Genomic DNA, 57,281 nt, shown 5'->3' with positions numbered 1-57,281 from the left:
GTTGAGATAGGGGCCATTCCAGCCCTTGGCTCCGGCAGGCGCACTGATCAGTGCCTCAAGGCCTTCCCCCGTACTGGGATGGCGGCCTACTTCCAGCCGGTATAAGTCCAGCGCAGTGCTCAGTTCCTTGATTTGCAGCGAAGCCGTTTTGGTCTTGGATCCGCCCAGCTGGCGTAATACCTGAGGGCCGGCCAGGCTTGCCAGCAAGCCAAGTATGACCAGCACGACCAACAACTCAAGCAGAGTAAAACCAGATTTGTAAGGTTGATGTAAGTAACGCACGTCTGCCTCCCTATACAGGCAATTCGTTAATGCTGAGAATGGCGACCAGCATGGAAATAATAATGCCGGCAATCAGTACCCCCAGCCCCAGAATCAGCACCGGCTCGAGTATGGTCAGTAAGCGCTGAATTGTGTTTTCTACTTCCCGGTCATAGGTGTCGGCTACCTTGAGCAACATGTCTTCAAGCTGGCCGGTTTCTTCGCCAACCCGAATCATCTGTATTGCCAGTGGTGGAAACTGGCCTGAAGCCTGCAGCGGCTCTGCCAGACGCTTGCCTTCTTTCAGCTCGCTGGCAGCTTTCGCCAGCACTTCCATCAGCAGCTGGTTGCTCAGGGTCTGACGGGCAATATCGAGCGCTCCAAGCAGAGGCACGCCGCCTTTCATCAGCGTACCCAGGCTGCGGGTAAAGCGTGCTACCTCCAGTCGTTGGATCAGCGGTCCGGCCAGCGGCAGCCGCAACAGCAGCCGGTGCCAGGCCAGACGCACACCCGGCTCGTGCAGCCGGCGGCGGGCGTAAAGCAGCACCAGCAGCAGACCCAGCAGCAGCCAGAGGCCAAAGCGTTTAATAAAGTCGGCACTGCTGATGACGATGCGGGTAGGCAGAGGCATGGCCTGGCCCATGTCGGCGAAAAGCTGCTGAAACTGAGGAATCACATAAGTCAGAATGATCAGCAGCGAGGCACCGGAGACCAGCAGCAGGATCAGCGGATAAATCAGTGCTGAAAGCGCCTTTTCCCTGAGCAGCCGGCTGCGTTCAAGGTATTGCGCAAGATCGGCCAGTCCCTGATCCAGATTGCCCGAAATTTCGGCAGCCCGGATCATGTTGAGATAAAACGGCGAGAAGCCGGCGTTCTGCTCTGCCAGCACCACCGACAGTGCCTGGCCTCGCTGTATGCCTTCACGAATCCGGCTGAGCAGGCGGGTATCATCATGGTGGCTGCGCACCTGGATCATGATAGCGAGAGCCCGCTCCAGCGGAACCCCGGCCTTCAGCAGGGCAGCCAGATCTTGCGTCAGAGCCTGTATATGGCGTTCACCGATGTGGCTGCGCCCCAGGCTTATTTTTTTGCCCAGCAGCCCGGTGCTGTGCTCACCGGCGGGCTCTACCCTGATGGGGATCAACCCCCGTTGCTGCAGTTGCAACACAATCGCCTGCTGATCGGCCCCTTCCAGCCGGCCTTCCTGCTCTTCACCGCTCTGGCTGACGGCCTTAAAGTGAAACAGCGCCATTTCAGGCCTCCTGGGTGACCCGAATCACCTCTTCCACATTGGTGATCCCTTGCCGGACTTTGAGCAGGCCATCGCCATACATGGTACGCATGCCCGCCGCTACCGCAGCCCGCTGGATCTGACCGGCATCGGCATGACTGAGCACCAGCTTGCGAATATCGTCGTTCATCACCAGCAGTTCCTGAATGGCCAGCCTGCCGTGGTAACCGGTCCGCGCGCAGTGCTCGCAGCCCACAGGCTGATACAGCCATACCGGCTCGCCGGGATTCAGCGGCTCCAGTTTCAGCTCGCGAACAAGTTCCGGCAGTGGCTCATAGCGCTCTTTGCAGTGAGGACACAGCACCCGGATCAGACGTTGTCCTACTACCCCGTTGAGGGTCGAGGTAAGCAGGTAGTCTTCTACTCCCATTTCCAGTAAGCGGGTGACGCTGCTGGCTGCATCGTTGGTGTGCAGTGTCGACAGCACCAGGTGGCCGGTAAGGGCCGACTGCACACAGATGCGGGCAGTTTCCAGATCCCGCATTTCCCCCACCATAATGACATCCGGATCCTGCCGCACAATGGCACGCAGGGCGCTGGCAAAGGTCAGACCAATAGCCGGTTTAACATGGATCTGGTTGATTCCTTCCATCTGATATTCGACCGGGTCTTCTACCGTGATCAGCTTGCGTTCGGTGGTGTTAAGCCGGTTCAGAGCCGTGTACAGGGTGGTGGTTTTACCGCTGCCGGTGGGGCCGGTTACCAGCAAGACACCGTGAGGAATGGCCAGCACCTGCTGCAGCCTGGAGCGGGTATCACCGGCAAAACCCAAAGCGTCGAAGTCGAGCACTACGCTTTCCCGGTTAAGCAGACGCATGACCAGGCTTTCACCATGCATGGTAGGCACGGTGGAGACACGAATATCGAGATCCTGGCCCTGCACCCGCAGCTCAATGCGGCCGTCCTGAGGCAGACGGCGCTCGGCAATATTGAGCCGGGCAAGTATCTTGATGCGGGAGATGATGGCGGGAGTCATGGTTACCGGCGGTGCCTCGCCTTGTTGCAGCACACCGTCGATGCGGTAACGAATGTTGAGCCGGTGTTCAAACGGCTCAACGTGAATATCCGATGCTCTCAGCTCAACGGCTTTTTGAACCAGCTGGTTAACCAGCCGGATCACCGGGGCCTCGCTGGCCATGTCTTTCAGCTGGGCGATGTGTTCTTCGGTTTCTTCCTCTTCCTGTACTGCCGACAGAATATCTCCTATTTTGCTCTGGCCTTCGCCATAAAGCCGCTCAATGGCCGCATCAATTTCCGAATTGATACCCACCTGAGCTCGCACTGCCTGACCGCAGAGCATGGTCATGGCCTGCAGAGAAAAATGGTCTCCCGGATCAACCATGGCCAGCACCAGGGTATTGTCGTGCTGATGCAAGGGCACCAGATGGTGTTCTTTAAGAAAGCGGTAGGGCAGGGGCTTGTCGAGAGGAGGAGAAAGAGGGTATTGGCTGTTATCGGTAAGGGGTAAGTCGTGCTGTTCAGCCAGTGTCCGCGCCAGCTCCCGTTCCGATATCATGCCCAGGTTAAGCAATAAACGAATAAGAGAAACCGCATCAGCTTGTCCTTCCTGCATGCGTGCCAGCCGGCTCAGTTCTTTGTCGGTTATCAGCCCCTGTTCCACGAGTTTAACGCCAAGAGCCTGATCCCGCTCCGGCAGCGATTCACAGACATCCATATCGTTTGCCTCTTGGTATGCTTGTACAAGCATAGACCGCTTGTCAGAGCGGTGTCAGCAGGGTGTGATCTGCCTCAAAGTTCTAAGAGAGCATAAATATTCTTCTTTTTAGTATATGTATTTGAAAATTAGTCATTGACCCGAGAGCGGAGCCATATTTCAATAGTACGGGGTCTCGTAAAGATGCAACCCCGATAGAGGTTTAGAAACAATAACAAGGAAGACATCGTGACGTATATTCATGACACCATTGTCAGACTGCAGAAGACCAGCCCGGCACAAGCAGAGTTTTATCAAGCCGTAGAGGAAGTGCTCGACTCCCTGCAGCCCATTCTCGAAACCAACGAGAAGTACCAGAAACACGCCATCATTGAGCGCATGGTTGAGCCTGAGCGCCAGATCATGTTCCGGGTTCCCTGGGTTGACGATCAGGGCAACGTGCAGGTTAACAAAGGTTACCGCATCGAGTTCAACTCGGCGCTTGGCCCGTACAAGGGCGGTCTGCGTTTCCACCCCAGCGTAAACGCCGGCATTATCAAGTTCCTGGGCTTTGAACAGATTTTCAAAAATGCCCTTACCGGTCTGCCCATCGGTGGTGGTAAAGGTGGTGCCAACTTTGATCCCAAGGGCAAATCCGACGGCGAAATCATGCGCTTCTGCCAGTCCTTCATCAATGAACTGTACCGCCACATCGGCCCGACCACTGACGTGCCCGCCGGCGATATCGGCGTGGGTGCCCGTGAAATTGGCTATATGTTCGGCCAGTACAAGCGCCTGACCGGCAACTACGACGGCGTGTTCACCGGCAAGAGCCTGCTGTGGGGCGGTTCTCTGGTGCGTAAGGAAGCCACCGGTTACGGTTGTGTGTACTTCGCTCAGTATATGCTCGAAGCCAAAGGCGACACTCTGGCCGGCAAGCGCTGTCTGGTGTCCGGTGCCGGTAACGTAGCCATTTACACCATTGAGAAGCTGTATCAGCTGGGTGCTGTTCCGGTGACCTGTTCAGACTCCAGTGGTACCGTATATCACGAAACCGGTATCAACCTGGATACGCTGAAAGAACTGAAGGAAGTACGCAAGGTTCGTCTGAACGAATACGTTGCTGCTCACCCGGAAGCCAAGTTCATTCCTGCCGCCGACTATCCGGCCGATGGTAATGCAGTATGGCGTATACCGGCTCAGCTGGCCTTCCCCTGTGCCACCCAGAATGAGCTGTCTGAAGCCGACGCCAAGGCACTGGTTGCCAACGGTGTGATTGGAGTATCTGAAGGCGCCAATATGCCATCCACTCAGGATGCGGTAGAAGTGTTCCTGGATGCCAAAATCAGCTACGGCCCGGGCAAAGCTGCCAACGCCGGTGGTGTGGCCACCAGTCAGCTGGAAATGGCGCAGAACGCCAGCATGCAGCGCTGGAGCTTTGAAGAAGTGGACGAGAAGCTGAAAGTGATCATGAAGAACATCTTCCTGAACGCCAGCGAAACGGCTGCTGAATTCGGTGAGCCCCACAACCTGGTGCTGGGTGCCAACATTGCCGGTTTCCGCAAGGTAGCCGATGCCATGATTGAGCAGGGCGTGGTGTAACACGACCCCCCCTCACCAGCGTAACGTCTAAAGGCCCGGCAGACCGGGCTTTTATTTTTTCTCTGTTTTTTGCACGCTGCCTTGTGCGGCGACTATGCTTTTTAATCGAGCTCTGTAGTTCGGTATGCCCGCTTTCGGCCTGCCGGTTTTGCTTCGAGAATCAGAAAGGCCGGGCCTTTTTGATGTTGCGATATTACTTATCTTATTAGTGCGATGCGCCGCACTCGCCTTTGAAGCAATGTTTCTTTGTTTGTCTGGACAGGGAATGGTCCGCATATGTCCCAAGTGGTAGATGGGAGACATGACCATGATTGTTTCTTCACATTATTGTGGCGACACCAGAATCAGATTATCTGTGCTGGCCGCCATCCTGCTTTCCTGCGGCGTTGCAGCCGAACCCAACCCTCACGAAGTTTTTGCGGATGCCTTGCTCGCAGATATGACGCTCGAGCAGAAAATTCAGCAGATATCCAATAAGCCAGATGAAAACGCTCTGCCGTCAGGTATCTATCAGGGCCAGGGCAATAGCGCTGCCACCTGTGGTTTTACTTCCCTGGGCCGGCATATCACCGGTATTCCGGAGCTGGGTATTCCCAATTTTCGGGAAATCAACGGTGGTAACGGTATTCGTGGCGGTTCCTGTGTGCCTGAGCCGGTCAGAACAGCGGGCCCGTCCATGACCCTGGCGGCCGCCAGCTTTGATCCAGAGCTGGTGTATGGCTGGGGCGAAGTGGTGGGCGATGAAGCTTACACTTTTGCCAGTCAGGTACTGCTGGGACCCGGCCTGAACCTTATTCGTTCTCCTTATGCAGGCCGTGGGCAAGAGTATCCCGGAGAGGATCCCTTTCTGGCAGGAGTGATTGGCTCTGCCCAGATTCGAGGCATTCAGGATCAGGGGGTGCAGGCCCAGCCCAAGCATTTTATGGGTAATGAGCATGAATACGACTTTGAGCGCTGGACCGCAGGGGTACGAATTCCCAGCCGGGCCATGCACGAGCTGTACTTTCTGCCTTTTGAAATGGCTGTGCGCGATGCCAGGCCGGCATCCATCATGTGCGCCTTTCCCTACCTGAATGATTCCGACTATATCTGCGACAGCCACGATGTGCTGGTCAAGACCCTGCGCCAGCGCTGGGGTTTTGACGGCTGGGTAGAAAGTGATCGTCGTGCCATGCACAGTACGGTCAAGGCGCTGAAGGCCGGGGTGGGCTATGAGCTGGATTCAGAACCGCTGTTTTATTCCGAGGCCAGTATCAAGGCTGCCATTGAAAAAGGCGAGATCACTGAGGCGGACATCGACGCGGCCCTGCGGCCCCGTTATGTAAAAATGTCTGAGTTTGGCCAGTTTGATAACCCTTTTGATGTGTTTCTGGAACCAGATTTAAGCGTTAATGCTGCCAAAGCCAGGGCGCTGGCAGAAGGGGGGATTACTCTGTTGAAAAACGAGGGAAACTTTCTGCCGCTAAATGCTGCCAGTGATCCTGCCATCGCCCTTATCGGCCATCCCTGGTTTGCCGGCCGGGCCACCATGCCGCCGCGCAACCTGAGCCGGCAGGGGCTGACGACAGTAGTGCCGTTCTTTACAATCTCTCCCCAAACCGGGCTGGAAAAATACGTTTCCAGTGTGAGCTACCACAATGGGGTCGATATTGATGCAGCGGTGGCGCTGGCCCAGGAGTCAGACATAGTCGTGTTGATGGTGGGTACCAACCCACGGGAAACCCGTGATCTGCAAAGCCTGATACTGCCCACTCTGTGTGTAAGTGGTGACGATGGCAATGGCGGCGGCGATCCGGAAGAGCCGTCCGATTCGGGTCTGAGGCTGCTGGCGGTTGTGCCGCCTCCGCCGGTGGAAGAGCCCGAATGCAACGGCGACCAGGTACGGCAGGATGAACTGGTACGCCGTGTATCAGCCGTTAATCCCAATAATGTGGTGGTGCTGTATAGCGCTTCCGGCATTCTGATGGACTGGCTGGATAATGTACCTGCCCTGTTTGCTGCCTGGTTTCCCGGTCAGGAAGACGGTGACATTATGGCCGACATGCTGTTTGGCGCACTCAATCCGTCAGGCAAGCTGCCGGTAACCTTTCCTAACAGTGCGCGTGAAGCCGCCTTTGCCACTGAGGCACAGTATCCCGGTTTGCGGGAAGAAAACGGTTTGCCCGGCGGCAAGGGCTTTCCGCAAAATGGCGTCTTTGGTGATGGCAGTGACCAGTTGGTGAGTCATTACACCGAGGGGCTGGAAATGGGCTACCGCTGGTATGAGGCTAATGGTGTGACCCCGGTATTTCCTTTTGGACATGGCCTATCCTATACCCGGTTTGAATACAGTGATCTGACTTTGAGCAAGGCATTCCGGCGTGAGTACGGTCCTTTGATGCCTCAGGGCCAGGGCAAACCAGCCTCTGCCATGCAAAAGCTCTCCGGGCTGATACCGGTACTGACGGTGGAATATACCGTGACCAACACAGGAAGCCGGTTTGGTGGTGAGGCATCCCAGGTATATCTCAAGTTGCCCAAACAGGCTCAGCAGCCGTCCAAGCGGTTGGTAGGCTTCAAAAAAGTATTTCTGGAACCGGGTGAAAGTGAGCGTGTCAGTATCATGGTGGACGCTGGTGCCTCCAACCACCCCTTTTCCTACTTTGAGCCGGACTATCCCGCAGAGTTGACTAAATGGGCTTATGGTAACTGGAGGGAGGTTAATGGTCCCTATCAGGTATTTGTAGGCGGGTCATCAGCCGACACTCCGCTGACAAGACGTATCGGCATCTCATTTCCGCAGGTAGGAAAATCAGCCTCCAGTCCAGGCAAGGACAGGGAGTAAGTACCAAGGAGATGTACAGTAATCAGGCAAAATAGCTGCATGGATTTAAGGCCTGCCGGTTAATGGCAGGCCTTTGAGTATATGCTATTCAGTCTGTCTCAGATTTCGGTAGCCACTACCGATATTTCCACCAGCAGCTCGGGGCGGGCCATGGCGGCTTCCACGCAGGCCCGGGCAGGTGCATGACCTTCCGGCACCCAGGCATCCCACACTGCGTTCATGCCGGCAAAGTCGGCCATGGTTTTTACATAAATAGTGGCAGAGAGCATATGTTCGCGGTCGGATCCGGCTTCTTTCAGCAGCTCGTCCACTTTTTCCAGCATGGTGGTTGTCTGGCCGGTAATATCCTGAGTGGCATCCTTGCATACCTGGCCGCACAGATAGATGATGCCGTTATGCTTGACGATGCGGCTCATGCGCTGGCCAACCTGCTGACGTTCAATAGTCATTTATACTTCCTTTCCAGTTCAGCTGAGTGTTAAAAACCAGACATTACCGTCTGTCTTGATTTTGTAAACCGCTTATTTTTGTTATTCCGAAATAATCCGGGCCGGATCACTCAGGTTTTTGCTACAACTGGCTTCGTCCACCAGATAGAGAATGGACTCGTAGTGAATGCCACTGTGATGGCTGAGGCCCAGCTCGCAGGTGCGGCTGTTGCTCACGCCCCGGGTGCAGCCGGCAGGCACCTGTTGCCGCAGCGGCCTGAGGGCGGCGGCGTTCAGCTCCGGCGTGGTAAAGCCCTTGTCGCCGGCAAAGCCGCAGCATTCGATGTGCTCCGGCACCACCACCTCCCTGGCGCAGCGCCGGACCAGCGCCAGCATGGCATCGGCCAGCCCCATGCGCCGGCTGCTGCAGGTAATGTGCAGCATCACGGTTTCCTCCACCGGCTTGATCGCCATCCGCTCCAGGGCGTGCTCCAGCACAAACTGCACCGGCTCAAACACCTGCAGCGGCAGGCGGCCGGTTTCCTGGCTGCGTTTGGCGCAGGGGCTGGTGTCCATCAGCACCGGCCAGCGGCCCTGTTCGCTGGCCTGCCACAAGCGGGCCTCCAGCTCGGCGGCCTTGTTGTCGGCCAGTGCCGCCATGCCCTTGCTTTGATAAGGCATGCCGCAGCACAGGTTGTTCAGCGAGTCGGGCAGGATCACTTCAAAACCTGCCTTCTCCAGCACCGCTAGGGTGACTTCGGTAAGGGAGCGGGTGTCTTTCGCGCCCGGTGACTGCCCCAGCGTGCGGCTGGCGCAGGACGGAAAATACACCACCTTGTCCGGACCTGTGCCGCCTGCCCTGGGCCGGTGCGGATTGGCGGCCGGGGTTTCCGGCAGCCACAGCGGTACCCGGTTTTTGCTCGCCTTGCGTAATCCGGCATTCAGCCGGGTCAGGGTGTTTGCACCCAGCAGTTTGCGGCTCAGGCTGGCGGCGTTCAGCCCCAGCGTCACGGCTTTGGTGGTGGCGGTGAAGTGGCCGGCGGTCCAGCGGGCGATGGGCTCGAATTTCTGGTAACGGGCGGTGCGCAGCTGGCGCACCAGATCGCCGGTATTGATGCCCACCGGGCAGCGCTGGGCGCACAGACCGGTGGCGGCGCAGGTGTCCACCCCCTGTTTATCGAACACGGTTTGCAGTGAGTCGGTGAGTTGCTCACCGGTGGCGGCCCGGCGGCTCAGCTCGCGAAACAGCACGATGCGCTGGCGCGGAGTCAGGCTGAGATCCCGGGACGGACACACCGCCTCGCAAAAGCCGCATTCAATGCATTTGTCGACCAGCTCGTCGGCGGCGGGCAGGGGTTTGAGATCCTTCAGGTGGGCCTGGTGGTCGTCGTTGAGGATAACGCCGGGGTTGAGCAGGCCCTCCGGGTCGAACAACGCCTTGATGCGCTGCATCAGGGCGTAGCCGTCCTTGCCCCATTCCAGCTCCACATAGGGAGCCATGTTGCGGCCGGTGCCGTGCTCGGCCTTGAGCGAGCCGCCGTAGTCCACCGCCACCAGCTGGGCCACGGCGTCCATAAAGCCGCCGTAACGGTCCAGCTCGGCCTGGGAATCAAACCCCTGGGTGAACACAAAGTGCAGGTTGCCGGCCAGGGCATGGCCGAAGATGATGGCCTCATGGTAGCCAAAGCGCTCAAACAGGGCGGTGAGCTTGCGCACCGCCGGGGCCAGCTCTTCCACCGGAAAGGCCACGTCCTCGATGATGACGGTGGTGCCGGTTTCCCGCACCGCGCCCACCGCCGGAAACATGCCCTTGCGCATGCCCCAGAGGGTGGCGCAGGTGGCCTTATCCTGGGTGAAGGCGACTTCGTTGCAGCGTGCAAAGGGGGTGACCGCGGCCATGGCCTGCACGCATTTGTCCAGCAGCTCCGCCTCGCTGGTGCCGTGCACCTCCACCAGCAGGGCGGCGGCTTCCCCATCCAGCTCGGCCACAAACCCGGGCATGCCCGGCTTGTCGGCGATGGAGGCCAGGGCCCGGCCGTCCATCAGCTCCACCGCCGCCACCTGGGTCTCGGCCAGGGCGGTCACCGCCCGGCAGGTGGTTTCGATGTCCGCATACACCAGCAGGCAGGACGCCTTGAAGGGATGATCCGGCACTGTGTGATAGCTGACCTCGGCCATAAAGCCGAGGGTGCCTTCCGAGCCAATCATCAGGTGGGCCAGCATGTCGAACGGGTCGTCAAAGTCGACCAGGGCGTTCAGGCTGTAGCCGGTGGTGTTTTTCAGCCGGTACTTGTGGCGAATGCGCTCGCTCAGCTCAGGATTGGCCTTCACCTCCTCGCTCAGCTGCTTGAGGCCGGCCAGCAGCTCGGGTTTCTGCTCGGCAAAGCGGGCCCGGCTGTCGGCATTCACGGTGTCCAGTTGCGTGCCGTCGGCCAGTATCAGCTTAAGGCCGTGCAGGGTGCGGTAGGAGTTCTGGGCCGTACCGCAGCACATGCCGGAGGCATTGTTGGCGGCGATGCCGCCGATCTTGCAGCTGTTGATGGAGGCCGGATCCGGGCCGATTTTACGGCCGTAGGGCGTCAGGTAGCGGTTGGCGTCGGCACCGATCACCCCGGGCTGCAGGGCAATGCGCCCGCCCTCGTCCTCGATGCGGTGGCCGCGCCAGTCGTCGGTGAGGGTGATCAGCACCGAATCGGACACCGCCTGGCCCGACAGACTGGTGCCGGCGGCGCGAAAGGTGCAGTGAAGGCGGTGTTGCCGGCAGGCCGCCAGCACGCGCACCACTTCGTCTTGGCTTGCCAGCCGCAGCACCAGTTTGGGCAGCAGCCGGTAAAAGCTGGCGTCGGTGCCATAGGCCAGGCACAGGGACGGATCGCTGATGATGCGCTCACTGGGCAGAAAGGTGGCCAGCTCGTCGGCCAGCCGCTGGTAGCGGGCCTCCATCAGGCATCCTCCAGGATCAGTACCGTCAGGGCGCTGGGGCCGTGGGCACCGTAGGCCAGGGTTTGCTGGATGTCGGCGGTCTTGGACGGGCCCGATACCAGCAGCAGGTTGGTGGGCATGCCCCGGCTCCAGCCCTCATCCGTCATCATGGCCGGCAGGTTGGGGTGCAGGGTGGACGCCTTCAGAATGGCAATGTGATGGGGCGGTACCAGCGACAGGGTGCGCGGCTCCTCCGGCCCCGGCCACAGCACCAGGCTGCCGCTGGCGGCAATGGCGCCGTGGCAGCCGGTGATGCCGGCATCAATGGTATTGAACAGCTCGTCCTTCCACTCTTCCAGCGGGCGATCAAAGCACACCCGCTCGGCGGTGCCGTTCAATGCTAGCGTGATCTCGTCAAAAAATTCGCCGCCGGTGCCGGTGGCCACCCGTTTGATGCCGGCCTGCGCCAGCCGCTCCCGCAGTGTGGTCACCAGGGCGGTGCGGGGCAGGCGCAGCACCTCGGCATGGTTTTGTTCCAGCAGGCCGGTGAGCCGGGCCAGCATGGTGTCGGCGTCGGTGTCGTTCCAGATGGGGTAGTCCGGCTCCGGGGCGTTGAGTGGCAGCGCATTGACCCGGCGCAGCCGGTCGAGAATGGCGGTTCGGGCGGTTGACATTATTTGTTCCTCTCGGCCATAAGTTCACGCAGGGTGCGGGCGGCGGGTCTGGGGGCGGTGCGGCAACGGGTCCAGGGGCCAAGTTTGCGCGGGATCAGCCGCCGCAGCCGGGTCGCGCACCAGGTTATCATACGGTACAGCGCCGGCTGGCGGGTGGCCAGGGCAAAGCTGCGCCAGATAAAGGCCTCGGTGTTGCTGGCCGCCGCCTGCTGGCCGCGCAGGGGCAGGGCACCGGGGCGCGGATCCTGCTTGGCTTCGTGGCGCAGCCGCTGCAGCAGCTCGGGAATGGGAATGCGCACCGGGCACACCTCGCCGCAGGCGCCGCACAGGCTGGAGGCTGTGGGCAAGTCCTGCGTGGCGTCCAGGCCCATCAGATGGGGCGAGATGATCTTGCCGATGGGGCCCGGGTAGACGGTGCCGTAGGCGTGGCCGCCGATGCGGGTGTAGACCGGGCAGTGGTTCATGCAGGCGCCGCAGCGAATGCACTGCAGGGTCTTGCGCAGCTCCTCGTCGGCAAAGGCCTGGCTGCGGCCGTTGTCGAGCAGCACCAGGTGCACTTCCTTGGGGCCGTCCAGCTCGTCGTCCTTGCGCGGGCCGCTAATCATGTTGAAGTAGGTGGTGATCAGCTGTCCGGTGGCGGAGCGGGTGAGGGCGCTGAACAGTGGCGGCACATCGGCCAGATATTCCACCACCTTTTCAATGCCGGTAATGGCGATATGCACCTCGGGCACGGTAGTGCACATGCGGCCGTTGCCTTCGTTTTCCACCAGGCAGAGGGTGCCGGTTTCCGCCACCGCGAAGTTGACCCCGGACACGCCCACGTCGGCGGTGCGGTATTTTTCCCGCAACACCCGGCGGCCGGTCTGGATCAGGGTGTCCACGTCCAGGGTGTGTTCAAAGCCGGGTACATGCTCGGCGAACAGATCGGCCACCTGCTGTTTGTTCTTGTGAATGGCGGGCATGATGATGTGGGACGGTGTTTCCCGGCCAAGCTGGACGATATATTCGCCCATGTCGCTTTCCAGGCAGGTGATGCCTTCTTTCGCCATAGCGTCGTTGAGCTCGATTTCCTCACTCACCATTGACTTGCCCTTCACCGCCAGGGTGCCGCCATGAGACTGAATGATGTCGGTGAAAATGGCGTTGGCCTGCTCGGCGTTCTCTGCCCAGTGCACGCGAATGCCGTTGGCGATGCAGTTGCTTTTCAGCCGTTCCAGCAGCTCGGGCAGCTTGCTCAGGCAGCGCTGGCGAATGGCTTCGGCCCTGTCGCGAATGGCGCTTTCTTCAGCGGCGTCGGCAAAGGCGGTTTTGCGCTTGTCGCGCAGGTAATCCATGGCGCCGCGAAAGTTGGCGCGCAGCTCGGGGTCGGCCAGGGCCGCTTCGGCCTGGGCGTGAAAGTGTTGGGGCTGATTATGCATGACGTCCCTCCAGCCGGCTCAGCAGAAAGCTGGCCAGGTGCATGCCCTTGAGGGTGCGGCCCTGGTATTCCAGGGCGCCGTTGATATTGAGCAGGCAGCCCCAGTCGGCGCTGATCAGCTGGTCGGCCCGGGTGTCGCTCAGGTGCTGAGTCTTGTCCTGCACCATGGCCTCGCTGATGGCCGGGTGGCGCACCGCAAAGGTGCCGCCAAAGCCACAGCATTCGCTTTCGTAGGCCTGCTCGCGCAGCTCCACCTGGTCCAGCTGGCCCAGCAGCTGGCGGGCGGTGACGTGTACCTTCATTTCCCGGCGGGCGGCGCAGGAGGTGTGCAGCACCACCGACGTGCCGCGGCCCTTGTCTTCCAGCCGAATGCGGCAGACGTGCACCAGAAACTCGGTGAGTTCAAAGACCCGATCACAGAATTCATTGACGCGGGATTCGTGCTCGCTGCCGGCGAACAGCCGGCGATAGTGATGGTGCATCATGCCGCCGCAGGAGCCGGACAGCACGATCACCGGCCAGGGCTCGGGAAACAGGGCCATCTGGCTGAGTGCCGTGGTGCGGGCATCGTCATCGTAACCGGAGGAATAGGCGGGCTGGCCGCAGCAGCTTTGCTTGGGCACGTAGATCACCTCGACCCCGGCCAGCTCCAGCAGACGAATGGCATCCAGCCCGCTTTGGGGCGAAAACAAATCCACCAGGCAGGTGGCGTAGACATAGACCTTGTCGGGCCTGGACGGATAGAGACGAATAGCGGATGACATAGGCAATTCCTGTCAGGGTTACAACAACGCCGCCGGCGGGCACCGGCGGCGGCAGGGCATCAGGACAGCTGTAACAGCGGATCCGAGATGCCCATTCCGTAGATGGCGATCATGCCAATCACGCCGATGGCCACCAGATAGTAAAGGGTGGGCAGGGCGGTCTTGCGCAGCGTGGTGCCTTCCCGGCCCATCAGGCCGACGGTGGCCGAGGCCGCCACCACGTTGTGAATGGCGATCATGTTGCCGGCGGCAGCCCCCACTGCCTGCAGCGCCACCACCATGGCGGTGGACACCCCAAGAGTCTGGGCCACCTCGAACTGGAACTGGGAAAACATCATGTTGGACACGGTGTTGGAGCCGGCAATAAAGGCGCCCAGGGCACCGATCACGCCGCTGATGGCCGGGAAAAAGTCACCCACCTGATCTGCGGCCACCCGGGCCGCCATGACCGGCATGCTGGCCAGATCCGCTTCGTTGACGCCGGAGTTGATGAAGATCCGTACCATGGGCACGGTGAACATCAACACAAAACCGGCGCCGATCAGGGTCTTGCTCGACTCGTGAATGGCCGGGCCCAGATCCTTGAGCGAACGGGTCTGGCTCAGTACTGCCACCAGCGACACGAACACCAGAATGCCGCCGGGCAGGTACAGGGGCTGAATGCCGGCGCTGATCCCTGCCTCGCCCAGCAGGTTGTTGAAGGCAATGTTCCAGCCGGTGAGCAGGCCCTTGAAGCTGTCACTGGTGCGGCTCAGCACCAGCAGTACCGGCAGCAGCAGGTAGGGGAACCAGGCCAGGGCCAGGCCGATGGGCTTTTTCTGCAGGTCTTCCTTGTGAATGGCCAGTGACCCCAGCCACTCCGCCGGCCAGTCTTTTTCCTCGGGGAAGTCAAAGGTGTGTTTGGGCACCAGGAACCCCTTGCGGACGGCGGTAACAACAATGGCCAGCCCTACCAGGCCGCCGATCAGGGACGGAAATTCGGGGCCGAGCAACACACCGGTGAAGGCATAGGGAATGGTAAAGGCGAGACCCGCGAAAATGGCAAAGGGCAGAATTTCCATACCCTGCTTCCAGCTTTTTTCCTTGCCGAAAAAGCGGGTCAGCATCATGCACATAAACAGCGGCATCAGAATGCCGACAATGGCGTGGGTAATGGCCACGTTGCTGGTGACCGTTTGCAGGTAAGCCGGCCAGCCGGAGCCGGCGGCGGTCAGGGTGGTGTTGATGGCGGCATTGTCGAGGCCGGTGGTCACGCCCACAATAATGGGGGTGCCCACGGCGCCGAAGGACACCGGGGTGCTCTGGATCATCATGCCCATCAGCACAGCGCCCAGGGCCGGAAAGCCCAGCGCCACCATCAGGGGTGCCGCCACGGCGGCGGGGGTGCCGAAGCCGGAGGCGCCTTCAATAAAGCAGCCAAAGCACCAGGCCACAATAATAGCCTGAATGCGCCGATCCGGGCTGATGGCGGTAAAGCCGTTGCGAATGGTGGTAATGGCGCCGGTGTGCTTGAGGGTGTTGAGCAACAAAATGGCGCCAAAGATAATCCACAGCAGCGAGACGGAAATCACCAGCCCCTGCAGGGTGGAGGCCAGCACACGGGTGCCGGTCATGTCCCAGATCCACAGCGCCACCACCACGGTCAGAATAAAGGCCAGCGGCATAGCGCGCTTGGCGGGCCACTGCAGGCCCACCAGCAGCACGGCGGCGAGCAGTATGGGCGAAAAGGCCAGCAATGCCAGCAGAGTATCATTCATCATGAGTGTTTATCCTTGTCACCTTGTCTTGGGCGGCAGCCTCTCCACCCGTATCCTTAATAATGTAGAGTACGATGGCACCAGGGGTGTTAAACGAATGTAAACTTTAATCCCTTGTTTTTTGTGGATATATAGACTTAATGAAATCCATTGTTTCCAAAACTGGTTAAATGATGCCGAGAACCGACGATCTCATTCTGTTTGCCCAGGTCATTGAGCTGGGCTCCTTCAGCAAGGCCGCCGACGCCCATGGTCTGACCAATTCGGTGGTGAGCAAGCGCATTGCCCGGCTGGAAGCCGAGCTGGGCAGCACCCTGATTCACCGCACCACGCGGCGTCTGACCCTGACCGAAGCGGGCCGGGTATTGTTTGAGCATGCGCAGGCGGTAGCACAAACGGCTCAGGAGGCCTTTGATGCGGTGACCGGCTACAGCGACACCCTTCAGGGGCACATTCGCATGTCGGTACCTACCATTTCCGGGGAGTTGCTGCTGGCGGAGGCGGTGGCGCAATTTTGTGAACTGCATCCGGCTATCAGCGTCGACATGTCCCTGGACAACCGCTTTGTGGATCTGGTGGGTGAGGGTTATGACCTGGTGATCCGCACCGGTCATCTGGAAGACTCCAGCCTGATCGCCCGCCATATTCTGGACTCGCGCTGGACCATCTGTGCCGCCCCTGCCTACCTCAGCCGCCACGGCAAGCCTCAGGTGCCGGAAGATCTGCTGCAACATAACTGCCTGATTTACAGCTATCAGGAAAGCGGCGCCCGGGACTGGCTGTTCAGTCGCCATGGTGAGACCTATTCGCTGCGGGTGAGCGGCAACTTTTCCACCAACAACGCCGCCGCCCTGCGCAAGGCGGCCCTGGCCGGCCATGGCCTGGCCTATGTGCCCCGTTGCCTGGTCTATCCGGATCTGCAGGCGGGGCGGCTGGTGGAGCTGCTGCCCAGCCGGGTGGGCAAGGTATTGGGCATTTATGCTGTATATCCCTACAACCGCCAGCCGCCCCGCAAGATAAAACTGCTGATTGAACATATTCGCGCCCGCTATATGGAGATCAGGCATTATTTCTGAGTATGTCTTCAGTCAGCCGGAAGTGAATGTTCCCGTGACATAGCCTTGACCCACCAACATAAGCTGTGGTTTGTTGTATGGCTAAATGTTTGATTATCTGGCCGGTGTGCAATGTGTTCATTGGTTCGGGATGAGGTTTATCATGATCAAAACCGCCGTAATCGGCTATGGCCCAACGGCCAGTATTTATCATCTGCCCTTTATCGACAGCCTGCCGGAGTTCGAGCTGGTGGCTATCAGTACCTCGCGGCCGGAGCGGGTGGAGCGGGACTGGCCTGAGGTGAAGGTGTATACCGATGTGGATGAAATGCTCAAGGAGTCCGGTGCCCGGCTGGTAGTGATCACGGCACCGAACGAGGTGCATTATGAGCTGGGCCGTAAGGCACTGAGTATGGGACTGCATGTAGTGATGGAAAATCCGGCGGTCACTCAGCTGCACCAGGGCAGTGAGCTGATGCGCCTGGCGGAAGCCAGCCGGCTGTGTCTGATACCTTTTCACAATCGCCGTTGGGACAGTGATTTTCTTACCATCAAGCGCTTGCTGGCCGATGGCAAGGTGGGCCCGGTGCATGCTTTTGAATCGCACTTCGATCGCTTTCGGCCCACTCCCAAAGGGCAGCAAGACAAACCCGGTGTAGCCGCAGGATCCTGGTTTGATCTGGGCGGCCATCTGGTAGACCAGGCGCTGGAGCTGTTTGGCAAGCCTCTGGCGGTGACCGGTCGCTGTTTGTCTCAGCGCCCGGGCTCTGATGTAACCGATTACTTTCATGTTCAGCTGCATTACGCCAGCAAGGAAGTGGTGCTGCATTCCAGCTCTTATCATCCCGGACCCACCTTGCGCTTCAAGTTGCAGGGCGAGCGGGGCTGCTATATCAAGCTGGGTTTTGATCCACAGGAAGAGCGCCTGCGGGACGGTATAGTGCCCGACTCGCCTTACCTGGCCAAGGAAGCAGAAAGTGATTATGGCATTTTCTATTCCGAGGACGATCCGGAAGTGATCGTGTCAGAGGTGGGAGGCTACCGGCATTTTTATGAAGAAACCGCCAGAGCCATTCGCGGTGAAGGCCCGTTGCCGGTCACCATTCGTGATGCGCTCAACGGGCTGAATATTATCATGCTGGCGGAAAAGAGCAGCCGGGAGGGAAAAACCCTGCCGGTGCCCGATGTGAATTACTGAGCCGGCTGCCGTGTTGGTGTGAGCAAACGGCTCAGCAGGGTGAGGTGCATAACATAGCGCAGGGCTACATAGGCCACCACCAGGGTGGCCACTACCAGCTCGAACTGAGCCAGATGGCGCAGGCTGTTAAGGTCCGCCCCCTGCAGATCCAGTGTACCCAGCAGGTCAGACACCTTGAACAGGGCGGTAGCACCTATTACCAGCGGAAAGGTAAAGGCGGCATAGCCCGGGCTGAACGGCAGCCGGAGCAGATGAAAAAAAGCCACGTAAATTAATGCGGTCATCAGCACTGCTATGCCCAGCAGAATGGCCACAAGCAGCAAATCAGGCTGTGGCATCACTGTCAGGTAACCGGCCAGGCTCAGGCTGGCCGGGGCCGCCATAATGGCAATGGTCGGCTTGGCAGCATCGGGCACTACAGGGCAAAAAATCAACCGGTACAGCATCAGCGGCAGCAGCAGACCATAGCAGCTCAGACCAAACCACATCAGACCCTGCGCCAGCGGATCAAACACACCACCCGGGCTGGCGACGGCAGCCACAATAATACCTACCGGCGGCACAAACCAGCTGGGCACCATATGGTGCAGGCGAAATTCCTTTACCCGGTGGCAAATAAACACCAGTAAGAACGCCAGATGCAAACCGGTGGCCAGCAGCCACAACAGGTGGCGGGCCGGCTCAGGCAGCGCAGCAGATACCACCATGGTAGCCATGGCATAGGTAGGTAACACACTGCCCACCACAGGGTGAGCCAGATCTTGCGCCAGCAGGCGTGGGTGCAGCAAAAACTTGGCGGTCAGAATAATCAGCAGCAGGGCAGCGATGGCGGCTCCCAGGTTCTGAGCCTGTCCGTTGAACAGGCCGGTGTTTTCCCAGCTCCAGCCCAGACTGGCAACGCCCAGGGCCAGTCCGGCCATGGGCGTGGGGGCGGCAGCCAGACGATGACGGGTGTTGTGCAGCATAACGGCTCTCCTCAGTGACTGCCGTCATGATAAAAACAACTTTTCATTTATAATATCCAAATGATTTAAAGCTATTGTTTGGAAAAACTAAATGATAACCCTGAAGCAACTACGAGTGTTCACCAGCATTGCCCGCCATGGCAATCTGGGCGGAGCCGCCGATGAAGTCTGCCTGAGCCGGGGGGCTGTGTCGCAGTCGTTAAGCCAGCTGGAGCAGCAGCTGGGCAGCCCGCTGTTTGACCGGGTTCATCCCAGGCTGCAGCTGAACGATCAGGGCCGGCGGCTGCAGCCTGTGGCGGAAGACATTCTTGGCCGGGTGGCAGACATAGAACAGCAGTTTGAACAAGGCTCTCAAGGTGAGATGCTGGCAGGCAGCCTGCATATTGGAGCCAGTCAGACCATTGGCAACTATCTTTTACCCGCCTTGCTGGCACGTCAGCCCTGGCTGCAGGCGGCAGTGACCATCACCAATACCCGCAATCTGTGCGATATGGTGGCTCGTTTTGAGCTGGATATGGCACTGATAGAAGGAGAGAACCGTCACGCTGATCTTGAAGCTCAGGCCTGGCTGACCGATGAAATGTGCATTGTGGCAGCCAGAGATCATCCTCTGGCGGGGCAGGGCCGGTTAACTCCAGCCAGCCTTGCCGGTTGTAACTGGGTGTTACGTGAGCCTCGCTCCGGCAGCCGTGAGCAGTTTGATCACCAGCTGGCCCCTTATCTTAATGGCATGGGACGCACACTGGAGCTGAGCACACCCGAAGCCGTGATGCAGGCGGTGGAGCAGGGCCTGGGGCTGGCGCTGATTTCCCGGCTGGCGGTGGCTGACCGGCTGGAATTAAGGCGGCTGGCGGTACTGGATGTGGGGTTAACGCTGTCTCGTACCCTGCAGTTGGTATGGCATCGCAAAAAATATCACTCTGCGCTGTTGCGCCGGTTTGTGGATGTGTGTCGGGAAGCAGCACCAGGCTAGATTTTTATTGAAAATAGTTATCATTTATTTATTGTGTGAAATGAATCATACAGAGGGTCCTATCATAATAAAAAAGGAGGTGGCGATGATGTATGCAGGCAGGAGAAGACACGGTACAAATGGTGTTGTGCTGGCGGCATTACTGGTACTGACAGCGCTTCCGGCAAGTGCCGGGAACAAATTCAAGGCGATCACCACCTTTACTATCATTGCTGATATGGCCCGCAATGTGGCGGGTGAGGCTGCTGTGGTGGAGTCCATTACCAGACCCGGTGCCGAGATCCATGAATATCAGCCTACACCCGGTGATATTATTCGCGCTCATGATGCTCAGCTGATCCTTGCCAATGGCCTTAATCTGGAACTCTGGTTTGAAAAGTTCTATCAGAATCTGAAAGGCGTACCCGAAGTAGTGGTGAGCGATGGCATAGAGCCCATGGGTATCAATGATGGCCCCTATAAAGGCAAACCCAACCCCCATGCCTGGATGTCGCCGGAAAATGCTTATATTTACGTCGATAATATTGTGGCCGCTTTTGAAAAGTACGATCCGGACAATGCCGAGGTGTACCGGGTCAACGCTGCTGCCTACAAGCAGCAAATTGCCGAAGCAACCACGCCTGTTCGCAAAGCATTTGAGCAAATTCCCGAACAGCAGCGCTGGCTGGTGACCAGTGAAGGTGCTTTTTCTTACCTTGCCCGGGATTATGGCCTGAACGAGTTGTACTTATGGCCGATCAACGCCGATCAGCAGGGTACTCCCCAGCAGGTGCGTCATGTGATCGATACGGTGCGCCGGCATGATATTCCGGTGGTATTCAGTGAAAGCACCGTCTCCGACAAGCCGGCCCGGCAGGTGGCCCGTGAAACCGGAGCTGATTATGGCGGTGTGCTGTATGTAGATTCACTGAGCGAGGCCGGCGGCCCGGTACCCACTTACCTGGAATTGCTTAAGGTCACGTCCAGCACCATTGTTAATGGCCTGACAAACGCTGCCAGCAAGGACGCTGACAAATGATTGCCTGCAGAGATATCAACACACTGGCGGCTTCCCCGGAAGGAGCTGGCATGGCAGTTGCTGGCGTAACCGTTACCTATCGTAATGGCCACACTGCATTGCGCGATGCCAGCTTTCATCTGCCGGTGGGAACCATAGCTGCGCTGGTAGGCGTGAACGGCTCCGGCAAGTCTACGTTGTTCAAGGCCATTATGGGCTTTTTACAGCCCGATGCCGGCAATATCCGGTTACTGGGCATGCCGGTAAGCCGGGCGCTGAAGCAAAACCTGGTGGCTTATGTACCTCAGGCTGAAGAAGTGGACTGGAATTTTCCGGTACTGGTAGAAGATGTGGTCATGATGGGCCGCTATGGCCATATGGGATGGCTGCGCCGTCCCGAGGCTGCCGATCATGAAGCGGTGGAGCAAGCCCTGGTGCGGGTCAATATGACCGAGTTTCGCCGTCGTCAGATTGGCGAGCTCTCCGGCGGCCAGAAAAAACGGGTGTTTCTGGCCCGGGCGCTGGCCCAGAACTGCCGGGTTATTCTGCTCGACGAGCCTTTTACCGGTGTGGATGTGAATACCGAAGAGCAGATAATTGCCTTGCTGCAGGAGCTGCGAAACGAAGGCCGGGTCATGCTGGTGTCCACTCACAACCTGGGGTCTGTGCCCGAGTTCTGCGACCGTACCATTATGATCAAAGGCACGGTTCTGGCTCACGGCACAACAGAAGAGACCTTTAATCAGGCCAATCTGGAGCTGGCCTTCGGTGGTGTGCTGCGTCACTTTATGCTGAACGGCGGCGTACTACCGATTGGGGTGATCAGTGATGATGAACGACCGCTGATCATCGAAGGCGGCCGGATACAAAGCCGTGACAGTCATGCCAGAGGTAAAGACGAGGGGAACGATGACACTTCTCCTTGAGCCCTTTACCTATGGCTATATGGTGAATGCCATCTGGGTATCTGCGCTGGTGGGCAGCGTGTGTGCGTTTTTATCCTGTTATCTGATGCTCAAAGGCTGGTCGCTGATTGGCGATGCCCTTTCTCATTCCATTGTGCCCGGCGTAGCCGGTGCCTATATGCTGGGGCTGCCGTTTTCTCTCGGTGCCTTTCTGGCCGGTGGCCTGGCCGCCGGTGCCATGATGCTGCTGAACCAGCGTAGCAAGCTGAAAGAAGACGTGATTATCGGCCTGATTTTCTCGGCTTTTTTTGCTCTGGGGCTGTTTATGGTGTCATTGCAGCCCATGGCAGTGAATATTCGCACCATAGTGCTGGGCAATATTCTGGCCATCGATCCTGCCGACATCCTGCAGCTGGTTATTATCAGCCTGGTGTCGCTGGCGGTGCTGCTGTGCAAATGGAAAGATCTGCTGGTGGTATTTTTTGATGAAAACCATGCTCATACCCTGGGGCTGAGTCCTGGTCTGCTGAAGCTGGTTTTTTTTACTTTGCTGGCGGCCTGCACAGTGGCCGCCATGCAAACAGTGGGTGCCTTTCTGGTGATCTGCATGGTGGTCACGCCCGGAGCCACTGCTTATCTGCTCAGTGATCGCTTTCCGGTACTGCTGGTGATTGCCGTTGCGCTGGGGGCCGTTACCAGCGCCCTGGGAGCTTATATCAGCTATTTTCTCAACGGGGCCACCGGAGCCCTGATAGTGGTGATGCAGACCCTGGTATTTTTGCTGGCCTTTGTATTTGCGCCCAAGCATGGCTATCTGGCCGCCCGCCGGCGCGCAGCCGAAGCCCGGGAGGCGCAGCCATGACAGATGCCTTGCTGTTGCCTTTTCAGTTCGACTTTATGGTGCGCGCCCTGATCATGGCCGTGGTGATTTCGGTGCCGGCGGCGCTGCTGTCCTGTTTTTTGGTGCTTAAAGGCTGGGCGCTGATGGGGGATGCCATGAGTCATGCGGTGTTTCCCGGTGTGGTGCTGGCTTATATGGCAGGCATACCGCTGGCGCTGGGAGCCTTTGGTACCGGCATGGCCTGTGCGCTCAGCATTGGCTTTCTCGCCACCAACAGCCGTATCAAGCAGGACACCGTGATGGGCATAGTGTTTTCCGGCATGTTTGGCTTTGGTTTGCTGATTTATGTGCAGATTAGCGCTGAGGTGCACCTGGATCATATTCTGTTTGGCGATTTGCTGGGGGTAAGCCCAAGAGATATTCTGGAAACCGCTGCCGTGGCCCTGCTGACGGTGCTGGTGCTGGGCACCAAGTGGAAAGACTTTTTGCTGCACGCCTTTGATCCGGTACAGGCCCGGGCGGTAGGGCTCAAGGTGGGCTGGCTGCACTATGGCCTGCTGTGTTTGATCACCCTCAGCATAGTGGCGGCGCTCACTTCTGTGGGCCTGCTGCTGGCCATTGCCCTGCTGATTGCCCCCGGGGCCACCGCCTTTCTGCTGACCCGGCGCTTTATTCATATGCTGCTGCTGTCGGTGGCCATTGGCATTACCGGCGGCTTTTTTGGGGTGTATATCGCTTTTTACCTCGACAGCGCTCCGGCACCTACCATAGTGCTGCTGATGACGGTGTTTTTTGTCATCGCCTTTGTGCTGGCGCACCGTAAAAAAAACATACTCACTGAGTAACTCAGGCCTTGGGGCAGCCAAGGCTGCCCCAAGGCATGTCAGTTCAGCTCGTCATTTCCAACGCGCACCACCAGTTTGCCGAAGTTTTGGCCCTGCAGCAGGCCGATAAAGGCCTCTGGTGCGTGTTCCAGCTCTTCCACTATCTGCTCGCGATAGTGAATTTTGCCTTCCCTCAGCCACTGGCTCATGTCTTGTACAAATTCATCATAACGGTGAGCATAGTCATCAAAGATGATAAAGCCCTTTACCGTCATGCGTTTGATCAAAATGGTAGCCATCAGCTGACCCAGGCGATCCGGCCCGTCCGGCAGCGTGGTGGCGTTATATTGCGAGATAAGGCCGCACACCGGAATGCGGGCACCGGTGTTGAGCAAGGGCAGCACAGCGTCCAGCACTTTGCCGCCCACATTCTCGTAGTAGATATCGATGCCATCGGGGCAGGCACCGGCCAGTTGTTCGGCAAAGTCACCGGCCTTGTGATCAAGGCAGACGTCCACGCCCAGGGTTTCCAGCGCATAGCGGCATTTCTCTTCACCACCGGCCACGGCCACCACCCGGCAGCCTTTGAGCTTGCCGATTTGCGCCACCATGGAGCCAACGGCACCGGTGGCGGCGGCGACGACTAGGGTTTCTCCGGCTTGCGGCCTGCCGATATCCAGCAGGCCCATATAGGCGGTGAAGCCGGGCATGCCGAGCACACCCAGTGCCCAGGAAGGAGACATGTGGGCAGGATCCAGTTTTATCAGTCCTTCACCGTCAGACAGCGCATAGTCCTGCCAGCCGCTGTAGCTCAGCACCCAGTCACCGGGCTGATAACCTGAGTGCCGGCTGGCATGCACCCGGCAGACGGTGCCTCCGACCATGGGATCCCCCACCGCCACCGGCTCGGCGTAGGATTTGGCGTCGCTCATGCGGCCCCGCATATAAGGGTCCAGGCTCAGGTAAAGGGTGCGCAGCAGCAGCTGGCCTTCGGCGGGCTCGGGAATGGCGGTTTCTTTCAGGGCGAAGTTGCCGGCGGTGGGCAGGCCCACCGGGCGTGAAGCCAGAGTGATCTGGCGGTTGCGGTTGGCTGTTTGCTTCATGGTGTGCTCCTTAAACTGTGAGTTAACGCTTACAGACTGGCCAGCAGTATTTGGCGGCAGTGCGCGGGAGTGACATCGCCGTGTTCGCCCAGGGCCACCATGCCGTGCTGTTCCAGGCTGCTGATGATGCCATCGATGTGTTCAGCACCCAGACCATAGTCGCCAAGACGGGTTTTAACGCCCACCGCTTCAAAGAAATCACGAGTATGCTCGATGGCGGCCTCGGCCTTGTCGTCGTCGCTGCCTTCATGAATATTCCAGACCCGCTCGGCATACTGCACCAGCTTGCCGAGTTTGCTGGCCTTGCGCTGACGCAGCATTTCCGGCAACACCACCGCCAGGGTCTGGGCATGATCCAGGTTGTGCAGGGCGGTCAGCTCATGACCCAGCATATGGGAAGCCCAGTCCTGAGGTACGCCGGCACCAATCAGGCCGTTCAGCGCCAGGGTGGCGGTCCACATCAGGCTGGCGCGGGTCGGGTAATCTTGCGGCTCGGCCAGAGCGTTGGGGCCAATTTCAATCAGGGTTTGCAGCAGACCTTCGGCAAAGCGGTCCTGCACCGGGGCCTGAGCGGGGTAGGTGAGGTATTGCTCCATTACGTGCACAAAGGCGTCAACCACGCCATTGGCCACCTGGCGGGTGGGCAGAGTATAGGTTTTGACCGGATCCAGTACCGAAAAGCGCGGATACACCAGCTCGTTTTTGAAGGGCAGCTTGGCCTGCAGTGCCTTGCGGGTGATCACCGAGCCCTGGTTCATCTCGGATCCGGTAGCCGGCAGGGTCAGTACGGTGCCAAAGGGCAGGGCCCGTTCGATGCTCTGGCCCATGCTGGTCAGGATTTCCCAGGCATCACCTTCAAACAGGGCGGCAGCGGCCACGAATTTGGTACCGTCGATCACGGATCCGCCGCCAACGGCCAGCAGAAAGTCGATATTATGACGGCGTACCAGTGCCACTGCTTCCATCAGGGTTTCAAAGCTGGGATTGGGCTCAATGCCGCCGAACAGCTGTACTTCACGCTTGCCCAGGGCGGCGGTTACTTCATCCAGGGTGCCGGTGCGGCGGGCACTTTCGCCACCAAACAGCACCAGAACGTGCGCATTCGCCGGCACCAACTGATCAAGGCTGGCAATTTTGCCGGCACCAAATTCGATACGGGTCGGATTGTAAAAGCTGAAATCCTGCATGGTTTTTCCTCGTTTACTTGCAATAAAAAACATCTGAGTAGACCAGTCGTCTAGTTGATTGGTCTGAAAAAGCCCGCTGTTATGGCGGGCTGAATGAGCCAGTATCAGTGATGCATCAGCAGCTGCCGGGTCATGGCCATGGCCTGGTTCATGTGCTGTTCGTCTCTGTGCAGCTTGGTCAGCAGGCTGGCACCCAACCACAGCTGATACAGGCTGGTGGCCAGCAGGGCCGGCTTGCTCTCTGCCGGCAGCGAGCCATCGGTAACACCGGCGGCAATGCAGCCCTGAATACGGCCTATAACCTTGTCGGTGCCGGCTTTCAGGGTCAGACGCATGGCTTCGGACAGGTCGGCCACTTCGGCACTCAACTTGACCACCAGGCAGTCGCTGCGGCCCTGCGGGCTGCAATAGCGATGCTGCCACTCATTCCAGTAGCTTATCAGCCGTTCGCGACCATTCAGCTTCGGCTGGCTGAACAGTGCTTCCAGCTCGATCAGGTACTGGCTGAAATAGTCCTCCAGCAAGGCCTGGCCAAACTGCTCCTTGGATTTGAAATAGTGGTAGAAGGATCCCTTTGGCACGCCGGCCTGTTGCAGCAGGGTACTGAGCCCCACCGAGCTGAAGCCCCGGGCGGCGAGGATCTCGCGGCCGGTATTCAGCAGATGCTGGCGAGTATCTTGATGTTTAGTGTTCATGGAGTGAATACTACTCCATGACTAGACCGATCGTCTAGTCATGGTTTGGGGCTGATACTACGCTTGGCCCAGACTGAACTTTCGCACCAGTTGATGCAGGCTGTCTGCCAGACGCTCCAGATCCTGCGAAGCTGATGAGGTATGACGGGCACTGCCGGCCACTTCATCCGACATACGGTCAATGCCGGCCAGGCTGCCGTTAAGCTCCGCCGCCACCGCACTTTGCTGCTCGGTGGCGGTGGCGATCTGCAGGTTCATTTCCGTCATGCTGGCTACCGCCGTGCTGATATGTTGCAGGGAGTCGGCCGCGTGGCGGGCTTCTTTAGCACCCCCCTCGATGATCTGCTGGCTGTTGTCCATGGCCTGGGTCACCGCTTCTGCCTGTTGTTGTAGACTGGCGATGGTCTGGTTGATTTCTTCAATGGACTGCTGGGTCCGTTGCGCCAGGTTGCGTACTTCCTCGGCCACCACCGCAAAGCCCCGCCCCGAATCACCGGCCCGCGCCGCTTCAATGGCGGCATTGAGTGCCAGCAGGTTAGTCTGCTCGGCAATGTCGCTGATGACCCGGGACACCACGCCGATGCGGGCGCTGTCTTCCTTAAGAGCCAGAGCCAGTGCGCCGGCCTGCCCAATTTCTCTGGCTGCCATTTCCACCTGGCGGCTGGAGTTTATTACTACCCGGTTGCTTTGTTCGGTTTGCTCTGCCGCCTCACGGGCGGCACCGGCAGCGTTTTGGGTATTAAGTGCCACATCGCGGAAGGTGGCTTCGAGCTGATGCATGGCACTGGCAATACGGGCGATTTCCTGCTGTTGGCTATCCAGCGCCGTGGATGACTGTGCCGACATTTGCCGTAGTTTTATGGTGGCTCCTCCCACTCCGTCCAGGCTGGCGGAGATCTCCTGCACCAGATTGCGAATGCCGGCCTGCATGGAAATAAAGCTATCGGCCGCCTTTCCCAGTTCATCCTGAGAGAAATAACGACGATCGAGATCCTGGTCGAGCATGCCGTTCCTCACTCTGTCCATCTGAGCGTTGAGCCGGGCAAGAGGCAGACGTATACGGCGGTTGATAATGATGCCCATGATCAGCATAAAGCCAGCCAGCAGCAGGCACAGAATAATGACCAGTGTGCTGATGTTATCGATCACCGCTGATTCCTGATCCTTGATGGCTTTTGCTTCTGCGGCGATCTGCTGCTGAGTTTCGCCCAGCAGGGCAACGATGGCATCAAAGGGGGCCAGCATATCGGTGAGCATTTTTACCCGGGCCGCGTCTATGTTGCCCGCGTCGATCAGCCGCAGGTAATCGCCCTGCATGCCCTTGTAGGCGGTGATGCGGCGGCGGAAGTCGTTGATAAAGGCACGCACCTCGGGGCTGTTGGCCTGGCGCTGCATGGCCTCCAGGTAACGTTCCACCTGCTGGTCGTTGTGGTTGATCTTGGCCAGGATGTCGGCGTGCTCGCGCCGGTCGGTGGTGAGACCGTAGTCAAGGGCGAAACGGCGGTAGGTGACGGTGCTGTAACGCAGGTTGGAAATAGTCTGCAGCAGGCTGATATTGCGTTCCACTATGCTTTCCATTTGCCGCTGTATGCCCTGCATGGACAGGTAGATATACAGGCTGAAGGCCAATACCGCCAGCAGCATGGCACCAAACGAGGCGGTAAGCAGTGTCTTGATGGATAAACGAGCGAGCATGTCCTTGACTCCCGAAGTGGTGGTTTCGGGAGTATAAGTAAAGGTTATTTAAAGCTTAAACTCATATAACCTTTGGAATTGATTGCTTATAACGATGAGTCCCGCCGATGCTTTCTGCAGGCTTATTTCCCGATACAAAACGAAGAGAAAATCCTGCCTAACAAATCATCAGAGGTGAATTCGCCGGTGATCTGGCTGAGCTGCTCCTGGGCCAGGCGCAGTTCTTCCGCCACCAGTTCGCCGGCCATGTACACCTCCAGCTGTTCCCTGGCCATGATCAGATGCTGGTTGGCGTGGTGCAGAGCGTCCAGGTGGCGCTGGCGGGCGCTGAAGCCGCCTTCGCCGCCGCCCTGAAAGCCCATGCAGGCCTTGAGGTGCTCTTTGAGCGCTTCTACTCCTTCGCCGGTGCGGGCGGAGATGGGATACACAGGGTGTTCGCCGTCGCTGCTCACGGTGAGCGGCTCACCGGTTAAATCCGCCTTGTTACGCACCACAGTGAGGCCAATATGGGCCGGCAGCCGGTCGACAAAGTCGGGCCAGATGTCTTTTGGGTGCTGGGCCGAGGTGGTGGTGCCGTCCACCATAAACAGAATGCGATCGGCCTGTTCAATTTCGGCCCAGGCCCGCTCAATGCCAATGCGTTCCACCGCATCGCTGGCCTCGCGCAGGCCGGCGGTGTCGATGATGTGCAGCGGCATGCCGTCCAGATGAATGTATTCCCGCAGCACGTCCCGGGTGGTGCCGGCAATGTCGGTGACAATGGCGGATTCCTTGCCGGCCAGGGCGTTAAGCAGGCTGGACTTGCCGGCGTTGGGGCGGCCGGCGATCACCACCTTCATGCCCTCGCGCATAATGGCACCCTGGCGGGCTTCGCGCTGCACCTCGGTGAGCCGGTCCATAATGCCGTAGAGCTCGCCGGCGATTTTGCCGTCGGAGAGAAAGTCCACTTCCTCGTCGGGAAAATCGATGGCTGCTTCCACATAAATCCGCAGGTGAGTGAGTGCTTCCACCAGACCGTGTACACGGGTAGAAAACTCTCCCTGCAGCGACTGCAGCGCCGAGCGGGCGGCCTGCTCGCTGGACGCTTCAATCAGGTCAGCAATGGCCTCGGCCTGGGCCAGATCCAGCTTGTCGTTGAGAAAGGCGCGTTCGCTGAATTCGCCGGCCCGCGCCGGACGCAGGCCGGGCAGAGCCAGTATGCGGCGTACCAGCATGTCCAGCACCACGGGGCCGCCGTGGCCCTGCAGCTCGAGCACGTCTTCGCCGGTAAAGCTGTTGGGGCCCTTGAACAGCAGGGCAATGCCCTGATCCAGAATCATGCCCTGTTCGTCTTTAAACGGCAGATAGTCGGCATAGCGCACTCTGGGCACTTTGCCCAGCACGGCCTGAGCCACGGCCTCGGCCCGGGGGCCTGAGACGCGAATAATGCCGACGCCGCCGCGTCCGGGGGCGGTGGCCTGAGCGACGATGGTGTCGTTGGACATGGGTTCTGTTACTCCGGAGTTAGCGGTTCAGTATGACGGAGATATCCGCCAATAAAAAAGGCGGCCCTCAGGCCGCCCAGTGTATTGCGTTATTGCTGCTCAGGCCAGAGGCCTTATGAGGCAGCCTTGCCGTGCAGGCCTTTCTTCTCCAGCTGGCGGAAAATGTACCACTGCTGGGAGATGGTGACCACGTTGCTCACCAGCCAGTACAGGGTCAGACCGGCAGGGAACCACAGGAAGAAGAAGGTAAAAATGATGGGCATAAACTGCATTACCTTCTGCTGCATCGGATCGGTGACCGTGGTCGGACTCATTTTCTGAATCACATACATGCTGGCACCCATCAGAATGGGCAGCACAAAGTAAGGATCCCGCACCGACAGATCGTCAATCCACAGCATAAAGGGCGCATGACGCAGCTCTACCGACTCCATCAGTACCCAATACAGGGAGATAAAAATAGGCATCTGGATCAGGATGGGCAGGCAGCCGCCGAGCGGGTTGACCTTCTCTTTCTTGTACAGCTCCATCATGCCCTGAGACATCTTCTGGCGATCGTCGCCATAGCGCTCACGCAGTGCCATCAGCTTGGGCTGCAGCATGCGCATCTTGGCCATGGAGGTGTATTGAGCCTTGGTCAGCGGATACATGATGCCGCGTACCACAAAGGTGGTCAGAATAATGGCCATACCCCAGTTAACCGCAAAGCTTTGCAGGAATTGCAGCAGCTTGAACAGCGGCTGGGCAATAAACCACAGCCAGCCGTAATCCACAGTCAGATCCAGGTTAGGAGCCACTTCGGCCATTTCATCCTGCAGCTTGGGACCCAGCCACAGCTTGGCGGAGATGCTTTGCTCTGAGCCTGCAGGCACTGTGGTAACCGGCGCTTTAAAGCCAATAATGCCCTGCCCCTGATTGTTCAGGAAGCGGGTATAAAGCTGATTCTCACCATTTTCCGGTGCGACCCAGGCAGACACAAAGTAGTGCTGCAGCATACCAACCCAGCCGCCTTCGGTAGTACGGTTAAGGTTGGCTTCACGCACATCCTTGAAATCGTACTTGCTGTAGCGGGTTTCGCTGGTGGAATAGGCCGGACCGCGATAGGCAGAAGCCATCAGCATGCTGCCGCCGTCGTCACCGGGCTTGCTTTCGCTTTGCTTGAGCTGGGCGTAGAGCTGGGCCTGTACCGGCTGGCTGCTTGGGTTGTTGATGTCGTAGTTAACACCCACTACGTAGCGGCCACGCTCCAGGGTAAAGGTTTTGGTAAAGGTGACACCGGCTTCGTTGGTAAACGTCAGCGGCACGCTCAGGCTGCTTTCGCCTTCGGCCAGCTGATAGCGCTTTTGTTCAGCCTGATACAGAGGCCGGCCATTGGCGCTGGCGTCCGGACCGTCACGGCCAATCAGACCGCTCTGAGCCACGTTGACGAAGTTGGCACCCTGGCTCAGCAGCACGAACTTGTCGTCGGAATTGAGCTCGTCGTTGTGCTCCAGCAGCTCGGCGCGCACTATGTCGCCACCCTGGGTGTCGATAGTCAGCTCAAGGGTGTCGGAAGTAATGGTGACCAGCTGACGGCTGGCGGTAGTGGGAGCATCGGCAGGCACTTCGCCACCGGCCTGGTCCGACTCGGGAACAAAACTGTCGTCGCCTGTGCTGGTTTGAGTGCTCTGTTGCGCCGTTTCTGGCTGTGGCGCTTTATCCGTTTGCCACTGTTGCCAGATGAGAAAACTCACCAGCAGCAGCGCAATAACAAGTATGTTGCGTTGGGATTCCATAGTGTCAGTTTCTTCGCTTTGTCGGGACCGGATCGTGGCCGCTTGGACCTAAAGGATGGCATTTTAATAGACGTTTGATAGTTAACCAACCGCCTTTTACAAAACCGTGGAGTCGAATGGCTTCAATCGCGTATTGGGAGCAGGTGGGAGTGAAGCGGCACCTGGGGCCGAGCAGAGGGCTGATAACCAGCTGATAAAGCCGGATCAGGCCTATGCCGAGCTTTTGCAGCGGCGAGAGAGAGTGCGCCATAGCTTTTCCATCAGCTCGAACAGTTCGTCGTTGGGCACGTCTCCGATGCCTTTTTTGGCGATGACCACAATATCGACCGCAGGCAGTTTGTGCTGTTTAAGCCGGAATGACTCCCGCGCTACTCGCTTGACTCTGTTACGCCACACAGCGCGCTTGAGTGCTTTTTTGGGCACGGCAAGGCCAAGTCTCGGTTGTTCCAGACCATTGGGTTTGGCAAGCAAAGTGATATGAGGGGAGGCGGCTCTGACGGGGTTGTCGAAGACGTTTTTGAATTGAGCGGGAGTTAACAGACGTAACTCCCGTGAAAAGGCATGCCTGGCCATTAGGCGCTCAGACGGGCACGACCTTTGGCGCGACGAGCACGCAGTACCTTGCGACCACCAACAGTGGCCTTGCGAGCACGGAAACCGTGGCTGCGCTTGCGCTTCAGATTTGAAGGTTGAAAAGTGCGTTTCATTGTTATTACCGCTTCAGTTAACTGTACAGTTTGACCGCCATGGCATAAATGCCGTGCATCTGCCGAGACGACCCATAAAAGAGGGCGAATTCTAAACAGTTACGCGCACGGCGTCAATCACATGGCATTGAATACCGACCCGGTGCCGTTGCATGCATGGCAGACCGGATCGATTCCGGATCCTAAAGGATCGCGGGGCTGGCATTATACGCACACCACTGTACTTGGCAACTATATCGAGAGCTGTAAATCAGCCGGCAGGCAACACCTTGCGCAAAAAGGTGCGGGTGCGCGGATCCTGTGGTCTGGTGAGCAGCTCGCCGGGCGGCCCCTGTTCCACAATGCGGCCGCCATCCATAAAGATAACGCGGTCGGCCACGTCCCGGGCAAAGCCGATTTCGTGGGTCACCACCACCATGGTCTGGTGCGCCAGCGCCAGTTTTTTCATCAGCCCCAGCACTTCGTCTACCCATTCCGGATCCAGTGCCGAGGTGGGCTCGTCAAACAGCATGACGTTGGCGTGGCTGGCCATGGCCCGACCAATGCCTACCCGCTGCTGCTGACCGCCGGACAGTGACGAGGGATAGGCGTTGGCTTTATCTTCCAGACCAATGTCGCCAAGAATACGCAGAGCTTCGGCCTGAGCCTCGGCCTTCGGCTTTTTCCAGACGGTGATCAGGCCTTCGGCGATGTTGTCCCGGGCGGTCTTGTTGGCGAACAGGGCATAGTTCTGAAACACAAAGGAGGTGCGCTTGCGCAGCGCTATGGCCTGTTTGCCATTGTGTTTAGCCAGATCAATGGTAAAGCCGTCAATCTCCAGACTGCCCGCTTCCGGCGTTTCCAGCAGGTTGAGGCAGCGCAGCAGGGTGGATTTTCCGGTGCCCGACGGCCCCAGAATCACCACAATTTCACCTTTGCCAATATCCAGGCTGATGTCGTTCAGTACTGTCTGGCCGTCATAGACCTTGGTCAGATTGCGTAACTTGATCATGCTGCCTCTGGTTAATAAGCCGCGTTCAGGCGGCGTTCCAGCCGGCCCTGCAGATAAGTAAAGAACACCACCACTGCCCAGTAGATCAGCGCCACGGCAATAAAGGACTCAAAAAACTTGAAGCTGCTTGAGGCTTCTTTCTGGGCCGTGGCCATGATCTCCGCCACCCCCAGGGTAAAGGCCAGTGAGGTGCTTTTGATCATGTCGATAAAGTAGTTCATCAGCGAGGGTGTAGCGATACGCGCCGCCTGAGGCAGAATAATGCGCTTCATCGCCTGACCCCGGGTCATGCCGATGCTCATGGCCGCTTCCATCTGGCTTTTGTGAATACCCAGAATGGCGGCGCGAATCGACTCGGCCATATAGGCAGAAAAGTGCAGGGTCAGGCCAATGACCGCAGCGGTAAAGGCATTCATGCCAATAAAAACAGGAAAAATCTGGGGCAGGCCGTAATACAGCAAAAACAGCTGGACCAGCAGCGGCGTGCCGCGGAAAAACGAAATAAACAGCCGGGCCAGGGCGTTCAGCCCCGGCAGCGCAAAGGTTCTGATCACCGCCAGGGTGCCGGCGATGATCAGCGCGAGAACAAAGCCCAGCAGCGCCATTTCCATGGTGGTTCCCAGATATTTAAACAGGATAGGAAACAGCGCCAGGGTGTAGTCGAGATCGAACTGCATGCTTAATTACTGGTAATGTCGGCGTTCAGCCATTTCTCGGAAATCGCTTTCAGGGTACCGTCGGCACGCATGTCGGCCAGCGCCTGGTTCACCTCGGCCAGCAGCGCCTGCTGCTCGGGGCTTTTCACAAAGGGAAAGGCGTTTTCCATGGTTTCAAAGGGCTTGCCCGCCAGCTGCAGTGGCAGGCCGGCTTCGTTGATCAGCTGCACCGAACCCACTCTGTCCATTACAAAGGCGTCAATCCGGCCCAGGGCCACGTCCTGCTCCAGATTGGTCTCGTAGGTGATGATATTGATCTCGTTGTTGGTGTCGTGCTTGCGCATCAGCTGCTCAAAGTTGGAGCCCAGGTTGACCGCCACCTTCTTGCCCTTGAGATCGTCCAGGCCCTGAATGCTGTCATTACCTTTACGCACCACTATCTGCACGCCGTCATAGACATAGGGATCGGCAAAATCGTATTTTTCCAGTCGTTCGGGGGTTACCGTGATCTGGTTGGAAATGGTGTCGATGCGGCCGGTATCGAGCATGCCGAACAGACCGGAGAAGTTGGTGGTAACAAACTCCACATCCCGGCCGATGCGCTTGCCAATTTCATTCCATACGTCTACTTCAAAACCCTGCAGCTCATCCTGTTTGACGAAGGTAAAGGGGAAGTAGCGGCCGGACATACCCACCTTGACCGGATCGGCCGCCATGGCCGGGGTAATGAGGGCTGCTGACAGGGCCAGAGCAGCACCTGCACGGCGAAGGGATGCAAACATATAACTCTCCTTATTATGAACCCGGGCGGAAATCATTGTACCCGGCATCATTACAGCATAAATGACGGAGACCTTTTTATACCAGCCGGGCCATGAAGCCAAACAGATCCGCCGGCCAGACGGCAATAAAAATGCCGGCAACAGCCGGCATTGATCACACAGCATGCAGTGCTGAGCTTACTCGGTAATAACGAACTTGCCTTTCATCATGCCGATGTGGCCGGGGAAGGAGCAGAAGTAGCTGTAGTCACCACCGGCAGTCATGCCTTCGGTGCTGAAGGTCACGGAGCTGCTTTCGCCACCGCCGATCAGATCGGTGTGAGCAATAATACGTTCGTCGCTGGTGTCGAGATAGTCGTTATCGGCGCCGGCACTGATAGCGCCGTTGGCGATTTCCTGCATATCGGCGGTTTCACTCAGTACCCAGTTATGGCCCATGACGTTTTTAGCCAGGCTACCGGTGTGATTCAGTGTCAGCGTTACTTCCTTGCAGCTGGCAGGTACGCTCAGCTCCTGCTGATTAAATTGCATGGCATCGTTGCCTTCAATGGTCAGGGAGCAATCGTCTGCCATGGCGGGCAGGGCCGCAGACAGCAGTACCAGGCCGGCCAGAGACTTTACTACTTTCATATCAAGAACTCCTCGGTTTGGGGAAGTACCAGTAGTGCCCACAAAGGGTGCACAAGATATAACCATGACACAAGACAGTCATTATCATCAATACATTACATCAAGGATCCAGACACAAGTCCGGATCATTGGTATCGGTGAGTGAACACAATATGTGTGTAGCTTGTTCATAAAGTTGAAGATCCTGTGATTAAGGTGTGGTTTATTCACAGATGTCAAGGATCATATTTTTCAGGATCGGCCTGATCCGGCTAGAGATCCTGAAGGCGCACAAGTAGAATGACTGCCCCCTTGATTGATCCCTTACTTCAGGAGTTCCAATGAGCGCTATGCTTTGGCAGCAGTGTCTTGCCCGGCTACAGGACGAATTGCCTTCCGCGGAATTCAGCATGTGGATCCGGCCGCTGCAGGCAGAGCAGGGCGATGAGACCCTGACCCTGTTTGCGCCCAACCGCTTTGTGCTGGACTGGGTGCGTGACAAATATCTGATCCGTATTAATGGTTTGCTGGGTGAGTTCTGCGGCAACCAGTGCCCGCAGCTCAAGTTTGAGGTGGGTAACAAGCGCGCTCAGGTGAATCTGATGGCCGGCAGCAGCAGCCAGGCGCAACGCAACAGCAAGCCTCAGCCCCAGCCTCAGGTATTGCCCTCCTGGAGCGAGCAGGAAGCACAGCAGCCGCGGATCAATCACAAGAGCAACATGAATACCAACTATACCTTTGACAACTTTGTTGAAGGTAAGTCGAACCAGCTGGCCCGGGCTGCCGCCCGCCAGGTGGCCGACAATCCGGGCGGTGCCTATAATCCGTTGTTTCTCTATGGCGGCACCGGTCTCGGCAAAACCCACCTGCTGCATGCGGTGGGCAACGGCATTCGTGAGCGCAAGGCCGACGCCCGGGTCATTTACATGCACTCCGAGCGCTTTGTGCAGGACATGGTAAAGGCGCTGCAGAACAATGCCATTGAAGAGTTCAAGCGCTACTACCGCAGTGTGGACGCTTTGCTGATCGACGATATTCAGTTCTTCGCCAACAAAGAGCGTTCTCAGGAAGAATTTTTCCATACCTTTAATGCGCTGCTGGAAGGTAACCAGCAGATCATTCTGACCTCGGATCGTTATCCGAAAGAAATAGACGGCGTGGAAGACAGGCTCAAATCCCGATTTGGCTGGGGTCTGACGGTGGCGATCGAACCACCCGAGCTGGAAACCCGGGTGGCCATTCTGATGCGCAAAGCGGCTGAAAACAAAATTCATCTGCCTGATGAAGTCGCTTTCTTTATTGCCAAGCGGCTGCGCTCGAATGTGCGTGAACTGGAAGGTGCGCTGAACCGGGTGATTGCCAACGCCAACTTTACCGGCCGCTCCATCAATATTGACTTTGTGCGCGAAGCGTTGCGGGATTTGCTGGCACTGCAGGAAAAGCTGGTGACCATCGACAACATTCAGAAGACGGTGGCCGAGTACTACAAGATCAAGGTGGCAGATCTCTTGTCCAAGCGGCGCTCCCGTTCTGTAGCCCGGCCCCGCCAGCTGGCCATGGCGCTGGCCAAGGAGCTGACCAACCATTCGCTGCCGGAAATCGGAGACGCCTTTGGTGGCCGGGATCACACTACCGTGCTGCATGCCTGCCGTAAAATTGGCCAGCTGCGGGAAGAGAGTCATGATATAAAGGAAGATTATTCCAACCTGATTCGAACCCTGTCTTCCTGATCGGAGAGTCCCATGCAGTTTACCATCAGCCGCGAAGCCCTGTTGCGCCCCCTGCAACTGGTATCCAGTGCCCTGGGAGGCCGGCCCAACCTGCCCATTCTCAACAATATTCTGCTGAGTGTGGATAACGATGCCCTGTCGATGACCGGCACCGATACCGAAGTGGAAATGGTAGCCCGGGTGCCCCTGGAAGGCAGCGTCACCGCTGGTCGCACGACTGTTCCGGCACGCAAAATGCTCGATATTTGCCGGGGCCTGCCCGACGGTGCCGAGCTGAGCTTCAGTCAGCAGGACGACCGTCTGCTGCTGCGCTCCGGTCGCAGCCGTTTTAACCTGTCTACCCTGCCGGCGGAAGACTTTCCCAATATTGAGGAATGGTCTTCCGAGCTGGAGTTCGACATCAATCAGCTGGCACTGAAAAAGCTGATAGAAGCCACCCAGTTTTCCATGGCCATTCAGGATGTTCGTTATTACCTGAACGGCATGCTGTTTGAAACCGACGGTAACAGCCTGCGTACCGTGGCCACCGATGGTCACCGTCTGGCCACCTGTCAGCGTGAGCTGGAGCAGGCGCTGCCGGCTCAGCAGGTGATAGTGCCGCGCAAAGGGGTGCTGGAGCTTGCCAAGCTGCTGGAACACGAGGATCAGGATGTGCGGCTGCAGGTGGGCAAAAACAACCTGCGCGCCGTGACACAAGGGTTTACCTTTACTTCCAAGCTGGTAGACGGGCGCTTTCCTGATTACCGCCGGGTACTGCCCCGGGAAAGCGACAAAACCCTGATCTGCGATCGGGAAGGGCTCAAGCAGGCCTTTACCCGGGCGGCCATTCTGTCTAACGAAAAATTCCGCGGTGTGCGCCTGAATGTGCAGGGGCAGACGCTGAAGATCACTGCCAATAATCCGGAGCAGGAAGAGGCCGAGGAAGTGCTGGATGTTCATTTTGAAGGTAGTGATCTGGAAATTGGCTTTAATGTTTCCTATGTCCTGGATGTGCTGGGTACCCTTAAGTCGGAACAGGTGAAAATCAGCCTGAAAGACGCCAGCAGCAGCGGCCTGATTGAAGCCGAAGATAATGGCGACGCCCTCTACGTGGTGATGCCCATGCGGCTGTAATATGGCCCTGCTTAACCTTCAGTTAAAAGACTTTCGCAATATTCCTCATGCCCGGCTGGTGCCGGCATCGGGTATCAATGTGCTGGTTGGGCCCAATGGCAGTGGCAAAACCAGCATTCTGGAAGCCATTCATTATCTTGGCGTGGGCCGCTCCTTTCGTACTCACCTTACCGGCAGAGTAATACAGCAGGGGGAGCAGGCTTTTACTTTGTTTGCCCGGGTGCAGCAAAGCGAAGGCGAAGGACTGCCGGTAGGTCTGTCCAAAACCCGTAGTGGTGACACCCGGCTCAAGGTGGCAGGTCGGGCTGCAGAGCGGCTGGCTGATCTCGCTCACATTCTGCCCATTCAGTTGATCCACCCGGAAGGGTATAATCTGCTGACTGGCGGCCCTAAGTTGCGGCGGGCTTATCTGGACTGGGGGTTGTTTTATTCCCGGCCTGAGTTTTTTTCCGCCTGGGGTCGCTACCGGCGTTTGCTCAAACAGCGTAATGCGTTGCTTCGGCAACAGCGGCCCTGGCGTGAGCTGAGCTATTGGGATCCGCAACTGGTGGCGGCAGGTGAGGCGTTAAGTGCCTACCGGCAGGATTATGCCGATGCCATCGCCCCGGTTATTGCCGCCATTGCCGCCGATTTTCTGCCGGAATTTGAATTCAGCTTTGATTTTTTTCGTGGCTGGGACCGGCAGACCGAGCTGGCACAAGTGCTGGAGCAGGGCATTGAGCGGGATGCCAGCCTGGGCTACACCCAGTCGGGCCCGCACAAGGCCGAGATAAGAATAAAAGCTCAGGGCATGCCGGTGCAGGACTTGTTGTCCCGTGGCCAGCTCAAGCTGCTGGTGTGTGCCATGCGGCTGGCCCAGGGGCTGTATTTAAAGCAGCAGTCCGGACAGGACTGTATATTTTTGATCGACGACTTTGCGTCCGAGCTGGACCAACACAAGCGGGAGTTACTGGCTGCGCGGCTGAACGAGCTGCAGGCTCAGGTATTTATTTCTGCTATCGACACAAACCAGCTCGGTAACATGATCACACGGGATAACAGTAAGCTGTTCCACGTGAAACAGGGTGAAATCACCGAAACCCAGGAGTGCAAGCAAGCCAATGAGTGAACACACTTACGACTCTTCGAGTATCAAGGTATTGAAAGGTCTGGATGCGGTCCGCAAACGTCCGGGCATGTATATCGGCGACACGGACGATGGCACTGGCCTGCACCACATGGTGTTTGAGGTGGTGGACAACTCAATCGATGAAGCCCTGGCCGGCCACTGTAAAGACATTATTGTTACCATTCATGCCGATGGCTCTGTATCTGTGTCTGATGACGGCCGTGGTATTCCCACCGATATTCATGAAGAAGAAGGCCGTTCAGCGGCGGAAGTGATTCTGACCGTACTGCACGCCGGCGGTAAATTTGATGATAACTCCTACAAGGTATCCGGCGGTCTGCACGGCGTAGGGGTGTCGGTGGTGAACGCCCTGTCGGAAAAGCTGCAGCTGACCATCTGGCGCAAGAACAAGGTGCATGAGCAAACCTATCATCATGGTGAGCCTCAGGCACCGCTGACTGCCGTGGGCGATACCACCCGCACTGGCACCCAAATTCGGTTCTGGCCCAGCCATGAAACCTTTACCGATACCAACTTCCATTACGACATTCTGGCCAAGCGCCTGCGTGAGCTGTCGTTTCTGAACTCTGGCGTGTCCATCAAGCTGCTGGACGAGCGCGACGGTAAGGAAGTGCACTTTGAATATGAAGGTGGCATTCAGGCCTTTGTGGAATACCTGAACCGCAACAAAACGCCGATTCATCCCAAGGCGTTCCACTTTTCTACAGAGCGTGAAGACGGTATTTCGGTAGAAGTCTCCATGCAGTGGAACGATTCCTACCAGGAAAACATCTTCTGCTTTACCAACAATATTCCCCAGCGTGATGGTGGTACTCACCTGGCCGGCTTCCGTGCCGCCCTGACCCGTACCCTGAACGGCTATATGGACAAGGAAGGTTTCAGCAAAAAGGCCAAGACTTCCGCCTCCGGTGATGACGCCCGGGAAGGCCTGACGGCGGTGATTTCGGTCAAGGTGCCTGACCCTAAGTTCTCTTCCCAGACCAAAGACAAGCTGGTGTCGTCCGAGGTGAAAACTGCGGTAGAGCAGACCATGGCCGAGCGTCTGCAGGAATTCCTGCTGGAAAACCCCAACGACGCCAAAATTGTGGTGAACAAGATCATTGACGCCGCCCGGGCCCGGGAAGCAGCGCGCAAGGCGCGGGAAATGACCCGGCGCAAAGGCGCGCTGGATCTGGCCGGTCTGCCCGGTAAGCTGGCTGACTGTCAGGAAAAAGACCCGGCCATGTCTGAACTCTACATAGTGGAGGGTGACTCGGCGGGGGGCTCAGCCAAGCAGGGGCGTAACCGTAAGTATCAGGCCATTCTGCCGCTCAAGGGTAAAATCCTGAACGTGGAAAAAGCCCGTTTCGACAAGATGCTGTCGTCCCAGGAAGTGGCCACCCTGATCACGGCGCTGGGTTGCGGCATTGGCCGGGACGAATATAACCCCGACAAGATGCGCTACCACTACATCATCATCATGACCGATGCGGACGTGGACGGTGCTCACATTCGTACTTTGCTGCTGACCTTCTTCTACCGGCAGATGCCGGAGATTATCGAGCGCGGCTATGTCTATATTGCTCAGCCTCCCCTGTATAAAGTGAAAAAGGGCAAGCAGGAGCAATACCTGAAAGACGAGCCCGCCATGCTGCAGTATCAGACCAGCCTGGCGCTGGATAACGCCACCCTGCATGTCAACGAGTCGGCACCCGCCATTGGCGGTGAGCAGCTGGAAAAACTGGTGAATGATTACCGCAAGGTACAGGAGCTGATTGAGCGGCTGTCACGCCGGGCACCGGAAATTGTACTGAACGAGCTGATCTATCAGCCCGAGCTGAGCCTGGACGATCTGACCGATGAAGCCAAAGTGAATGCCTGGCTGGCGGCCATTAACGAATCCCTGCAGGACAATAACACCAACGGCACCGAATACGTGCTGGATGCGGTTTACTCGGAAGAGCGCAACTGCCATCTGCCCCGGGTCAAGGTACGTCAGCACGGCATTGAGCGTGAATTTCCGATCAGCTACGACTTTTTTGCCTCCGGTGAATATCGCAGCATAGTGGCCCTGGGCAAGGGTATAGCCAACCTGATTGAAGAGGGTGGTTATGTGAAGCGCGGCGAGAAGACCAAGGCGGTTTCCAGTTTTTCTGAGGCCCTGGACTGGCTGATGAATGAAAGTAAGCGTGGCCTGTCGGTGCAGCGTTATAAAGGGCTGGGCGAGATGAACCCGGAACAGTTGTGGGAAACCACCATGGATCCGGAAACCCGCCGCATGCTGCAGGTGACCATTGAAGACGCCGTGGCCGCCGATCAGCTGTTCTCCACCCTGATGGGCGATCATGTAGAGCCGCGCCGCGACTTTATCGAGACCAACGCTCTGCGGGTAGCCAACCTGGATATCTGATCTTCGGTTTATCCGGTGAACTCAAAGGCAGCCTGCAGGCTGCCTTTTTTATGGCTGCTCGCTGGTTTCATTGCTTCCATCGGTACACTGATAAGCAGACTAGACTGGAAGAGACGTTGGTCATTCATCAAGGGGAGCATAATGAGTAACAACAGTCGCAAATATTCCAGCCAAATAGTAGATGGTATATCCAGAGCACCGGCCCGGGCCATGCTGCGAGGTACCGGCTTTAACGACGATGATTTTTATAAGCCTCAGGTTGGTATTGTATCTACCTGGAGCAACCTTACCCCCTGCAACATGCATATTAATGCGTTAGCACAGGAAGCGGCCTGGGGCACAGATGGTGCCGGTGGCAAGAGCATTATATTTAACACCATCACCATTTCCGACGGCATCGCCAACGGCACCGAGGGGATGAAATATTCGCTGGTATCCCGGGAGATTATTGCTGACTCCATTGAGGCTGTTGCTGGCTGCGAAGGCTTTGATGGTCTGGTGGCTATTGGCGGCTGTGACAAAAATATGCCCGGTTGTCTGATTGGTCTGGCCCGGCTGAACCGGCCCTCCATCTTTGTCTACGGCGGCACCATACTGCCCGGTGAAAACCATACCGATATTATCTCTGTGTTTGAGGCGGTGGGGGCTCATGCCAAGGGTGATATAAATGCGATTGAAGTAAAGCAGATAGAAGACACCGCTATTCCCGGCCCGGGATCCTGCGGCGGCATGTATACCGCCAATACCATGGCCTCAGCGATAGAGGTAATGGGCATGAGTCTGCCCGGCAGCTCGGCGCAGATTGCCATTTCTGACACCAAGGTACAGGATTGCCAGCGGGCAGGTGAGGCGGTGCTGGAGTTGCTGCAGCAGGATATTCGCCCTTCAGACATTATGACCCGGGAAGCTTTTGAAAATGCCATTACGCTGGTGATTGCGCTTGGGGGCTCTACCAATGCGGTACTGCACCTGCTGGCCATGGCCCATGCAATAGATGTAGAGCTGACTCTGGATGACTTCACCCGCATCGGAAAACGGGTTCCTGTGCTGGCCGATCTGCGCCCCAGCGGGCATTACATGATGTCTGAGCTGGTGGAGATTGGTGGCATATTACCGCTGATGAAAATGTTGCTTGATGCGGGTCTGCTGCACGGTGACTGCCTCACAGTAACCGGTAAAACACTGGCAGAAAATCTGGCAAAAGTGCCGCCATATCCAGACGGACAGAAGATTATTCGTCCTCTTGATAACCCCATCAAGGCAGACAGTCATCTGCGTATTCTATACGGCAATCTGGCACCGGGCGGTGCCGTGGCCAAAATCACCGGCAAGGAAGGCTTGAGTTTTACCGGCCCGGCCCGGGTGTTTGACTCTGAAGAAGAAACGCTGGAGCGTATTCTTGATGGCACAGTACAAAAAGGTGATGTCATCGTGATCCGTTATGAAGGCCCCAGAGGAGGGCCCGGCATGCGGGAGATGCTGAGCCCTACCTCAGCCATTATGGGCAGAGGTCTGGGTAAGAGCGTAGCCCTGATCACTGACGGCCGTTTTTCTGGTGGGAGTCATGGTTTTGTGGTGGGACACATTACGCCGGAAGCGCGTCAGGGCGGTCCGCTGGCTATAGTGCAAGATGGTGACATCATTACCATTGATGCCGAACATAACCGGCTGGAAATGGAGCTGACCGACAGTGTCATTGCCGAACGGCTGGCCCGCTGGCAGCCGCCTGAGCCCCGTTATCACCGGGGAGTACTGGCCAAATATGCCAGCACAGTGGGCTCGGCATCATACGGTGCCGTAACCGATGGCCATGATAACGGAAAAAAATAGCGTAAAATTTGTCATGCCAATACTTGAAAGCAAAAAATACCATCCTTATATCTGATAGTGAACAAGGCGGGTCGCTCGGTTGAGGGCCCGCAATGCCCGTCCGGTTGGAGGGCAAATCAATATCGCTCACTGGAGGATAGATGTATGTCACGCTTTGATTTTTCACCCCTGTACCGCTCCGCCATCGGTTTTGATCGTCTGGCATCCCTGATGGAAAATGCCGCCAACAATGGCAGCAACGGCAACAGCGGTTATCCCCCTTACAATATCGAGTTGCTCAGCGAGAACCAGTACCGTATTTCCATGGCGGTGGCCGGTTTTGCCCGGGACGAGCTGGAAATCACCAGCCACGAAAACACCCTGATGATAAAAGGCCACAAGACCCCGGAACAGCAGGGCGGCCGCAACTATCTGTATCAGGGCATTGCCGAGCGTGGCTTTGAGCGCCGGTTTCAGCTGGCCGATCATATAAAAGTGACCGGTGCCGACCTGGAAAATGGTTTGCTGCACATTGACCTGGTACGGGAAGTGCCGGAAGCGGCCAAGCCCAGAACCATCAGCATCGGCTGAGCGTCTGACCTATTGCTTACGATTGGAGGATAGGATGATGAGTCGTTTTGATATGAGCCCGTTGTACCGTTCTGCCATTGGATTTGATCGTCTGGTAGGGGATCTTGAGCACCTGCTGCATGGCAAAAGTGGTGATCAGCCGCCTTACAATATCGAAAAACAGGACGAAGACAGTTATCTGATCACGGTGGCGGTGGCCGGCTTTGCCGAGAGCGAGCTTGAGCTGTCAGTGGAGCAGAACACCTTGCTGGTAAAAGGTAAGCATGAGCAGTCCAATAGTGAAAGCCGTTACCTGTATCAGGGCATCAGTAACCGTGACTTTGAACTGAAATTCCGGCTGGCAGACCATGTGCAGGTGAAGGGTGCCAAACTGGAGCACGGTCTGCTGCAAATCAGCCTGCTGCGGGAAGTGCCGGAGGCACTCAAGCCCCGCCGTATTGAAATTGGCGAGGGCCGCACTCTGGAGCACAAAAGCGAATAATCAGTAGCTCGATAAACACAACGCCGGCTTTAGCCGGCGTTGTTGTATGTGAGAGTGGAGAAACGAAGCCACAGCAGTGGGCGCTGTGATCGACCTTGCTCAGGTATTGCAAACGCGTTTGACTCAGGCCTCAGCGTAAATCGCCAGCACTTCCTTCGCCAGTATCTCGATACCGGCTTTTACGTCGGCTTCCGGCTGAGCGTAGTTCAGTCGAATGCATTGCTTGCTGTGAGCCCAGTCGTCGTCTTCAATGCCCGGGAAAAAGTAATGGCCCGGCACCACCAGCAGGCCCTTTTGCTTCAGGCGCTGATACAGCTCCTGGCAGTGGATGGGCAGGTCTTCAAACCACAGCCACAAAAACAGAGCACCTTCCGGTTTATGAATATGAAACTGGGGCAGGGGTATCGCCTGCTGCAGCCATTCCACTGCCTGCTCGGCTTTATTCTGGTAGAAAGGCTTGATGACATGGTTGCTCAGATTAATGATGTCGCCATTTTTAATCATGGGCAGAGTCAGTGCCGGGCCCATGCTGCCCGGTGCCAGGTTCACAATGCCGCTGATATTGGTAATGGCTTTTACGATGGTGGGGTTGGCAATCACTATGCCGCAGCGCACACCGGGCAGGCCCAGCTTCGACAGGCTCATGCACAAAATGGTGTTGTCGTTCCAGAAGGGCGTGGCGTCACTGAAAATGATATTGGGAAAGGGCGTGCCGTAGGCATTGTCGATCAGCAGCGGAATGCCTTTGTCCCGGGCAATCTGGTCCAGATGGCGAATTTCTTCATCGGTCAGCACGTTGCCGGTGGGGTTGGTGGGGCGTGACACACAAATCAGGCCAATATCGTCACCCACTTCCAGGCTATCGAAATCGACATAATATTTGAACATACCGTTATCGAACTGGCGGATCTCCGGCTTGCAGGCCACAAAATGGTCTTCGTCCAGGGCGCTGTCGCCATAGCCAATGTATTCCGGTGCCAGCGGAAACAGTACTTTTTTCTTACGGCCTCCCTTAAAGTCGCCGGCCAGCAGATTAAACAGATAGAAGAAGGCGGTCTGGCTGCCATTGGTCAGGGCAATGTTTTCAGGAGCAACCTGCCAGCCCAGCTCATTGGACAGTAACTCCGCCAGGGCCTGAATAAAGCTGTCTTTGCCCTGAGGGCCATCGTAATTGGCAACCGCTTTTAGCAGGTCTCCGGTTTTCAGCAGCTCCTGGGCCTGCTGATCCAGGTAGGCCATCACCTCAGGAATGGCTGCCGGATTACCACCACCCAGCATAATGGTGTTGGCGGCGGTCAGACCCTGGTTGAGATCATCCATCAGCTGAGTGATGCCGGAATGGCGGGTAAACTTCTGTCCGAATGCTGAAAATTCCATGTTCGAGCTACCAATTACAGTGAGTTGCAAAAGATTGACGTTATCTGATATTGCCATGGGTGTCGACCGGACTATGGTCTGTACCTGTTATTTGTGTTTCACGTGAAACAGGCAATAAAAAGCCCCGCGTAAACGGGGCTGTCATTACTGTGTTACTTTCAGATTTACTGCAGCAGCGAGATATCCGCCACCCGCAGGAACAGGTTGCGCAGCTGGTTAAGTAGTGCCAGACGATTCAGACGCACGGCCTCGTCGTCGGCCATTACCATCACCTGATCAAAGAAAGCATCTACGTTTTCGCGCAGCGCTGCCAGCTCGGCCAGTGCCTTGCTGTAATCACCGGCGGCAAACAGGGGTGCCAGCCGTTCAGTCAGCTCGGCAACCTGAGTGGCCAGGATTTTCTCGGCATTATCCTGCAGCAAAGTCGTGTTTACCTCGGCAGGTATATCACCCTCAACCTTGGCCAGAATGTTGCCTACCCGTTTGTTGGCCGCAGCCAGGGCGATGGCGGCATCCAGCTCGCGGAAGGCGCTGACGGCTTTTACTCTGGCGTCAAAGTCGGCGGGGCGGGTAGGGCGACGGGCCAGCACGGATTGGATCACGTCTACGCTGTAGCCGGCATCCTGATACCAGGCGCGGAAGCGGCCCAGCATAAACTCCAGTACCTCGTCGGCAACATTCTGGTTGGATACCTTGTTGCCGTAGAGCGCGCGGGCCTGATCGATCAGCATCAGCAGATCGATCTGGTAGCCTTTTTCTACAATAATGCGCAGGGCACCCAGAGCGGCACGACGCAGAGCAAAGGGATCTTTGTCGCCCTTGGGCGCCTGACCAATGCCGAAGATACCTACCAGAGTATCCAGCTTGTCGGCCAGTGCCACGGCGGCAGATACATCCTGAGCAGGCAGCGAGTCACCGGCAAAGCGGGGCTGATATTGCTCTTTCAGGGCCAGTGCCACAGCTTCCGGCTCACCGTCGTGGCGGGCATAGTGCATGCCCATTACCCCCTGAGTGTCGGTGAACTCAAACACCATATCGGTGACCAGATCACACTTGGACAGCAAGCCAGCCCGTTCGGCCAGCGCCTGATCGGCACCAATGGCGGCCGCCACATAGCTGGCCAGGGCGCTGATGCGCTCGGATTTTTCTTTTACCGTGCCTAGTTGTTTCTGGAACAGCACATTGTCGAGCTGATCCAGACGGGAGGCCAGGGTGGCCTTACGGTCGTTATTAAAGAAGAACTCGGCGTCGGCCAGGCGGGGGCGCACGACTTTCTCGTTACCCTGAATAATCTGGCTTGGATCCTTGGACTCGATATTGGTCACAAAGATGAACCTGGGCAGCAGCTTGCCATCGGCGCTGTATACCGGAAAATACTTCTGGTCGCCCTTCATGGTGTACACCAGCGCTTCGGCAGGCACCTTGAGAAAGGTTTCTTCAAAAGAGGCAGTCAGCACTACGGGCCACTCTACCAGAGAAGTCACTTCTTCCAGCAGTTCAGCTTCAAGATCTGCTTCACCACCCACGGCGGCGGCGGCTTCTTTTACGCCGGCTTCAATAATAGCTTTGCGGCGCTCAAAATCGGCCAGCACTTTGCCACGGGTCTCAAGCTGCTCCAGGTAGTTATCGGCGTGATCAAGCTGGAATTCTTTTTCGCCCATAAAGCGATGGCCACGAATGGTACGGGCGGAGTTTACACCCAGAATGGTGGCGGGTAGCAGTTGTTCGCCCAACAGCAGGGTAAGAGTGTGTACCGGGCGAATAAACTGAGTGGTTTTGTCACCCCAGCGCATGGCCTTTGGAATGGGCAGCTTGCTCAGTGCCTGCTCTACCATGGCGGGCAGCAGCTCGGCAGCCGGTTTGCCTTTAATGTCGGCCACATGCACCAGCCACTCGCCCTTGTCGGTTTTCAGACGACCGGCCTCGGCCACCTCTATGCCGTTGCCCCGGGCCCAGCCCATGGCAGCCTTGGTGGGGTTACCGTCGGCGTCAAAGGCGGCCTGCACGGCAGGGCCACGCTTCTCTACCTGCTTGTCGGCCTGAGCGGCCGCCAGACCGGTGACCTGAACGGCCAGCCGGCGGGGAGCGGCAAACCAGCGAATGCTGTTAAAGGCTAAATCAGCACTGTTGAGTTCGTTTTGCAGGTTGTTGGCAAAAGCTTCACCCAGGCTGCGCAGGGCCTTGGGCGGCAGCTCTTCGGTGCCGATTTCTGCCAGAAAGTTCTGTTCAGCCATGGCCTTATCCTTCTTTTTTACACATGGGGAAACCGAGAGCCTCGCGGGACGCGTAATAGGCTTCGGCTACCGCCTTGGTCAGGGTACGAATACGCAGTATGTAGCGCTGACGTTCGGTGACCGAAATGGCCTTGCGGGCATCCAGCAGGTTAAAGGCATGGCCGGCCTTGAGAATACGCTCATAGGCGGGCAGAGGCAGAGGTTTTTCCAGCTCAAGTAAGTACTGACATTCCTTTTCACATTGCTCAAAAAAGCCAAACAGGAAGTCCACATCAGCGTGCTCAAAGTTGTAGGTAGACTGCTCCACCTCGTTCTGATGGAAGATATCGCCGTAGGTGGTTTTGCCCAGGGGGCCGTCACACCATACCAGGTCATAAACCGAGTCCACGCCCTGAATGTACATGGCCAGACGCTCCAGACCATAGGTGATCTCGCCGGTTACCGGCTTGCATTCCAGGCCGCCTACCTGCTGGAAGTAGGTAAACTGGGTTACTTCCATGCCGTTGAGCCACACTTCCCAGCCCAGACCCCAGGCGCCCAGAGTGGGGTTTTCCCAGTTGTCTTCCACAAAGCGAATGTCATGTACCTGAGGGTCCAGGCCCAGTGCCTCAAGCGAGCCCAGATACAACTCCTGAATATTATCAGGCGATGGTTTGATCACTACCTGAAACTGGTAATAGTGCTGCAGACGGTTGGGGTTTTCGCCATAGCGGCCGTCGGTGGGGCGGCGTGATGGTTGTACATAAGCCGCAGCCATGGGCTCAGGGCCGATGGCACGCAGGCAGGTCATGGGGTGTGAGGTGCCGGCACCCACTTCCATGTCGAGCGGCTGCACTACGGTGCAGCCCTGACGGGCCCAATAATCCTGCAAGGTGAGGATCAGACCCTGAAAGGTATTGATATCGAATTTTTGCATGATGATAGCGCCTTGATATAGGTGCGTTTGCTGAGTGAAACTAGGTTACCGAGTATACCCGCTGGTCCGGTGTGAATATAGGCTGAATTAGGGAGGCACCATGGTGCAACGCTGTGCCTGGGTCAATCAGGACCCTCGTTATATTGCTTATCACGATCATGAGTGGGGCGTGCCCGAGTACGACAGCCGGGCGTTGTTTGAGAAGCTGTGTCTTGACGGCCAGCAGGCCGGGCTGAGCTGGTTTACTATTTTGTGCAAGATACCGGCCTACCGTGATGCTTTTGCCGGCTTTAAGCCTGCACAGCTGGTGCGCTTTACATCGGATGATGTGGAGCGGCTGATGCAAAATCCCGGCATAGTACGCAACCGCCGCAAGATTGAGTCCATTATTACCAATGCGCGGGCATACCAGGCCATGCAGGAAGCGGGTCTCGACTTCAGTCAGTGGCTCTGGGATTTTGTTGGGGGTACCCCTGTGACCAACCGATGGCCCGATGCGAGTGCTGTGCCGGTGACCACGCCCGAATCCGATAACATGGCCAAAGCGCTCAAGCAGCGGGGCTTCGCTTTTGTGGGCAGCACCAGTTGTTATGCCTTTATGCAGGCCACCGGCATGGTGAACGATCATCTGCTCAGTTGCCACTGCCATCCTGATCACGTCAGTAGCTGACCTTCAGTCTTATGCAGCGCTTGGTTTTTTACCTGACAGGGCGCTATATTGTCGATTACTTGTGCTTTGTTAACGGGAATTACCATGAAAAAGATTTGTCTGGCCGCGGCGGCGACTCTGGCTCTTTCCGCCTGTACTACCAACCCTTATACCGGCGAACGTCAGACTTCCAATGCAGCCATTGGCAGTGGTATTGGTGCGCTGGCTGGTGCCGTCATCGGTGGTGCGTCTGCCAGTTCCAGTGACCGCAAAAAAGGAATCCTTATCGGTGCTGCCAGTGGCGCTGCTCTGGGTGGTGGTGTGGGTTATTATATGGATGTGCAGGAAGCCAAACTGCGTGACCGTATGCAGGGTACCGGTGTCAGTGTTACCCGTAACGGTGACCAGATTATTCTGAACATGCCCAGTAATGTCACCTTCTCTGTAGACAGTGCCGAGTTGTCTCCCAGCTTCTACAACACCCTGAGCGGTGTTGCCATGGTATTGAAAGAATACGACAAGACCTGGGTAAATGTGGTTGGCCATACTGATAATACCGGCTCTGCCAGCTATAACCAGAGTTTGTCCGAGCGTCGTGCCGCCACCGTGGGTCAGTTCCTGATCAGTCAGGGTGCCGCTGCCAACCGCTTTAACATTCGTGGTGTAGGCTTCAGTCAGCCTGTGGCCAGCAACGCCACCGAGCAGGGCCGCGCCCAGAACCGCCGGGTAGAAATCACCCTGAGCCCTATGGGTTAAGCTAATTTATCTGTAACCTGATAAAAAATGCCCGCAAATGCGGGCATTTTTACGTAAAAGCAGCTGTAAGCTATCAGCCGTAAGCTGTAAGAAAAAACAACGCGGAACAACTGACAGCTTATAGCTGACCGCTTAAAGCTGTCAGTTCCCTTTCCGGATCAGAAAGCGGTAGGGCAGTTCGTCTGTCTGGCTGGACAATAACTGGTGATCCATAAAGCGGCAGAAGCTGGGAATATCCCGGCTGGTGGACGGATCGTCGGCAGTGATCAGCAGGGTTTCGCCGGCAGCCATGGTGCGCACCTGTTTGCGCACCATCATCACCGGCTCCGGGCAGCGCAGGCCGGTAGCGTCCAGCTGGTGATGAGCATCGGTAAGAGAAACGGTCATATCAGTCTACTTTTTCTGAAAACCCGCTTATCTTAATGCTGCCGAAAAAATGGTCAACCCTTTCATCGTTACATCAGAGCCGCTCAAGCACGGTGGCAATGCCCTGGCCCATGCCAATACACATGGTGGCCACACCCAGGGTTGCACCGTTATGCTCCATGACATTAATAAGGGTGGTGCAGATGCGTGCGCCCGAGCAGCCCAGCGGATGCCCAAGAGCAATGGCACCGCCATTGAGGTTTACTCTTTCGTCCATGATATCGAGCAGTTTCAGCTCTTTCAGTACTGCCAGCGACTGGGCGGCAAAGGCCTCGTTCAGCTCAAACACATCGATGTCTTCAAGAGTAAGCCCGGCGCGTTTCAGTGCCTTGTGCACCGCCGGCACCGGCCCTATGCCCATAACAGAGGGCTCACAGCCGGCCACCGCCATGGCGCGCACGCGGGCTCTGGGCTTAAGACCCAGGGCAGCGGCGCGATCGGCAGACATCACCAGCATGGCGGCGGCCCCGTCCGACAGAGCCGATGAGCTGCCGGCAGTCACGCTGCCGTTGGCAGGATCAAACACCGGCTTCAGGCTGGCGAGGGAGTCCAGGCTGGTGTCGGGCCGGATCACTTCATCGCTTTCCAGCAAAAAGGGCACGCCGTCGGCATCGTGGCCGGCAGTGGCCAGAATTTCCCGGTTGAAGCGACCCTCCACCGTAGCCTCATGGGCGCGCTGGTGCGAGCGCAGTGCAAAGGCATCTTGGTCTTTACGGCTTATCTGATATGTCTTTGCCAGCATTTCGGCGGTCAGGCCCATCATGCCGGCGGCTTTGGCCACATTCAGCCCTAGCCTTGGATGAAAGTCCACACCATGGGTCATGGGCACGTGCCCCATATGCTCCACGCCTCCCACCATAAAGATGTCGCTGTCACCGGTCATAATGGCCCGGCTGGCATCGTGCAGTGCCTGCATGGAGCTGCCACACAGCCGGTTTACGGTCACCGCACTTACCGACTTGGGCAGGCCGGCGAGCAGGGAGGCGTTGCGGGCTACGTTAAAGCCCTGCTCCAGAGTTTGCTGCACGCAGCCCCAGACAATGTCTTCTATCTCTGCCGCCTTCAGTGCCGGGTTGCGGGCCAGTAGCCCTTGCATCAAGTGCGCTGATAAGTCTTCGGCACGCACATGACGGAATGCACCGCCTTTTGAGCGGCCCATGGGGGTACGAATGCAATCTACAATCACCACGTCTTTCATGATTTGTCTCCTGCGGGCGCTCAGTAAAAGGTTTGGTTGTGTTGAGCCATGTGGCGCAGCCGGTCACTGACCTGATACAACGGACCCAGGCCGGCATGGTTATCCGCCATGGCCAGATATTCGTTTAGTCCTATGGTGTCGAGCCAGCGGAATACACCGCCACGGAACGGCGGAAAACCAAGGCCATAGATCAGCGCCATATCGGCTTCGGCGGGAGAGGCAATAATGTTTTCTTCCAGGCAACGCACCACTTCATTCACCATGGGCACCATCATGCGGGTAATGATGTCATCGGCTTCAAATGAATTTGTCTGGCCAAAGGCCTGCTGCAACAGCGCCTGAGCCTGAGGGTTGTCGGTTTTTTGCAGCCGGCCTTTTTTGTCCTGCTGCCAGCAGTAAAAGCCATGACCGTTTTTCTGGCCCAGTAGTTTTTGCTTAAACAGCAGGTCGATGGCGGTGCTGCCGCTTTGCTGCATGCGATCAGGAAACCCCTGTGCCATTACGTCGGCGGCATGATGGGCGGTATCCATGCCCACCACATCGAGTAATTGTGCCGGCCCCATGGGCCAGCCAAAGCGGCGTTCCATGATCTTGTCTATTTCGGCAATATCAGCGCCGTCGGCCAGCAGCCGGTTAAAGCCAAAGAAATAGGGGAACAGCACCCGGTTTACAAAAAATCCCGGGCAGTCGTTGACCACTATGGGAGTCTTGCCCATGGCTGCCGCGCAGGCCACCACCTGGTTGATGGTGTCATCACTGGTGTGCTCTCCGCGAATCACTTCCACCAGCGGCATGCGGTGCACCGGATTAAAAAAGTGCATGCCGCAGAAACGTTCAGGATGCGTGAGGCTTTTCGCCAGCTCAGAAATAGGAATGGTAGAGGTGTTGGAGGCAATAACGGTATTTTCATCCACCTTTTGCTCTGTTTCTGCCAGTACCTTCGTCTTGATGCCGGGGTTTTCCACTACGGCTTCCACTACCAGATCCACGTTGCCCAGTTCGTCATAACTGAGAGCAGGGCGAATATCAGACAGTACCCGTGCCAGTTGCTTGCCGTCTATTTTGTTCCGCTCCAGCTGCTGGTTAAGCCGCTTGCCGGCCTCATCCATGCCCAGTTGCAGCGCTTCGTTGTTAATGTCTTTCATCACCGCAGAAATGCCTTTTACGGCTGCCTGGCAGGCGATGCCGCCACCCATAATGCCGGCACCCAACACCGCCATGCGCTCTGTGGCAGTGGCGCTTTTTGCTGCCTTTTTGGCCTTGCTTTTCACCAGCTGATCATTCAGAAAAAGTCCGACCAGGGCGCGGGCTGCAGTGGTGCGAGTGAGCGTAATAAAGTTTTCCTGCTCTACCAGCAGGGCAGCGTCACGGCTCATGCCGGCGGCGGCTTCAATGGTGTTTACCGCCATTATGGGGGCTGGGTAGTGAGGGCCGGCCTTGGCAGCTACCATGCCTTTTGCGGTGGCAAAGCTCATGGCGGCTTCGGTTTTGCTCAGGGTTAGGGGAGAGGTTTTTTGCCGGCGGCGGCCTTGCCAGTGGTGCAAGCCGGCATCCTGCAGCAATTTAATACCGGCATCACGCAGTTTGGTGGTATCGACTATACCATCCAGTATGCCCAACTTCAGGCACTCATCGGCTTTATGATCCCGGCCAGTGGTAATCCACTCCATGGCGGTGTCGGCACCCAGCAGCCTGGGCAGGCGAACTGTGCCGCCAAAGCCCGGCATAATGCCCAGCTTGGTTTCCGGCAGGCCAATGCGGGCACTGACATCGCCCAAACGGAAGTCGGTTGCCAGAATACATTCACAGCCACCGCCAAGGGCGTAGCCGCGAATCAGGCTCACGGTGGGAAAAGGCAGGTCTTCCATACGATTGAAAATGGAATTGGCTCGGCCCAGCCAGCTTGCCAGCTCACTGTCAGGTAACGCAAACTTGTCGAGGAACTCGGTAATGTCGGCACCCACAATAAAGGCGTCTTTAGCACTGGTGACCAGCAGTCCTTTAATGCTCTCTGTTTTTTCCAGAGCGGTAATGGCTGCTTCCAGTGTCAGCAGAGCTGCACCGTCCAGTTTATTCACACTGCCGGGCGCATTAAAGCACAGCTCGGCAATACCATTGTCCATAAGGGTGACCGATAGGGTTTCACCTTGGTAGATCATATAAATATCTCCTTGAATTCCCTGAGGCAGCGCCGTTAACAACCAAGCACAGTCAAATCACTATGGACAGTAAATAGACACTTTTCAATGTATTTTAAAACGCTTGTTTAAAAAGCGTTTGTGTGTTTTTTGTCCGTCCAGGGCACTTTTCAGCTGTGATATGATGGCCAGTCTCAGATGTACAGGGATGATTCATGACCTTCACTCCGTATCTGGTTCCAGCCGCTTCTGTGGTGTGGGAGCAGGAAATCAAAAAAAGCCGTTTCATTACCTATCTGGCCCATACGCCGGATGCTGATGCAGCCAAAGTCTTTATTGAGCAAGTACGGGCCGAATATCCCGATGCCCGTCATCATTGTTCCGCGTTTGTGGCAGGTGCCCCCAACGACTCTCAGGCACTGGGTTTCAGTGATGACGGCGAGCCCACCGGCACGGCAGGAAAACCCATGCTGGCCGTCTTGCAGGGAGCGGGTATCGGTGAAATAACAGCTGTGGTGGTGCGCTATTTTGGTGGTATCAAACTGGGCACAGGCGGGCTGGTGCGGGCTTATGGCAGTTCGGTAAACGGTGCCCTGGCTGAACTGAGCACCACGGAAAAGATAATAGAAGGTCGGCTTGCACTTTCTGCCGACTATAGCGACATGGCTCAGCTGGAAAATCTGTTTACTCAGAGTGGTGCTCGTTGGGAGCAGCTGGATTATGGCGTTATGGTTTCCGGAGTGCTGCGGGTCGATATTCGCCTGCTTAACAGCCTGGCGCAGCAAATTAAAGACAGAACTCAGGGAAGGGTGATTGCCCGCCCGCTAACCGATTAATACACAGGCCGGAAGCCCTTCATGCATATTCGTTCTATTATCCGTATTGTAGGTATTCTGGTGGCGTTATTCAGCGTCACCATGTTGGCACCGGCACTGGTGGCCTATATCTATCGGGACGGTGCCGGTCTCGACTTCTTCAGTGCCTTTATTATCTGCCTGGTACTGGGGTTGGTGCTGTGGTTTCCTAACCGTAATCACCATAAAGATCTGCGGGCCAAGGAAGGTTTTCTTATCGTAGTGCTGTTCTGGACAGTGCTGGGCAGTGTTGGGGCCATTCCTTTCCTGCTCAGTGAAGTGCCGGATATGACAGTGGCTGAAGCATTTTTTGAGTCCTTTTCCGGCCTCACCACCACGGGGGCCACTGTTATCAGTGGTCTGGACAACCTGCCCAAGGCCATACTGTTTTATCGTCAGATGCTGCAATGGCTCGGGGGGATGGGGATCATTGTGCTGGCGGTGGCGATTCTGCCCATTCTGGGTATTGGTGGTATGCAGCTGTTTCGGGCTGAAATTCCCGGGCCGGTGAAAGACAATAAGGTCGCTCCGCGTATTGCCGAAACCGCCAAGGCGCTCTGGTACATCTATCTGGTGCTGACGATTGTCTGTGCCCTGTTACTGTGGCTGGCAGGCATGAACCTGTTTGATGCCATCTGTCACTCCTTCTCTACTATTGCTATCGGCGGCTTTTCTACCTACGACGCCAGTGTGGGCTATTTTAACAGCCCCACAATCAACCTTATTATCGTGGTGTTTCTGATTATTGCCGGTGTTAACTTCAGCCTGCATTTCGCTGCTTTTTCTAACCGTGGCATGCGGCTGTCGGTGTACCGGCTGGATCCTGAGCTGAAAGTCTTTATTGGTGTGCAGCTGGTACTGACTCTTATCTGCATGGCCATGTTACTGGTTCATCAGGTATACAGCGATCCCTGGCAGGCATTGGATCAGGCACTGTTTCAGTCGGTATCCATCGCTACTACTGCCGGTTTCAGTACTACAGGATTTGCCGAATGGCCTTTGTTTCTGCCGGTATTGCTGATGTTTGCCTCCTGTATTGGAGGTTGCGCCGGCAGTACCGGCGGAGGCATTAAAGTAGTGCGAATTATGCTGCTCAATCTGCAGGGGATGCGTGAGCTCAAGCGGCTCATTCATCCCAGAGCTGTGTATCGAATAAAACTTGGCAACAAAGCGTTAGCTGATAAAGTGGTTGAGGCAGTGTGGGGCTTTTTTGCCGCTTATGCATTGGTATTTGTTATTTGCATGCTGGCGCTGCTGGCGACCGGCATGAACGAACTTACCGCTTTTACTGCTGTGGTTGCTACCCTGAATAACCTGGGCCCGGGTCTGGGCGAAGTTGCCGCCAACTTTGGCAGCACAACAGACAGCGCCAAGTGGATTTTGGTGTTGTCCATGCTGTTTGGTCGTCTTGAAATATTTACCCTGTTGGTGCTGTTCACGCCAGCGTTCTGGCGCAGCTGATTGAGGAGTCTATGGAAAAACTGTTGGTACTTTATTCATCCCGTAATGGTCAGACCCACAAGATCATTGAGGCGATGCGGTGTGAATTCAGTGGTTATGATGTGGAACTGGTGGATTTGCACACCAATCCCAGAAAAAACCTCAGCAAATACGATAAGGTGCTGATAGGGGCCTCTATTCGCTACGGTCGTTTCCACGATAGTGTTCATAACTTTATTCAGCACCATAGTGAGCAGCTGGCCGTAGCAGACTCGACTTTTTTTTGCGTTTGTCTCACTGCACGTAAGCCAGAGAAAGCCGTTCCTGAAAACAACGCCTATATCAAGAAATTTCTGGCTCAGTCTCCCTGGCGACCGCGAACCATAGGCGTATTTGCCGGTGCGCTGAAATACAGCGAATACAACTGGTGGCAGACCCGCATCATTCAGCTGATCATGAAAATCACCGGCGGCAGCACCGATACCAGCCAGGATCTGGAGTTCACTGACTGGGACAAAGTCAGCGAATTCGCCAGGAAAATCGCCGGCCGGGGCTGATATAGCGCAGTAAAAATACAGTAAAAAGCGGTTTTGGTATGTTTTTTATACGAAGTCGCTTTTTTTAATGAAAATGTCAAAAAAGCCCTTGCGCAAAATCGGCCGGTCCCTATAATGCGCATCCACTGACACGGGGCAACACACCAACGGTCACAAGGGTTGAAAGCGAACCAAACAAAGTTCAAATCAACGCTTGACGAACACCAAGAGTTGCGTAGAATACGCAGCCCTGACCAGCGAAAGCGGTCAACGCTCTTTAACAACTTATCAAGCAAACTGTGTGGGCACTCGCAGTCGATTGAGAAACAAAAAATATTGTTTTTCAATGATTTGTGAAGTGCACTAGCAATAGCAGCAATTCAGATATTCATTGAGCATCAAATCTTTAATTGAAGAGTTTGATCATGGCTCAGATTGAACGCTGGCGGCAGGCCTAACACATGCAAGTCGAGCGGTAA

The 57,281-nt window shown here is 56.9% G+C and carries 50 protein-coding genes and 1 rRNA gene (1 of these 51 running past the window's edge); 22 read left to right on the top strand and 29 right to left on the bottom strand.

What is annotated here, in order from left to right; all coding sequences use genetic code 11:
• The 3 genes in view from gspG to gspE are tightly spaced (at most 10 nt apart) and all read right to left on the bottom strand, a layout consistent with a single transcriptional unit that may run on beyond the window.
• A protein-coding gene (gene gspG, locus G364_RS0113425; protein WP_019935665.1) for a type II secretion system major pseudopilin GspG crosses the window boundary here: on the bottom strand, positions 1 to 282 show its 5' portion. 147 nt of this gene lie to the left of the window's left edge; only the first 282 of its 429 coding nucleotides appear in the window; it begins with the start codon at positions 280 to 282; its stop codon lies beyond the left edge, outside the window.
• A 10-nt stretch (positions 283 to 292) separates the two neighbouring features.
• Positions 293 to 1,513: a type II secretion system F family protein gene (locus G364_RS0113420; RefSeq protein WP_019935664.1), complete on the bottom strand. Its 1,221-nt coding sequence runs from the start codon at positions 1,511 to 1,513 to the stop codon at positions 293 to 295.
• Between the two features lies 1 nt (position 1,514).
• Positions 1,515 to 3,227 (bottom strand): type II secretion system ATPase GspE, encoded by a 1,713-nt coding sequence (gene gspE / locus G364_RS0113415; RefSeq protein ID WP_019935663.1) that lies wholly within the window; start codon positions 3,225 to 3,227, stop codon positions 1,515 to 1,517.
• Positions 3,228 to 3,455: 228 nt separating this feature from the next.
• On the opposite strand from gspE, the gene gdhA reads away from it, so the two are divergent.
• Together gdhA and G364_RS0113405 are read left to right on the top strand one after the other, a co-directional pair.
• The gene (gene gdhA / locus G364_RS0113410) at positions 3,456 to 4,808 is read left to right on the top strand and encodes an NADP-specific glutamate dehydrogenase (protein ID WP_019935662.1); all 1,353 of its coding nucleotides are present in this window, start codon (positions 3,456 to 3,458) and stop codon (positions 4,806 to 4,808) included.
• A 307-nt stretch (positions 4,809 to 5,115) separates the two neighbouring features.
• On the top strand, positions 5,116 to 7,632 hold the full coding sequence (locus G364_RS0113405; RefSeq protein ID WP_156816515.1) for a beta-glucosidase: 2,517 nt from the start codon (positions 5,116 to 5,118) through the stop codon (positions 7,630 to 7,632).
• A gap of 98 nt (positions 7,633 to 7,730) precedes the next feature.
• Here the strand turns inward: G364_RS0113405 and G364_RS0113400 are convergent, their stop codons facing one another.
• From G364_RS0113400 to G364_RS0113375, 6 genes are all read right to left on the bottom strand, one after another.
• Positions 7,731 to 8,081, bottom strand: coding sequence for a RidA family protein (locus G364_RS0113400; RefSeq protein WP_019935660.1), 351 nt, complete (start codon positions 8,079 to 8,081; stop codon positions 7,731 to 7,733).
• 81 nt (positions 8,082 to 8,162) lie between these two features.
• Positions 8,163 to 11,003, bottom strand: a complete 2,841-nt coding sequence (locus tag G364_RS0113395) for an FAD-binding and (Fe-S)-binding domain-containing protein (protein WP_019935659.1) — start codon at positions 11,001 to 11,003, stop codon at positions 8,163 to 8,165.
• Positions 11,003 to 11,656 carry a LutC/YkgG family protein gene (locus G364_RS0113390; protein WP_019935658.1) on the bottom strand — a complete coding sequence of 218 codons (654 nt, stop codon included), beginning with the start codon at positions 11,654 to 11,656 and terminating at the stop codon, positions 11,003 to 11,005. Before G364_RS0113390 ends, G364_RS0113395 begins: the two co-directional genes overlap by 1 nt.
• Entirely contained in the window at positions 11,656 to 13,074 is a 1,419-nt protein-coding gene (locus tag G364_RS0113385; RefSeq protein WP_019935657.1) for a LutB/LldF family L-lactate oxidation iron-sulfur protein, read from the bottom strand. Before G364_RS0113385 ends, G364_RS0113390 begins: the two co-directional genes overlap by 1 nt.
• Complete coding sequence (locus G364_RS0113380) at positions 13,067 to 13,837, bottom strand: (Fe-S)-binding protein (RefSeq protein ID WP_019935656.1); 771 nt, start codon at positions 13,835 to 13,837, stop codon at positions 13,067 to 13,069. The genes G364_RS0113385 and G364_RS0113380 overlap by 8 nt, the downstream gene beginning before the upstream one ends.
• 59 nt (positions 13,838 to 13,896) lie before the next feature.
• Positions 13,897 to 15,597 (bottom strand): L-lactate permease, encoded by a 1,701-nt coding sequence (locus tag G364_RS0113375; RefSeq protein ID WP_019935655.1) that lies wholly within the window; start codon positions 15,595 to 15,597, stop codon positions 13,897 to 13,899.
• 167 nt (positions 15,598 to 15,764) lie between these two features.
• Between G364_RS0113375 and G364_RS0113370 the strand changes: the two genes are divergently transcribed.
• Positions 15,765 to 16,670: a LysR family transcriptional regulator gene (locus G364_RS0113370; RefSeq protein ID WP_019935654.1), complete on the top strand. Its 906-nt coding sequence runs from the start codon at positions 15,765 to 15,767 to the stop codon at positions 16,668 to 16,670.
• 142 nt (positions 16,671 to 16,812) lie between these two features.
• Entirely contained in the window at positions 16,813 to 17,847 is a 1,035-nt protein-coding gene (locus tag G364_RS0113365; protein WP_019935653.1) for a Gfo/Idh/MocA family oxidoreductase, read from the top strand.
• On the opposite strand, the gene G364_RS16595 is transcribed toward G364_RS0113365, so the two are convergent.
• Positions 17,841 to 18,812: a TDT family transporter gene (locus G364_RS16595; RefSeq protein WP_019935652.1), complete on the bottom strand. Its 972-nt coding sequence runs from the start codon at positions 18,810 to 18,812 to the stop codon at positions 17,841 to 17,843. The two genes, G364_RS0113365 and G364_RS16595, sit on opposite strands and share 7 nt — an antisense overlap.
• Positions 18,813 to 18,903: 91 nt before the next feature.
• On the opposite strand from G364_RS16595, the gene G364_RS0113355 reads away from it, so the two are divergent.
• The 5 genes from G364_RS0113355 to G364_RS0113335 all read left to right on the top strand — a co-directional run bounded on the left by G364_RS0113355 (position 18,904) and on the right by G364_RS0113335 (position 23,373).
• Complete coding sequence (locus G364_RS0113355; protein WP_026344909.1) at positions 18,904 to 19,785, top strand: LysR substrate-binding domain-containing protein; 882 nt, start codon at positions 18,904 to 18,906, stop codon at positions 19,783 to 19,785.
• Positions 19,786 to 19,870: 85 nt separating this feature from the next.
• Positions 19,871 to 20,803 carry a metal ABC transporter substrate-binding protein gene (locus G364_RS0113350; RefSeq protein ID WP_040614649.1) on the top strand — a complete coding sequence of 311 codons (933 nt, stop codon included), beginning with the start codon at positions 19,871 to 19,873 and terminating at the stop codon, positions 20,801 to 20,803.
• Positions 20,800 to 21,708 (top strand): manganese/iron ABC transporter ATP-binding protein, encoded by a 909-nt coding sequence (locus G364_RS0113345; protein WP_019935649.1) that lies wholly within the window; start codon positions 20,800 to 20,802, stop codon positions 21,706 to 21,708. Before G364_RS0113350 ends, G364_RS0113345 begins: the two co-directional genes overlap by 4 nt.
• Positions 21,692 to 22,549: a metal ABC transporter permease gene (locus G364_RS0113340; RefSeq protein WP_019935648.1), complete on the top strand. Its 858-nt coding sequence runs from the start codon at positions 21,692 to 21,694 to the stop codon at positions 22,547 to 22,549. The genes G364_RS0113345 and G364_RS0113340 overlap by 17 nt, the downstream gene beginning before the upstream one ends.
• Positions 22,546 to 23,373, top strand: coding sequence for a metal ABC transporter permease (locus G364_RS0113335; protein WP_019935647.1), 828 nt, complete (start codon positions 22,546 to 22,548; stop codon positions 23,371 to 23,373). Before G364_RS0113340 ends, G364_RS0113335 begins: the two co-directional genes overlap by 4 nt.
• Positions 23,374 to 23,411: 38 nt before the next feature.
• Here the strand turns inward: G364_RS0113335 and G364_RS0113330 are convergent, their stop codons facing one another.
• The 13 genes from G364_RS0113330 to azu form a co-directional block, all read right to left on the bottom strand.
• Positions 23,412 to 24,455: an NADP-dependent oxidoreductase gene (locus tag G364_RS0113330; protein ID WP_019935646.1), complete on the bottom strand. Its 1,044-nt coding sequence runs from the start codon at positions 24,453 to 24,455 to the stop codon at positions 23,412 to 23,414.
• A gap of 29 nt (positions 24,456 to 24,484) precedes the next feature.
• Positions 24,485 to 25,642 carry an iron-containing alcohol dehydrogenase gene (locus G364_RS0113325; protein WP_019935645.1) on the bottom strand — a complete coding sequence of 386 codons (1,158 nt, stop codon included), beginning with the start codon at positions 25,640 to 25,642 and terminating at the stop codon, positions 24,485 to 24,487.
• 104 nt (positions 25,643 to 25,746) lie between these two features.
• On the bottom strand, positions 25,747 to 26,337 hold the full coding sequence (locus G364_RS0113320; RefSeq protein ID WP_019935644.1) for a TetR/AcrR family transcriptional regulator: 591 nt from the start codon (positions 26,335 to 26,337) through the stop codon (positions 25,747 to 25,749).
• A gap of 57 nt (positions 26,338 to 26,394) precedes the next feature.
• Complete coding sequence (locus G364_RS0113315; RefSeq protein ID WP_019935643.1) at positions 26,395 to 28,032, bottom strand: methyl-accepting chemotaxis protein; 1,638 nt, start codon at positions 28,030 to 28,032, stop codon at positions 26,395 to 26,397.
• A 122-nt stretch (positions 28,033 to 28,154) separates the two neighbouring features.
• Positions 28,155 to 29,516 carry a tRNA uridine-5-carboxymethylaminomethyl(34) synthesis GTPase MnmE gene (gene mnmE, locus G364_RS0113310; RefSeq protein WP_019935642.1) on the bottom strand — a complete coding sequence of 454 codons (1,362 nt, stop codon included), beginning with the start codon at positions 29,514 to 29,516 and terminating at the stop codon, positions 28,155 to 28,157.
• 113 nt (positions 29,517 to 29,629) lie between these two features.
• Positions 29,630 to 31,291, bottom strand: a complete 1,662-nt coding sequence (yidC, locus tag G364_RS0113305; protein ID WP_019935641.1) for a membrane protein insertase YidC — start codon at positions 31,289 to 31,291, stop codon at positions 29,630 to 29,632.
• A 4-nt stretch (positions 31,292 to 31,295) separates the two neighbouring features.
• Entirely contained in the window at positions 31,296 to 31,541 is a 246-nt protein-coding gene (yidD, locus tag G364_RS17085; RefSeq protein WP_083928722.1) for a membrane protein insertion efficiency factor YidD, read from the bottom strand.
• Entirely contained in the window at positions 31,502 to 31,864 is a 363-nt protein-coding gene (gene rnpA / locus G364_RS0113300) for a ribonuclease P protein component (RefSeq protein ID WP_019935640.1), read from the bottom strand. Before rnpA ends, yidD begins: the two co-directional genes overlap by 40 nt.
• Positions 31,864 to 31,998, bottom strand: a complete 135-nt coding sequence (gene rpmH / locus G364_RS0113295) for a 50S ribosomal protein L34 (protein ID WP_019935639.1) — start codon at positions 31,996 to 31,998, stop codon at positions 31,864 to 31,866. The genes rnpA and rpmH overlap by 1 nt, the downstream gene beginning before the upstream one ends.
• A gap of 250 nt (positions 31,999 to 32,248) precedes the next feature.
• Positions 32,249 to 32,989: an amino acid ABC transporter ATP-binding protein gene (locus G364_RS0113290; protein ID WP_019935638.1), complete on the bottom strand. Its 741-nt coding sequence runs from the start codon at positions 32,987 to 32,989 to the stop codon at positions 32,249 to 32,251.
• A gap of 11 nt (positions 32,990 to 33,000) precedes the next feature.
• The gene (locus G364_RS0113285) at positions 33,001 to 33,666 is read right to left on the bottom strand and encodes an amino acid ABC transporter permease (RefSeq protein WP_019935637.1); all 666 of its coding nucleotides are present in this window, start codon (positions 33,664 to 33,666) and stop codon (positions 33,001 to 33,003) included.
• A gap of 2 nt (positions 33,667 to 33,668) precedes the next feature.
• Positions 33,669 to 34,427, bottom strand: coding sequence for an amino acid ABC transporter substrate-binding protein (locus tag G364_RS0113280; protein WP_019935636.1), 759 nt, complete (start codon positions 34,425 to 34,427; stop codon positions 33,669 to 33,671).
• A gap of 177 nt (positions 34,428 to 34,604) precedes the next feature.
• A complete protein-coding gene (gene azu / locus G364_RS0113270; RefSeq protein WP_019935634.1) occupies positions 34,605 to 35,057 on the bottom strand; it encodes an azurin in 453 nt (150 codons plus the stop codon).
• 320 nt (positions 35,058 to 35,377) lie between these two features.
• On the opposite strand from azu, the gene dnaA reads away from it, so the two are divergent.
• From dnaA to G364_RS0113230, 7 genes are all read left to right on the top strand, one after another.
• Positions 35,378 to 36,766, top strand: coding sequence for a chromosomal replication initiator protein DnaA (dnaA, locus tag G364_RS0113265; protein ID WP_019935633.1), 1,389 nt, complete (start codon positions 35,378 to 35,380; stop codon positions 36,764 to 36,766).
• Between the two features lie 12 nt (positions 36,767 to 36,778).
• Entirely contained in the window at positions 36,779 to 37,879 is a 1,101-nt protein-coding gene (dnaN, locus tag G364_RS0113260) for a DNA polymerase III subunit beta (RefSeq protein WP_019935632.1), read from the top strand.
• 1 nt (position 37,880) lies between these two features.
• Positions 37,881 to 38,987 carry a DNA replication/repair protein RecF gene (gene recF, locus G364_RS0113255; protein ID WP_019935631.1) on the top strand — a complete coding sequence of 369 codons (1,107 nt, stop codon included), beginning with the start codon at positions 37,881 to 37,883 and terminating at the stop codon, positions 38,985 to 38,987.
• Positions 38,980 to 41,397, top strand: coding sequence for a DNA topoisomerase (ATP-hydrolyzing) subunit B (gene gyrB / locus G364_RS0113250; RefSeq protein WP_019935630.1), 2,418 nt, complete (start codon positions 38,980 to 38,982; stop codon positions 41,395 to 41,397). Before recF ends, gyrB begins: the two co-directional genes overlap by 8 nt.
• A gap of 141 nt (positions 41,398 to 41,538) precedes the next feature.
• On the top strand, positions 41,539 to 43,227 hold the full coding sequence (gene ilvD, locus G364_RS0113240; RefSeq protein ID WP_019935628.1) for a dihydroxy-acid dehydratase: 1,689 nt from the start codon (positions 41,539 to 41,541) through the stop codon (positions 43,225 to 43,227).
• A 144-nt stretch (positions 43,228 to 43,371) separates the two neighbouring features.
• Positions 43,372 to 43,797, top strand: coding sequence for an Hsp20 family protein (locus G364_RS0113235; protein ID WP_019935627.1), 426 nt, complete (start codon positions 43,372 to 43,374; stop codon positions 43,795 to 43,797).
• 37 nt (positions 43,798 to 43,834) lie between these two features.
• Positions 43,835 to 44,278 (top strand): Hsp20 family protein, encoded by a 444-nt coding sequence (locus tag G364_RS0113230; protein WP_019935626.1) that lies wholly within the window; start codon positions 43,835 to 43,837, stop codon positions 44,276 to 44,278.
• Between the two features lie 123 nt (positions 44,279 to 44,401).
• On the opposite strand, the gene G364_RS0113225 is transcribed toward G364_RS0113230, so the two are convergent.
• From G364_RS0113225 to glyQ, 3 genes are all read right to left on the bottom strand, one after another.
• Complete coding sequence (locus G364_RS0113225; protein ID WP_019935625.1) at positions 44,402 to 45,655, bottom strand: valine--pyruvate transaminase; 1,254 nt, start codon at positions 45,653 to 45,655, stop codon at positions 44,402 to 44,404.
• 164 nt (positions 45,656 to 45,819) lie between these two features.
• Positions 45,820 to 47,889 (bottom strand): glycine--tRNA ligase subunit beta, encoded by a 2,070-nt coding sequence (gene glyS, locus G364_RS0113220; protein ID WP_019935624.1) that lies wholly within the window; start codon positions 47,887 to 47,889, stop codon positions 45,820 to 45,822.
• 4 nt (positions 47,890 to 47,893) lie between these two features.
• A complete protein-coding gene (gene glyQ / locus G364_RS0113215) occupies positions 47,894 to 48,805 on the bottom strand; it encodes a glycine--tRNA ligase subunit alpha (RefSeq protein ID WP_019935623.1) in 912 nt (303 codons plus the stop codon).
• Positions 48,806 to 48,905: 100 nt separating this feature from the next.
• Between glyQ and G364_RS0113210 the strand changes: the two genes are divergently transcribed.
• Together G364_RS0113210 and G364_RS0113205 are read left to right on the top strand one after the other, a co-directional pair.
• Positions 48,906 to 49,475, top strand: coding sequence for a DNA-3-methyladenine glycosylase I (locus G364_RS0113210; RefSeq protein WP_019935622.1), 570 nt, complete (start codon positions 48,906 to 48,908; stop codon positions 49,473 to 49,475).
• Positions 49,476 to 49,553: 78 nt separating this feature from the next.
• Positions 49,554 to 50,210 (top strand): OmpA family lipoprotein, encoded by a 657-nt coding sequence (locus G364_RS0113205; RefSeq protein WP_425411223.1) that lies wholly within the window; start codon positions 49,554 to 49,556, stop codon positions 50,208 to 50,210.
• A 141-nt stretch (positions 50,211 to 50,351) separates the two neighbouring features.
• On the opposite strand, the gene tusA is transcribed toward G364_RS0113205, so the two are convergent.
• The 3 genes from tusA to fadB all read right to left on the bottom strand — a co-directional run bounded on the left by tusA (position 50,352) and on the right by fadB (position 53,993).
• Positions 50,352 to 50,597, bottom strand: coding sequence for a sulfurtransferase TusA (gene tusA, locus G364_RS0113200; protein ID WP_019935620.1), 246 nt, complete (start codon positions 50,595 to 50,597; stop codon positions 50,352 to 50,354).
• A 73-nt stretch (positions 50,598 to 50,670) separates the two neighbouring features.
• On the bottom strand, positions 50,671 to 51,834 hold the full coding sequence (fadA, locus tag G364_RS0113195) for an acetyl-CoA C-acyltransferase FadA (RefSeq protein ID WP_019935619.1): 1,164 nt from the start codon (positions 51,832 to 51,834) through the stop codon (positions 50,671 to 50,673).
• A gap of 20 nt (positions 51,835 to 51,854) precedes the next feature.
• Entirely contained in the window at positions 51,855 to 53,993 is a 2,139-nt protein-coding gene (gene fadB / locus G364_RS0113190; RefSeq protein ID WP_019935618.1) for a fatty acid oxidation complex subunit alpha FadB, read from the bottom strand.
• A 194-nt stretch (positions 53,994 to 54,187) separates the two neighbouring features.
• Here fadB and G364_RS0113185 point away from each other — a divergent pair, with 194 nt between their 5' ends.
• The 4 genes from G364_RS0113185 to G364_RS0113170 form a co-directional block, all read left to right on the top strand.
• Entirely contained in the window at positions 54,188 to 54,808 is a 621-nt protein-coding gene (locus G364_RS0113185) for a YigZ family protein (protein WP_019935617.1), read from the top strand.
• Between the two features lie 21 nt (positions 54,809 to 54,829).
• Entirely contained in the window at positions 54,830 to 56,287 is a 1,458-nt protein-coding gene (locus G364_RS0113180; protein WP_019935616.1) for a TrkH family potassium uptake protein, read from the top strand.
• Between the two features lie 11 nt (positions 56,288 to 56,298).
• On the top strand, positions 56,299 to 56,823 hold the full coding sequence (hemG, locus tag G364_RS0113175; protein ID WP_019935615.1) for a menaquinone-dependent protoporphyrinogen IX dehydrogenase: 525 nt from the start codon (positions 56,299 to 56,301) through the stop codon (positions 56,821 to 56,823).
• A gap of 386 nt (positions 56,824 to 57,209) precedes the next feature.
• Positions 57,210 to 57,281 (top strand): 16S ribosomal RNA (locus G364_RS0113170); the annotation flags it as partial.

Origin of the sequence: Oceanimonas smirnovii ATCC BAA-899, from assembly GCF_000381965.1 — a bacterium.
GTDB lineage: Bacteria > Pseudomonadota > Gammaproteobacteria > Enterobacterales > Aeromonadaceae > Oceanimonas > Oceanimonas smirnovii.
Note: the sequence above shows the minus strand (reverse complement) of the source record. Positions and strands in the feature narration are given on the sequence as shown.

Excerpts from the sequence above, each read along its gene's own strand:
- dnaN (WP_019935632.1), top strand. The coding sequence starts at position 36,779 with ATGCAGTTTACCATCAGCCGCGAAGCCCTGTTGCGCCCCCTGCAACTG.
- G364_RS0113390 (WP_019935658.1), bottom strand. The coding sequence starts at position 11,656 with ATGTCAACCGCCCGAACCGCCATTCTCGACCGGCTGCGCCGGGTCAAT.
- G364_RS0113420 (WP_019935664.1), bottom strand. The coding sequence starts at position 1,513 with ATGGCGCTGTTTCACTTTAAGGCCGTCAGCCAGAGCGGTGAAGAGCAG.
- G364_RS0113355 (WP_026344909.1), top strand. The coding sequence starts at position 18,904 with ATGATAACCCTGAAGCAACTACGAGTGTTCACCAGCATTGCCCGCCAT.
- yidC (WP_019935641.1), bottom strand. The coding sequence starts at position 31,291 with ATGGAATCCCAACGCAACATACTTGTTATTGCGCTGCTGCTGGTGAGT.
- dnaA (WP_019935633.1), top strand. The coding sequence starts at position 35,378 with ATGAGCGCTATGCTTTGGCAGCAGTGTCTTGCCCGGCTACAGGACGAA.
- G364_RS0113225 (WP_019935625.1), bottom strand. The coding sequence starts at position 45,655 with ATGGAATTTTCAGCATTCGGACAGAAGTTTACCCGCCATTCCGGCATC.
- recF (WP_019935631.1), top strand. The coding sequence starts at position 37,881 with ATGGCCCTGCTTAACCTTCAGTTAAAAGACTTTCGCAATATTCCTCAT.
- azu (WP_019935634.1), bottom strand. The coding sequence starts at position 35,057 with ATGAAAGTAGTAAAGTCTCTGGCCGGCCTGGTACTGCTGTCTGCGGCC.
- G364_RS0113385 (WP_019935657.1), bottom strand. The coding sequence starts at position 13,074 with ATGCATAATCAGCCCCAACACTTTCACGCCCAGGCCGAAGCGGCCCTG.
- gyrB (WP_019935630.1), top strand. The coding sequence starts at position 38,980 with ATGAGTGAACACACTTACGACTCTTCGAGTATCAAGGTATTGAAAGGT.
- ilvD (WP_019935628.1), top strand. The coding sequence starts at position 41,539 with ATGAGTAACAACAGTCGCAAATATTCCAGCCAAATAGTAGATGGTATA.
- yidD (WP_083928722.1), bottom strand. The coding sequence starts at position 31,541 with ATGGCGCACTCTCTCTCGCCGCTGCAAAAGCTCGGCATAGGCCTGATC.
- hemG (WP_019935615.1), top strand. The coding sequence starts at position 56,299 with ATGGAAAAACTGTTGGTACTTTATTCATCCCGTAATGGTCAGACCCAC.
- G364_RS0113320 (WP_019935644.1), bottom strand. The coding sequence starts at position 26,337 with ATGAACACTAAACATCAAGATACTCGCCAGCATCTGCTGAATACCGGC.
- G364_RS0113230 (WP_019935626.1), top strand. The coding sequence starts at position 43,835 with ATGAGTCGTTTTGATATGAGCCCGTTGTACCGTTCTGCCATTGGATTT.
- fadB (WP_019935618.1), bottom strand. The coding sequence starts at position 53,993 with ATGATCTACCAAGGTGAAACCCTATCGGTCACCCTTATGGACAATGGT.
- glyQ (WP_019935623.1), bottom strand. The coding sequence starts at position 48,805 with ATGCAAAAATTCGATATCAATACCTTTCAGGGTCTGATCCTCACCTTG.
- tusA (WP_019935620.1), bottom strand. The coding sequence starts at position 50,597 with ATGACCGTTTCTCTTACCGATGCTCATCACCAGCTGGACGCTACCGGC.
- G364_RS0113235 (WP_019935627.1), top strand. The coding sequence starts at position 43,372 with ATGTCACGCTTTGATTTTTCACCCCTGTACCGCTCCGCCATCGGTTTT.
- G364_RS0113335 (WP_019935647.1), top strand. The coding sequence starts at position 22,546 with ATGACAGATGCCTTGCTGTTGCCTTTTCAGTTCGACTTTATGGTGCGC.
- gspE (WP_019935663.1), bottom strand. The coding sequence starts at position 3,227 with ATGGATGTCTGTGAATCGCTGCCGGAGCGGGATCAGGCTCTTGGCGTT.
- G364_RS0113185 (WP_019935617.1), top strand. The coding sequence starts at position 54,188 with ATGACCTTCACTCCGTATCTGGTTCCAGCCGCTTCTGTGGTGTGGGAG.
- G364_RS0113380 (WP_019935656.1), bottom strand. The coding sequence starts at position 13,837 with ATGTCATCCGCTATTCGTCTCTATCCGTCCAGGCCCGACAAGGTCTAT.
- G364_RS0113350 (WP_040614649.1), top strand. The coding sequence starts at position 19,871 with ATGATGTATGCAGGCAGGAGAAGACACGGTACAAATGGTGTTGTGCTG.
- rpmH (WP_019935639.1), bottom strand. The coding sequence starts at position 31,998 with ATGAAACGCACTTTTCAACCTTCAAATCTGAAGCGCAAGCGCAGCCAC.
- G364_RS0113315 (WP_019935643.1), bottom strand. The coding sequence starts at position 28,032 with ATGCTCGCTCGTTTATCCATCAAGACACTGCTTACCGCCTCGTTTGGT.
- G364_RS0113400 (WP_019935660.1), bottom strand. The coding sequence starts at position 8,081 with ATGACTATTGAACGTCAGCAGGTTGGCCAGCGCATGAGCCGCATCGTC.
- G364_RS0113365 (WP_019935653.1), top strand. The coding sequence starts at position 16,813 with ATGATCAAAACCGCCGTAATCGGCTATGGCCCAACGGCCAGTATTTAT.
- G364_RS0113340 (WP_019935648.1), top strand. The coding sequence starts at position 21,692 with ATGACACTTCTCCTTGAGCCCTTTACCTATGGCTATATGGTGAATGCC.
- G364_RS0113395 (WP_019935659.1), bottom strand. The coding sequence starts at position 11,003 with ATGGAGGCCCGCTACCAGCGGCTGGCCGACGAGCTGGCCACCTTTCTG.
- G364_RS0113405 (WP_156816515.1), top strand. The coding sequence starts at position 5,116 with ATGATTGTTTCTTCACATTATTGTGGCGACACCAGAATCAGATTATCT.
- G364_RS0113280 (WP_019935636.1), bottom strand. The coding sequence starts at position 34,427 with ATGTTTGCATCCCTTCGCCGTGCAGGTGCTGCTCTGGCCCTGTCAGCA.
- G364_RS0113370 (WP_019935654.1), top strand. The coding sequence starts at position 15,765 with ATGATGCCGAGAACCGACGATCTCATTCTGTTTGCCCAGGTCATTGAG.
- fadA (WP_019935619.1), bottom strand. The coding sequence starts at position 51,834 with ATGAAAGACGTGGTGATTGTAGATTGCATTCGTACCCCCATGGGCCGC.
- rnpA (WP_019935640.1), bottom strand. The coding sequence starts at position 31,864 with ATGGCCAGGCATGCCTTTTCACGGGAGTTACGTCTGTTAACTCCCGCT.
- G364_RS16595 (WP_019935652.1), bottom strand. The coding sequence starts at position 18,812 with ATGCTGCACAACACCCGTCATCGTCTGGCTGCCGCCCCCACGCCCATG.
- G364_RS0113210 (WP_019935622.1), top strand. The coding sequence starts at position 48,906 with ATGGTGCAACGCTGTGCCTGGGTCAATCAGGACCCTCGTTATATTGCT.
- G364_RS0113330 (WP_019935646.1), bottom strand. The coding sequence starts at position 24,455 with ATGAAGCAAACAGCCAACCGCAACCGCCAGATCACTCTGGCTTCACGC.
- G364_RS0113180 (WP_019935616.1), top strand. The coding sequence starts at position 54,830 with ATGCATATTCGTTCTATTATCCGTATTGTAGGTATTCTGGTGGCGTTA.
- G364_RS0113325 (WP_019935645.1), bottom strand. The coding sequence starts at position 25,642 with ATGCAGGATTTCAGCTTTTACAATCCGACCCGTATCGAATTTGGTGCC.
- glyS (WP_019935624.1), bottom strand. The coding sequence starts at position 47,889 with ATGGCTGAACAGAACTTTCTGGCAGAAATCGGCACCGAAGAGCTGCCG.
- G364_RS0113285 (WP_019935637.1), bottom strand. The coding sequence starts at position 33,666 with ATGCAGTTCGATCTCGACTACACCCTGGCGCTGTTTCCTATCCTGTTT.
- G364_RS0113345 (WP_019935649.1), top strand. The coding sequence starts at position 20,800 with ATGATTGCCTGCAGAGATATCAACACACTGGCGGCTTCCCCGGAAGGA.
- G364_RS0113290 (WP_019935638.1), bottom strand. The coding sequence starts at position 32,989 with ATGATCAAGTTACGCAATCTGACCAAGGTCTATGACGGCCAGACAGTA.
- G364_RS0113375 (WP_019935655.1), bottom strand. The coding sequence starts at position 15,597 with ATGATGAATGATACTCTGCTGGCATTGCTGGCCTTTTCGCCCATACTG.
- mnmE (WP_019935642.1), bottom strand. The coding sequence starts at position 29,516 with ATGTCCAACGACACCATCGTCGCTCAGGCCACCGCCCCCGGACGCGGC.